This is a genomic window from Micrococcus porci (assembly GCF_020097155.1).
GTDB lineage: Bacteria > Actinomycetota > Actinomycetes > Actinomycetales > Micrococcaceae > Micrococcus > Micrococcus porci.
Window position 1 is genome coordinate 226,101 of the sequence record NZ_CP083691.1, and the last position, 54,743, is coordinate 280,843.

Sequence of the window (54,743 nt, forward strand, 5' to 3'; positions counted from 1 at the left end):
GTCCGGCGCCGCCGCTAGGCTCGGTGCATGGCCCCGTCCCCCGTCCCCGCCGACTCCCCGTTCCCGCTCACCCCGGCCGCCCTGGAGCGCGCCGCGGGGCTGCGGCGCATGAAGGCCGTGGCGCTGGGGCTGCTGATCGTGCTGGCCGTGGTGTTCGCCGTCGCCTTCCCGCTGCAGCGCGTGCACCCGGCGTGGGGGTTCGTGCGCGCCGCCGCGGAGGGCGGCATGGTGGGCGCGCTGGCGGACTGGTTCGCGGTCACGGCCCTGTTCCGCCGCCCCCTGGGCCTGCCCATCCCGCACACCGCGCTGATCCCGGAGAAGAAGGACCAGCTGGGCGCCGCGCTGACGGAGTTCGTGCAGGAGAACTTCCTGGACTCGGACGTGGCCCGGGAGAAGGTGGCGGGGCTCCAGGTGGCGCGCGCGGCCGGCGGCTGGCTGCGGGAGCGGCCCCACGCGGTCCACGCGGCCGGGGAGATCGCCATGGCGGCCCGGGGCGCGGTGGCCGCCACGGACGACGACGCCGTGCAGGACCTCCTGCAGCAGCTGATGCAGCGTCACATGGTGGAGCCGGACTGGTCGCCCACCCTGGCCGGCGTCCTCGAGGACGTGCTGGCCGGGCGACACCACGAGAAGGTCGTGGACCTGGTGGTCGAGCACACCGGCGACTGGGTGGCGACGCACCCGGAGATGTTCCTCGAGACCGTGCGCCGGCGCTCGCCCGAGTGGAGCCCGGACCTGGTGGACCGCCTCCTGGCGGAGCGCCTGCACGCCGAGACCCTGAAGTACCTGGCGGGCGTGCGAGCCGACCGCGACCACGAGGCGCGCCGCTCCGTGGACGACTGGCTGGCCCGCCTGGCCGGGAACATGCGGGACGACCCGGCCACCCGCGCGTCGGCGGAGCGGTTCAAGGCGGACCTGTTCGCGGACGAGCAGCTGCGCGCGTGGGCGGGCCGGGCCTGGATCACCCTGCGGGATTCGCTCCTGGCCGCCCTGGAGGACCAGGACTCGGACCTCCACCGGGCGCTCGTGGACGCCCTCGTGGACCTGGGCGTCCGCCTCCAGGAGGACCCGGCGCTGCAGGCCAGCGTGGACGGACGCGCCCGCGCGGCCGCGTCCTACGCGCTGAGCTCCTACGGGCCCGCCCTGACCGGGGTGATCGAGGAGACCGTGGCCCGCTGGGACGGCCGCCAGACGGCGGACACCCTGGAGAACCTCGTGGGCCGGGACCTGCAGTTCATCCGCATCAACGGCTCGGTGGTCGGCGCACTGGCCGGCCTGGCGATCCACACGCTGGCGAGCCTCGTGTTCTGACCCCCGCCGTCGTCCGATGGGACCACGTGAACAGGAGGGGGGAGCCGGATGGGCGCGGAGAACAAGGCGACCGGCCGCCGGGGCTGGGCCGTGGCCGGCTGACTGCTGACGGCGGCGGGCCTGGGCACCGCGGTAGGGGCCGCGTCGATGCTGCTGCAGCTGCCCGACGTCCCCCTGGACTTCTTCGGCTCGGCCGGGGCGGGCAGCCGCGCTGGGCCGCGGCGGCTCTGTTCGCCGCCGTGTGGGCAGCCGCCGTGGCCGCGCCGGTGCTGTTCCTGCTCACCATGGTGGTCCTGGGCTCCCTCACGCAGGGCTCGGTGAGCCTCGGCGCCCCGCTCCTGATCGCCCCCCTGGTGCTCGCGGTGCCCGTGATCGCCCTGCAGGTGGCGATCCTGCAGCCCGCCGGTCCGCGCCCCGCCCCGCCGACGGCCCCCGCCGCCTGACGCCCGGACGCCCCCGCATGACGACGGCGACGCCCCCTGAAGCGGGTGCGTCGCCGTCGTCGCGCGGGCGTCAGGGGCCGGTCAGGCCTTCTTCTCGTCCTTCTTGCCCAGCGGCAGGGCCTTGATGAGGCCGGAGACGAGGCCGCCCTTGCCGTCCTCCGCAGACTGACCGACGTCCTGGCCCTTGGCCGAGGCCGCGACGATCTCGCCGGGGATCTGCGCGGGCAGGGGGCCGAACAGGTCCCGGGAGTTCTTCACCACGGCCTTGGCCATGGCGCGGTTGCCCACCCCGCCGATCACGGCGCCGACGCCGAACGGCACCGCGCGGCCCAGGAAGCCCGCGCCCTGGCGGACGAGGACCTTCTTGACGAACTGCTTCTTGAGCTGCTCGATGGCCACGGCGCCGAGGCCGGCGCCGCCGGCGGCCTGACCGGCCGCGCCGCCGTTCATCATGGCCGCCAGGCCCGCGGCGGAGTCCGGGGTGCCGGTGTTCTTCACACCGCTCTTCCGGGAGATGTCCTTGAGGAGTTCCTTGGTGTCGTCGCCGAGCATCACGGCCATCACGAGGGCCTTGGAGCGCGCGGGGTCCTTGGTGGTGAGCCCGTGCAGCTCGGCAAGGGACTGCGCGTAGAGGGCGGTGGCCTCGAGGAACGCCACGGTGGCCGCGGCGGAGAGGCCCAGCGCGGCCACGGTGCCGATGCCCGGGACGATCGCGGTGCCGCCCACGGCGGCGCCCGCGCCGGTGGAGGCGGTGACGTACTGGTCCGCGAGGCGCTCGGCGAGCTGCTCCGGGGTCTCCCCCGGGTGGCTCTCGTGCAGGCGCTGGATGTTCTTCAGCACCAGCGGGCGCTGGATGTCCAGGGTGGTGAAGACGAGCTTCTCGAAGCCCTCGGTGGGGTTGCCGTTCTCGTCGAAGGCGGACTTCATCGCGAAGTCCTTGGCCTTCCCGGATGCGTACCGTCCGATGATGGAGTTCTTTGCCATGCGGGCCACCGTAGCGGCCCGCCCCCGCGCAGGTCAGGGGATCAGGCCCCGCCGAGCACGTGCTCCAGGAAGATCCGCACGTCCCGGGCCTCCTCCGGGCCGGTGCCGTGCAGGATCCCCGGGTAGGTGCGGGCGGTGAGCAGGGTGTGCTCCTCCGCCCACGCGGCGGTGTGGGCCACGGCGTCCGGGCGGATCACCGGGTCCTGCGCGTCGCGGCCCCAGAAGAACGGGCGCGGCCCCGGGCCCTCGGCGGGCGAGTCCAGGACGGCGAGCAGCTCGTTGTCCACCGCGAACCCGCTCAGCCCCACCCCGCACGCGAACGCCTCGGGACGCAGCCGGATCACGGTCGTCGCCATGGCCATGCCCTGGGAGAAGCCGAGCACGGACACGCTGCGGAACCCGGCGTCGGCCACGGCGTCGTCCGCGAGCGCGTCGTACACGCGGTGGGCGGCGGCGATCACCTGGGCGAAGTCGGACTGCAGGAGCACGTCCAGCAGGAACCAGCCGTGGGCCCCGGGATCGTCCGGGCCCTCGACGGCGGCGGCGTCGATCTCGAAGGGCCCGCGGAGGGCCAGGCCGGTGCAGCGCTCCGGGAGCATGGGGAAGAACCTGCGGGCGGCGCGCACCTCGTTGGAGCCGTAGCCGTGCAGCACGAGGACGAGGTCGGTGCCGGCCCGCTCGTGCTCCGGTCGGGACCAGACGGCGTGCCCGCCGGAGGCCAGCGGCTCGGATTCTGGCGCGGAACCGGTGCTCATGGTTCCATCCTAGGTGTGGGCGCCGCCCCGCCGTCCTCCGCGATCGTGGACGCACGCGCCGATGCCACCCCGGTGGAGCGCACCCTGCGCGGGATGCTCGGCGAGGGCTGAGCGGGGCCGGCGTCGTGAAGTGGTGGGCCCTGCGGGGATCGAACCCGCGACCGGCGGATTCTCGGGGCGTGGTCCTGGGTGGTGCGCGCGGGGTCCCGTCGCCCGCAGGATTCCGGGGATTCCACGTGCCTCCCGTCCACCGTTGGGCCGGTCCGAACAGGTTGTTTCCCAACGTTTAGGGTGGGTAAAGGGTGGGCGGTTCACGGGTGACCGGCGGCCCCATGCGACACTCCAGGCATGTACCTCCCCCGCGTCCGCGCCCCGCACACCAAGACCCTCCCTACACTCGCTCTCGTCGCGTCTATCACGGCCGCACTCGCAACCGGCTGTTCCGCGAACACGAGCCAGGACGCCCCGGCATCGTCCGCACCCGCGCCCACGGCGACGGCCAGCGCGTCCTCGCTCTCCCCTGATGAGGCGGCCAGGAGCCTGGCGTCCCTGGAGTCTGAGGCTGCCCAGGCCAAGGTGGATGCGGCACAACGGAATTTCGACGCCGCCGTGGCGTCGGCCTCCGCCCGCGCTCTGGAATACAGCCAGTCCAAGGCGGCGGGTCAGGACCTCGGCCAGGTCACGTTGGAGACGCTTGACATCGGGGACACGCGGCCCGAATGGGCGCGCCCGATCAAGGACGTGAAGGCCGTGGGAACGGACGGCATTTACGTCACCTACTCGGAGACACTGACGACCGCGCAAGCGGTGGAAGTTGCCACGAGCATCGCTCGTCGCCTCGCCATGTTCAGCGTGGACTCCCTGAACCGAGTCACCCTTTCTGATGCGTCCGGCACCGAACACGTGGTGGACATTACCCGCGGTTGACCTCACCCCGGCACGTCCGGGGCCAGACAACGGCCCCGCCGCCCGGTGAAGAGCGACGGGGCCGCGGGTGGCCGGTAGGTCGGTCAGGCGGTGGTGTCGGGGTCCACGGTGGTGGACCCGGCGGCCTGGACGGCCAAGGCAGCGGCCACAGCACCGTTCAGGCCTCCGGCCCCCGGGATGCCCTGGGCCTCTGCCTCGGCATCGTCCAGGGTCACGGCGAGGCCGGCCAGCGTGGGGGCCTCGGCCAGGGCGGCGGCCATGTCGGCGTCCTTGGTGACCGTGGCGTAGCGGGCCAGGGTGGCGCGCTCCAGGCGGTCCCCCAGCGCGGGGGCGGCGGCCGGGTCCCCGCCGTTCACGGCCAGGTAGGTGGGTGCCCACTCACGGACCGCCTGGAGGGTTGGGACGTCGGCGGTGGCCACGATCTGGTCCAGGGTGGCTCCCGCGCCCAGGCGCATCTCCACGCGCCGCCAGACGTCGGCGGTGGAGCCGGTGGGGGCAGGGACCTTGGCCAGGGCCTTGGCATTCAGGCGGGCCGCCCGTTCGTAGTCCTCTCGGATAGGTCGGAGCTCCTGGGCGTAGGCGGTGCGGGCGGCGGCCTCGCGGTCCTGGCGCTGGCGGGTCAGGGCCTCCGGGGTGAGGTCCGGGTCCTGGTAGGTGCGGGCCGTCTGCACGGCCGCGTAGTAGGCGTGACGGGCGGCGGTCAGGTTGGCGGTGATGGTCTGTGCGGTTGTCATGCCGGCGGGTCCTTTCGAGTAGGGGTGAGGGGCGGTGACGGGGCCGTGCGGGGGTGCCCGTTCACAGGGGCTCGGTGCAGTCACCGGGCGTCCTCGGCAGCGAGAGCGGCGTAGACATGATCCAGGCGGTGAACCACGGCGGAGACGTTGCGGGTGGCGGCCAAGGCCTCCAGGTCCTCCATGTGCGGGTCCGCCTGGTCCAGGAGGGCGTGCGCGGCGTCCAGGACGTCGGCCACGACAGCCAGGGCCTCCGGGGTGACTGCATCGGATACGGATGGGTCCATGGGCTCGAGTGGCCAGCCGGCGAGGCGGGCCAGGTGCGCGAGGGATAGTCGGGGGCCAGACGGGGTGATCTTCCCGGCCGGGGTGAGGGTCTGGAGGACGCTGGTGGCCATGCGGCCCGTGAGCGGGTCCATGACGGCCACGCGGCCGACGTCTTGCAAGCGGGGCCGCCGGGTGCCCGCCTCCAGGTACTTGAGCCAGCGGAGGGAGACCCCCATCCGGTCCGCGGCCTGGGCCTGGGTGAGGCCCGCGCCGCGGCGGAGTGCGCGCATTTCACGCCCGAACGGTGCCGTGTCAAGGGCACTGGTCAGGGGCACAGAGGCGGGCTGGCGGCTCATGCGTGGTCCTTCCCGTCGGGCTCGGCAAGGTTCACGCGGGCGACCAGGGCGGCGGGGGTGGGTTCTGCCGGGTGGGCGGTGGTGGTGCTCATGGTGTGCTCCTCGCGGTGGGGCAGGGTGGGCGTGGTCAGGTGTGGGCCTGGGAGTCGTCGGCCGTGGTGGCGGTGATGCCGGCCAGGTCCTCGGCGTGCTGCGCCACGATGTCCGCGGCGATGCGGGCCATGGCGTCGGCGTCTTTGGCCGCGGCGTCGGCGACGGCTGCCAAGTCCTCGGCATCTCTGGCTGTGGTGTCCAGGTAGCGGCCGCTGGCGTGCTGGTTCTCGGCGGGGTGCGTGCGGGTCACTGGTGGCCCTCCAGGTTGGGGAGGTGGTCCTGGGCGGGGCGGGTGTCCTGCGTCGCCCTGGGGGCCGTTGTGGGCGTTCTGGCTGGCGTGGGGGCATCGGGGGCGGGGATGCCGTGGCGGGCGGCCAGGACGGCGAAGAACGGGGCTGCGGTGCGGAGGGTCCCCGCAGGGGTGCGGCGGTGGTGTCTGGTGGCGGTGGTGACCATGGTCGGTTCCTAGGTGCTGGGCCTCCAGGCGTAGAGGCGGATGGATCGGGGCCACGGGGTGCGTGGTGGGTGGGGCGGCGGTCGCGCGGGGCGGTTCAGGCGGTGAGGGCGTTGGGGTCCTCGGTGTAGTGCTCGGCGGCCCACGCCAGGAGGCGGGCCTCCTGTTCTGCCTTGGAGGGGGTCCTGTCGTCATTCATGGCGTCGGACTCGCGCACGCGCGTACCAGGGTTGGGCTGGGAGGTGATGGGTGGTTCCTCTGGTGGTTCCTCCCGTGTTCCTCCGTGTGGTTCCTGGGTTCTCTTAGGGGGGTCCATGGCGGTCCCCCTCCTAGGTCCACCACGGTCCCCCTGGAGGGGGTCCACGACGGTCCCCCTCTGGGGGTCCACCACGGTCCCTACCTGGGGGTCCATGGCGGTCCCCCTGGCAGTCGTGGGCCGCGCCGTCCAGGTGACGTTCCGCCCTCGGCCGGACGGGACGTAGGTGGTCCCAGGCGCGAGATTCAGGGCGTACTCCGCACGGATTCCGGCGCGGGCCGTACCGCTGGAGGTGATCGCGCCGGCCTCGGTGAGCGCGGTCAACGCCTTCACGGTGGTGCGCTTGGCGGAGGCGGGGTTGCCCTCCAGGTCCAGGCCTAGCGCCCGGGCCACGGCCTCCCACCCGCCGTAGTAGACCGGCGGGCGGTCAGAATCGAGGGCGGTCACGGCCATGAACACGAGCGCGTGGAGGTCCCGGTGCGAGAGGCGGTCGCGCCAGTAGGTGTAGGCGGCTATGACGTTGCTCGCGCCCATGGGTGCCCTCCTTCCAGGCCTGTGATGCGGGTGGTGGGTGTGCCGCTCATGCGGCGGGGGTGGCGGTGTCCTCCGCGGGGTCCTGGGCGTCCTCGGGGACGGCCTCCCAGACGCGGACCGGCCGCGCAGACCCGTCCGGCGACCGTTCCAGGGCCAGGCCCGCGGGGCGGATCACGCGGGCCGCGTGGAGGTGGCGGACAACGGCACCGAAGTGGGCCGGGTGGACCGGCTCCGGGAGCGCAGCGCGGAGGCGGGCCGGGGTGAACGGCTCCCCCATGGCGCGGGCGGCCGCTGTGGCTGCGCGGACCCATCCGGAGGGGAGGCGAGCGCCGGCGGCCGGGGTGCGGGCCTCCACGTCTAGGACGGCGGGGTCCAGGCGGTAGCGGTCGGGGGCACTCACCGGGCGTCCTCGGGTCCGGCGTCCAGGGCGTAGGGGTTCGGCCGGGTGACGCCGTGGAACTCGTCCACCCGGCCCGCGGCGTAGCCGTCTGCCCATGCCTGGGCCTGGATGCGTCGAACGGCGACGGCGGCGGCAGCGTGCGACTCCGGCGCGCTCATCGGGCGTCCTCGGCGGCGATCTGTTCGGCCTCCCATGCCTCCACGTCGGCCAGGCGGTACCGGAGGTACTTCCCGACGCGGAATCCGCGGGGGCCGTAGCCGGTCGTCCGCCAGTTGTAGACGGTGGCGACCGGGACACCCACGCGGGCGGCGAGGTCCTGGGGGGTGAGGTGGGTGAGGGAAAGAGCAGCGGCGGGGGTCGGGGTGGCGCTCATGGCGGGCCTCCTAGGTTCATCCGATGAATGCGGAACGATTCCGCGTTCCGTTGAGAACGTACCGCACGCCATCGTGATGGTCAACTCATATCCGGAGGCGTTCTCGATTCTTCGGTGTACCCTGTCCCTATGAGTCACTTTCCGACGGACCAGGAGATCGGCCGCCGCGTGCGGGACGCCCGCGAGGACGCCGGGATCAAGCAACAGGGGGACCTAGTACCCCTCCTACGCGCCGCCGGCCTGCCCTGGTCTCAAGGGACCCTTTCCCGCGTGGAGTTGGGCCAGCGGTCCGTCAAGGTCACGGAGGCAGCCGTCCTCGCGGAGGTCCTGGGCGTGACCGTGCCCGCACTGATCGGCGCACCGGAGTCCACTACCCGCGAGGTGCTGTGGGAGGCGTACCTGGGCGCGGAGAACGTGGCCAAGGTTCTCCGCACAGTCGAAGACGTCTACTGGGAGACGGTCCGGGGCGTGCGTGACAAGGCGCGCCAGGACGACGAGCTCCGGAGCCGAGTTCAGGAGCGGCGGGACAAGTACCTGGCCATCCGGTCGGAGGATCTGCGCCGCCAGGCCATACGAGATGGAGACGACGTGAGCACGCCGGAGGCCTGGGCCGCCTACACCAAGCTCTGGGGCCTGGACGCCATCCCGGCTATCCGCGCGGCCACCGACGTTCTGGAGGGGCTGGAAAGCGCGGACGACACCGTGGGCGGGGAGGGCTGACCATGCCGCGCCCGCCGTTGGCCGTGGGCACCTGGGGGCGGATCAGCGACCCCCTGGAAGTGGCCCCCGGCGTGTTCCGCGCTATGGCCAAGGTCCGCGACGTGGACGGGGTGACGCGCAAGGTGGAGGCCCGCGCATCGTCTAAGGAGCGCGCCCGCCGCACCCTGGAGGCCCGCCTCCGCGCCCGCACAGCCCCGCCCGCTGGCGAGGTCACCCCGGACACCCGCGTCCGCGACGTCGCCCGCCTATGGCTGGCAGAGGTGGAGGCCCGCGGCCGCGCGGCCAACACCGTGAAGCGGTACCGGATCACCGTGGACCTGCACGTCTGCAAGGCCCGCGGCGGCGTCGGGGAGCTCCGGGTGAGGGAATGCACCACGTCCCGGATGGAGGCGTTCCTCCGCGGGATCGCGCGGGACCACGGGGCACCCTCGGCCAAGGTGGCGCGGACGGTCATGTCCGGCGTCCTCGGCCTGGCTGCCCGTCATGACGCCATCCAGGGGAACCCACTCCGAGAGGTGTCCCCCATCTCCATCCCACGGAAGGAGGTCCGCGCCCTGTCCCCCGCGGACGTCCGCGTCCTGCGCCGGAGGTTGGCGGCCTGGCAGTCGGAGCCGCCCGTGAACGGGAGGCGTCGGCGGCCGGACGACCTGCTGGACGTCGTGGACGTCATGCTGGCCACGGGGTGCCGTATCTCGGAGGCGCTGGCCCTGCGCTGGCAGGACGTGGACGTGGACGCCCGGAAGCTGGCCATCACGGGTGCCGTCGTGGTGGCGGGCCGCGGGGGCGCGGTGCGCCAGGATCACCCCAAGTCGGCCGGGTCCGTCCAGACGTACACGGTGGACGCCCACACGGCGGACATGCTCCGCGGCCGGTGGGAGCGGTCCATGGACCTGGGCCTGGTGTCCCCGATGGTGTTCCCTTCGTCCACGGGGACTGTCCGGGACCCGTCGAACTACCGGAAGCAGTGGCGGACGGCGCGGGAGGCTATCGGATTCGAGTGGGTCACCCCGCACACGTTCCGCAAGACGGTTGCCACGCGGCTGGCTGACGCGGAGGGCCTGGCCGCAGCGTCGGCGTACCTGGGCCACTCCGGGGAGGCCGTGACCCGGACGCACTACCGAGCCAAGGCACCGGAGGCGGCGGACATGACGGCGGCGCTGGCCGGGTTCTGGGGGGACGCGGAGGGCGGCGAGGGGGAGGTCCCCTAAAGTGAATCGGGTGGGTAAGGGGTGGATCGCGGCCCCCAGTGCCCAACGGGATCGGCCCCCGACTCGGCATCATGCCTAGTCAGGGGCCGTTTCCGTGTGGGCCCTGCGGGGATCGAACCCGCGACCGGCGGATTAAAAGTCCGATGCTCTGCCAGCTGAGCTAAAGGCCCTCACCCGGTTCCGCGGCGGGGCCGCGCGGGTGCCCTGCCATGGTAGCCGAGGCGCGCCGGGGCTACCCTGGACCGGCCCGGATCCCGGGCCCCGCCCGTCCACTCGGACCGCCGAACCCGACCCGAAGGAGCCCCCATGGCCCACCACCGCGCCCCCGCCGGCCGCGGCGCCAGCTCCACCGCGTCCGGCCTGGTCCGCCCGCACCGGCCCCGCCTGACGGACCCGGGTCTGATCGCCGACCTCGCCGACGGCGAGGACCCGCAGGAGATCGCCGCCGCGGCCTCCCGCCTGGCCCACGCCCTCGTGGCGGGCGGCCGCGCCGAGGAGGACCCCGACGTCGTCGCGCGCCTGGTGGGGCTCGTGCGCGAGGTGGGCGTGGAGACCCTGGCCGGGCTGTGGGCGGACGCCCCCGCCGTGTCCCTGGCCGGGGCGCTGTGGCGCCTGTACGCCCTTCAGGAGGCCACCGCCCGCGACGGCGAGCGCTGGGCCGCCTGGTACCGCGCCGGGCACGCCGCCCACGCCGCACGGGCCGTGGCCGGGGCCGTGGAGCCGCCGGGCCCCGAGGAGCTGCGCCGGCTCACGGACACGATCCTCACGGGCGCGTACCGCTCCGAGCTGGACGTCGCGCTGGAACGGGCCGGCGCCTACGCCCGCGTGGTCGCCCTGGGTCAGGCCGAGCACGCCGCCGCCGCCGAGCACGCGGACCCCGCGCACGCCGCGCGCCTGACCCTGCGCGCCGCCCGGATGATCTCCACGGCGGAGGCGCTGGAGGCCGCCGCTCGATCGTGGCGGGACGGCTCGTTAGACTGATCCGCGACGACGCCGGATCGCAGGTGACCCCGGGCTCCAACATTCTGCCGCCGTGAGCGGCCTTCCGCCGAGAGGCGTCCCGGGTCCGGCGTCGTCCTCGATCCACGGCCGCCCCGCCGGCCCGTCCCCGGAAGGTGGGTGCCACTGAGCATGACGCCCCGGCCCGCCTGGCTGGTGACACGGGACTCGCCCGCCCTGGGCCACCTCACCGACCTCTGCGACACCCTGGGCCGCGCCGTGCGCGCGGTGGCCCAGGCGGTCGCCGCCGACGGCTCGGAGCGGGACCGCGTGGAGCGCGACCTCTCCGCACTCGACGCCGCCGCCACGGCCGCCCTCATGGCCTTCCTCACGGCCCTGCGCAGCGCCTACGTCACCCCCGTGCCCCGTCCCGACCTCTACCGCCTCGCCGACGGCGTGAAGACCGCCGCGCACCGCGTGGTCGGCGCCGGCGTGCTGGTCCACCGCGCAGACCTGGACGCCCTCCCCCGGAACGCCGTGGAGCTGCTGGAGACCCTCGGCCGACAGGCGGAGCTGCTCGCCCATGGCACCCGCCAGCTGCGGGACCTGGACGCCCTCGAGGACACCTGGATGCAGCTCGAGCGCGGCATCCGCCGCATGGAACGCCTCATGGTGGACTGGCTCGCCGCCCTCGGCACGGACCTGCTCCAGCGTGACTACAACCGCCAGCGCGAGATCGCCTCCGCCCTGCGCGACGCCGTCCTCGCCCTGGACCGCGTCAACACCGACCTCGGCGTGGTGCTGGTCCGTGAGTCCTGACCTGGCGCACCGCCGCGGGGGCAGGGCGTGACCGCGCCGCTCCTGGTCCCGGTGCTGGTCCTGCTGCTGGCGGTCGGGGGGCTGATGGGATTCCGGGACGCCCCGAACGCCGTCGCCCTGGCGGTCCGGTTCCGGGCGCTGACGCCGCGCGTCGCCCTGATCCTGTCCGCCCTGCTGAACGCGGTCGGCGTGCTGCTCGGCGCGCTGATGCTGACCCTGGGGCTGCCCCTGATGGTCGCCGGCGGCACCGCGCGCCCGGAGGTCCTGGCCCTCGTGGGGGTGGCCGCCGCGGTGACGCTCGGCTGGGGCGTGCTCGCGTGGCGCTTCCGGGCGCCGACGTCCACCACGCACGCCCTGCTGGCCTCGCTCGCCGCCGCCCACGTCGCGTCCGTGTCGGCGCTCGGCAGCGGCCTGGACCCCGCCTTCGAGAACGGCGCACGGTGGGAGGTGGCGGCGAGCCTGCTGCTGTCCCCGGTCCTCGCCTGGGGCCTGGCACGGCTGACGGCGCGGCCCGTGCTGCGCCTGGCCACCACCGGCACCACCGTGAACGTGCAGCACCGTGCGCGGATCGCCCTGGCGGTCTCCACCGGGCTCATCGCGCTGGGGCACGGCGTGCAGGCGGCGCTGCGCCTGCTCCCCCTGGCGGTGCTCGTGGCGACCGCCGCCGTCGGCACGGGACTGCCCCCGGGGACGGAGCTGAGCGCGGCGTTCGTCGCAGCGGCGGCCGTCGGGATCGGCACCCTGGGCGGGGCGTGGGGCATCGCGTGGACCCTCACGGAGCGCCTGGTGATCCTGGACCCGCTGCGCGCCGCCGTCGCCGCCGTGGTGCCGGCCGTCCTGCTCTTCGCCGGCACGATGCTCCTGCACCTGCCCCTGTCCTCCACGCACACGGGCGTGGCGGGGATCGTCGGCGCGGGCCAGACCCAGTCCTACGCGTCCGTGCGGTGGGGCGCGGTGGCGCGGGTGGCCGTATGGTGGGTGGCGACGCCCCTGGTGTGCGGGTCCCTGGCCTTCGCCGCCGGCGCCGTGCTGCTGCCCCTGCTCGGCTGACACGTCGACGCACACCTCCCTTCACGACGACGCAGGCCCCCGCCCGGATGTCCGGGCGGGGGCCTGCGTGCGGGGCCGGGGGTCGGCTCAGCCGAAGCGGCCGGAGACGTAGTCCTCGGTCTGCTGGTTCGACGGGTTGTTGAAGATGGTGTTGGTCTCGGCGTACTCGATGAGCTTGCCCGGCTGGCCGATGCCCTGGATGTTGAAGAACGCGGTCTTGTCCGCCACGCGCGCGGCCTGCTGCATGTTGTGCGTGACGATGATGACCGTGTAGTCCTCCTTGAGCTCGTTGATGAGGTCCTCGACGGCCAGGGTGGAGATCGGGTCCAGGGCCGAGCAGGGCTCGTCCATGAGGATCACGTCCGGCTCGACGGCCACGGACCGGGCGATGCAGAGGCGCTGCTGCTGGCCGCCGGAGAGGCCGGAGCCCGGCTTGTCCAGGCGGTCCTTGACCTCGTTCCAGAGGTTGGCGCCGCGCAGGGACTTCTCCACGATCTCGTCCGCACGGGACTTGGTCAGGCGGGTGCCGTTGAGCTTGTAGCCGGCCAGCACGTTGTCGCGGATGGACATGGTGGGGAACGGGTTCGGGCGCTGGAAGACCATGCCGATCTGGGACCGGACCGTCACCGGGTCGACACCGGGGCCGTAGACGTCCTCGCCGTCGAGGAGCAGCTGGCCCTCGACGTGGGCGCCGGGGAGCACCTCGTGCATGCGGTTGATGGCGCGCAGGAACGTGGTCTTGCCGCAGCCGGACGGGCCGATGAACGCGGTGACGGTGCGGGGGGCGATGTCGATGCTGACGCCCTCGACGGCCTTGAACTTGCCGTAGTAGACGTCGACGTCCTTGGCCTGGATGCGCTTAGACATGGGAGCTTGTTTCCTTTTCGAGGATCGCTGGAGAGCGGGAGTCTGGTGGCCGCGCCGGCCGCCGCCCCGCGCGGGGGCGGCGGTGGCGGCGTCAGCGGCCGGTCTTGGGGGCGAAGGCCTTGGCGACGATGCGCGCGAGGAGGTTCAGCACCATCACGATGATGATGAGGACCAGGGCGGCGGCCCAGGCGCGGGACGTGGAGGCGTCCATGGCCGTGGGCGACGTCGGGGCGACCAGCTGACGGTAGATGTACACCGGGAGGGCGGTCATCCAGTTGTCGAACGGGTTCCAGTTCACCGCGGAGGCGAAGCCGGCGGTCACGAGGATCGGCGCGGTCTCGCCGGTCACGCGGGCGATCGCCAGGGTGATGCCGGAGGCGATGCCGGAGATGGCGGTGGGGAGCACGACCTTGAAGATCGTGCGCCACTTCCGCACGCCGAGGGCGTAGGAGCCCTCGCGCAGCTCGTTCGGCACCACGCGGAGCATCTCCTCGGTGGAGCGGACCACGACGGGGATCATCAGCACGGTGAGCGCGATGGCGGCGGTGAGGCCCATCTTCACGGACTGCAGCGCCTTCGGGCCGGAGCCCATGACCATCTCGAGCACCACCGACATCGCCGCGAAGGCGAAGAGGCCCGCCACGATGGACGGGATGCCGGTCATGACGTCGACGAAGAAGATGATGGCGCGGGACAGCCAGCCGTCGCGGCCGAACTCCACCAGGTAGATGGAGGTCAGCAGGCCGATCGGCACGGCGATCACGGTGGCGATCACGGTGATGAGGAACGTGCCCACCAGGGCGTGGGCGAAGCCGCCGGGCAGGTCGCCCATGGGCTCGCCGGCCTGGACGTACTGGGCGTCGGTGACGCCGGTGACGCCCTGCATGTCGTTCACCAGCAGCTGCGGGTTGCCGAACAGGGTCGCGCCGCCGTCGGCCACCACGGACCACAGCACGGAGATCAGCGGGACCAGGGCGATCAGGAATGCGGCCCACACGAGGTTGCGCCACAGGCCGTCCGTGGCCTGGCGGCGGTTCTCCAGCACGCGGGTGGCGACGTACATGCCCGCGACGAAGAGGATCGCGGCCAGGATGATGAAGCGCGCGATGGAGAAGTCGGCGAACCCGCCGGCCAGCAGGGCTTCGAGGCCGAGGCCCAGGACCACGGCGCCGGCGGCCACGGCCATCCACGTCCAGCGGGGCTTCTGCCCGGCCGTCAGGGAGTTCTGCGTGTGCTTCGACGCCGGGGTGTTCTCCCGCGTCGGCGTGTCGTTCAGTGCGGTGCTCATCAGTTGGCCCCCGAGAATTCCTTGTGCTTGTTCACGATCCAGCGCGCCACCATGTTCACCACGAGGGTGATCACGAAGAGCATGAGGCCGGCCGCGATGAGCTCGTTGAGCCGGATGCCGTAGGCCTCCGGGAAGTTCAGCGCGATCTCCGAGGGGATGGTCGCGTTGCGGCCCTCCTCGATCACGGACGGGCTGAACTTGCCGGGCGAGAGCACCATGGTCACGGCCATGGTCTCGCCGAGGGCGCGGCCCAGGCCGAGCATGATGGAGGAGACGATGCCGGCCCGCGCGAACGGGAACACGGTCATCTTGATCATCTCCCAGCGGGTGGCGCCCAGACCCAGGGCGGCCTCCTCGTGGAGCTTCGGGGTCTGGGAGAAGATCTCACGGCACAGGGCCGTGATGATCGGCACGACCATGACGGCCAGCACGATGCCGGAGGTCATCAGGACGCGACCGGTGGAGGTCACGGAGCCGCCGAAGAAGGGCAGCCAGCCGAGGTACTCGTTCAGCCACTCGTAGATCGGCACCATCAGGGGCGCCAGGGTGAGCCAGCCCCAGATGCCGTAGACCACGGAGGGGATGGCGGCCAGCAGGTCGATCACGTAGCCGACGGGCTGGGCGATCTTCGGCGGGGCGTAGTGGGAGATGAAGAGGGCGACGCCGACGGCGACCGGCGTGGCCAGCAGCAGGGCGATGATCGCCGCCATGACGGTGCCGGCCATCAGCGGCCAGACGTACCCCCAGAAGGAGTCGCCGGACTCGAGGTTCGCGCCCTCGGCCGGGAACAGCGCGGGCCAGGCCTCGGACACCAGGAAGATCGCCACGAAGGCGAGGATCAGCAGGATGAGGACGCCGGCGGCCAGGGCGAGACCGGAGAAGACCTTGTCTCCGGCGGCCCCCGCCCGCGACGATTTCAGGGCGGAGGAGCTCGGGGCCGCCTCAGTTGCGGTGTGGGACACGATGCCTTCCCTCGTGATCGGTGGAGTGATGACGCAGCGGCCGCGGAGACGCCTGCTGCCCGGGTGACGGCCGCCGGTCAGCCCACCGGCCGCCGACCCCCGAAGGGAGTTCAGCGGCCGGTGACCTGCGGTGACTGCTCACGCGTCAGTGACGGCCGATCAGCCGACCTTGATCGCGTCGATGCGAGTCTTGGCCTCCTTGGCCAGCTCGGCGTCCAGCGGAGCGGACTTGGAGGCCTCCTGGGCGGCCTTCTGGCCGTCCTCGGAGATCACGTAGGAGGCGAACGCCTTGACCTGGTCGACGGTCTCCTGGTCCCCGTACTGGTTGCAGAAGATGTGGTAGGAGACGAGCACGATCGGGTACACGCCCTCGCCCGCGTTGGCGCGGTCGAGCTCGATGGAGCCGTCGTCCTGCTTCTTGCCGTCCGCGACGATCTTGGCGGCGGCCTCGGGGGAGATCTCCGCGAACTTGCCGTCCTTGCCGACCTTGGCGGTCTTCAGGGAGCCCACGCCGGACTCGTCGGCGTAGGTGATGGCGCCGTTGGTGGCGGCGGCCTGGGACACGACGCCCTTGGTGCCCTGGGCGGACTCGGCGGTGATGTCGCCCGGCCACTCCTTGACCTTGCCGTAGGTCCAGGCCTCGGGGGCGACCTGGTCCAGGTAGGCGGTGAAGTTCTCGGTGGTACCGGACTCGTCGGCGCGGTGCACGACGGTGATGGCGGTGTCGGGCAGCTCGACGCCCTCGTTGAGGGCGGCGATCTCCGGGGCGTTCCACTTGGTGATCTTCTTGGAGAAGATCTTCGCGATGGTGTCGGCGTCCAGGTTCAGGGAGTCGACGCCCTCGAGGTTGTAGGCCACGGCGATCGGGGAGACGTAGGCGGGCACGTGGAACGCGCCGTCCGGGCCGCAGACCTCCTGCGCCTGGGTCTTCTCCTCGTCCTTCAGGGCGGCGTCGGAGCCGGCGAAGGTGGCCGCGCCGGAGAGGAACGCCTTGCGGCCGGCGCCGGAGCCGTCCGGGGAGTACTGGACCTGCAGCTCGGGGGAGGTGGCCTTGACACCCTCGGTCCAGGCGGTCATGGCGGCCTCCTGGGAGGACGCGCCGGAGCCCATGAGGGTGCCGGAGGCGGTGGGGACGTCGATGGCGTAGCCACCCTGAGCGGCGGAGGAGGAGCCCGAGGCCGAGGAGGACTCGGCGGCCGAGGAGGACGCGGAGGAGGAACCGGCGGCCGAGGAGGACGCGGAGGAGGAGCCGGCGGCCGAGGAGGACGCGGCGGAGGAAGAGGAGGAGGCCGAGTCGTTGCCGCCGCCGCAGGCGGTCAGGGCAAGGGCGGCCACAGAAAGGAGGGCGGCCGAGCGGCCGAAGCGGAGAGCCTTCACGAGGATGCCTCTTTCAGTCAGGGTGACGGTGATGACGGCGCTCCCGGACAGCAGGACGGTCGCGCCGCGACTCTTGAGACGGTAGGGGCGTGAGATGAATCGCGTGTCCGCGCAGGATGAACAGCCGGTGAACTGGTCCGGGGCCCCCTGTGATGCGTGACACCCACGGGCGTCGCGGGGCCCCGAGGTGGGCCGGCCCGGCGCTAGGGTGGCGCCCATGACGGACCGCCACGCCACCGCGACGGGGACCCTGCCCGCGGTGCCCGCCGCGGCAGGGCCCTCCGGGGTGGGCAGGTTCCTGCGCCGCCGGGCCCGCGCCGGCTGGTCCCGGCTGCGCTCCTCGGTGGGCCACGCCGCCCTCATGGCCGTGTGCGCGGTGGGCGCCTACTGGTTCGCCGAGACCGTCCTCGGGCACGCCCAGCCCCTGTTCGCGGCGACGGCCCTCCTGATCGCCCTCGGATTCCAGCGCGAGCCCAGGGTCCGCAAGGTGGCCGAGGTCGCGTTCGGCTGCACGCTCGGCATCCTCATCGGGGACCTCATGATGGCGGCGCTGGGCCGCGGCCTCTGGCAGGCGGTCCTCGTGGTCTTCGTCTCGGTGCTGGCGGCCCGGTTCCTGGACTCCGGGGCCACCTTCACCATGCAGATGTCCCTGCAGTCCGTGCTCGTGGTGCTCCTCCCCCTCAACGCGGACGGCCCCTTCGCCCGCTCGGCCGACGCCCTGGTGGGCGGCCTCCTCGCCCTCCTGGTGACCCTCCTGTCCCCCCGGGACCCCACGCGCCTGCCCGCCCGCCAGCTCCGCGGCCTCTACGAGTCCATGGCCTCCGTGCTGCGGGAGCTCTCCGCCGCCCTCCGCGCGGAGGAGTCCCGCACGGCGTGGATGGCGCTGGTGGAGTGCCGGCGCACGCAGTCGACACTGGAGGACGTCCGCAAGGAGCTCAAGGTCACCCGGGAGCAGACCGTCCTGAATCCGCTGCAGCGCCCGGCCCGCGACGCGGCGGACGTCATGGCCGTGGCCGCCGACCGCTCCGACCTCGCCGTCCGCTCCCTGCGGATCGTGGCCCGCCGCGTGGTCTCGATCCTGGACCACGGCGCCGTGGACGGCGACCACCGCGAGCGCCTGGCGGCCTGGTTCGACGACGCCGCGGACGCCGTCGAGATCCTGCACCGCTCGCTGGCCGAGCCGCAGGCCGAGGGGCGGCACCGCTCCCTGGACGTGGCCCGCGACGCCCTGGGCGCCTCCGCCTCGTGGCTGGACCCCCACGAGCTGGCCGGGGGCACCGTGCACGGCGAGGCGCTGGTGATGCTGCTGCGGCCCATGATGGTGGACCTCATCGAGGCGACGGGCGCCTCCCACGCGGAGGCGCTCACCTACCTGCCGCGCGTCTGACGCGCACGACGCCGCGGGGCGCCTAGCTGTGATGTCCAGGGACGTTGTTGCGTGAGCAGCTGACAGGCGAAGGCCTCCTGTTGCGAGAGTGGAGTTGTCAAGAAACCGCTCACGCGAACAGAAGGCCTTCATGTCCCACGCTAACGCCGCCCTGACCCCTCGCGCCCGTCTACGCCTGGCCAAGCTCATCGTCGATGAGCACTGGGCGGTCGCCACCGCGGCCAAGATGTTCATGGTCTCCCCACCCACCGCACGCAAATGGGCCACCCGCTTCCGGGCCGAGGGACCTGCAGGCATGGTCGACCGGTCCAGCCGGCCGGCCACGATGCCGACCAGAACATCGCCTGCAGTGGTGAAACAGATCGTGGCCGCCAGAAGGCGCCGACGCCTGGGGCCCGTGCAGATCGCCTCAGAACTCGGGATGCCGGCATCCACCGTCCATGCCGTGCTCGTGCGTTGCCGGATCAACCGCCTCGCCCGTCTGGACCGGGTCACCGCCGAGCCGATCCGCCGCTATGAGCACCCCCACCCCGGCTCGCTGATCCACGTTGACGTCACGAAGTTCGGACGCATCCCCGACGGGGGCGGGCACCGATTCGTCGGGCGTCAGCAGGGCATGAAGCACCGCGCGGCGACTTCGGACCGAGAAGGAACCCGTGATGCCCGATACCAGCCCCGGCTCGGGGTGGGCTTCCTGCACACCGTGATCGATGACCACTCCCGCTTCGCGTATGTCGAGATGCACTCCGACGAACGCAGCCAGACCGCCATCGCGGTGCTGCGCCGCGCGGTCGCTCACTTCGCGCAGCTGGGCGTGGAGGTGGAGCGGGTGCTCTCGGACAACGGTTCGGCCTACCGCTCGCATGCCTGGCGGGATGCTTGCACCGAGCTCGGGATCAAGCCCAAGCGGACTCGGCCCTACCGACCGCAGACGAACGGGAAGATCGAGCGGTTCCATCGCACGCTCGCTGACGGGTGGGCCTACGCCAAGTTCTACGGCTCAGAGACCGAACGCAGGGCCGCGTTGCCTGGGTGGGTGCACTTCTACAATCATCACCGAGTCCACTCCGCGATCGGAGCCGCACCTGCCAGCAGGCTCAACAACCTCCCTGGACATCACACCTAGCTGTTCCACTTCATGAGGTTGTTTACAGGAGATCGAACAGGGTGGGCTCGTGCCCGAGGCCCTCGATCTGAGGAACGTCGAGCACCTTCGGCTGAGGCTGGACCCGGTACGACGTGATCGGAACCCGGCTGGCCGGTGGCTTGTTGCCCAGGCTGCTGTGCGGACGGTCATGGTTGTAGGTGTTCAGGAATGCCGCCAGCGCGGCGGTGCGCTCACCGTCGCTGGCGTAGGCGCGTACGTAGAGCCACTCTTCCTTCATGGTGCGGTTGAAGCGCTCCACCTTCCCGTTCGTCCGGGGCGTGTGCGGGCGCGTGTACTTGTGAGCCGTTCCGGTTCCTGCGAGGGCGTCGTTGAAGACCTTGGAGCGGTACGCCGGGCCGTTGTCCGTGAGGCACCGACTGAATGTCGTGATGCCGTGCTCGCGGTAGAACAGCACCGCCCGAAGCCAGAACGCGGCAGCGGTACCCGCCCGCTCGTCAGGGTGGACTTCGGCGTAGGCCAGGCGGCTGTGGTCGTCCACCGCCGCGTGAATGTAGACGTAGCCGGGACGCCTGCTGGCGACGCGGCGGGAGGCTAGCGCTTCTTCGGTGCCACGCCCGTGGACGGCCCAACCGCCACCCTCCGGGATACGGCCGACCTTCTTCACGTCGACATGTATCATGTCGCCCGGAGCGGCGTGCTCGTACCGGCGAGGCTCGCGTTTGGACTCGCCCGTCGGCATGTCCAGGTCCCGCAGGCGACTGATGCCGTTGCGATTGAGGATGCGCCACACCGTGGCGGGGCTGATGTTGATCGATCCATCGCCGACCGTGGAGAGGTGCCCGGCGATGCGTGCTGGCCCCCACTTCTCGACCGTCCGCAACTGGACCACCATCTCCTCGATGTCATTCGGTGTGCGGGTGGGCTGATGGTCGGGCCGAGAGGTCCGGTCGTACAGGCCGGGCTCCCCGTGCAGCAGCCAACGGCGGTACCACTTCGTCAGCGCGGCGCGACTGATGCCCCCTTCGTCAGCGACATGAGCGAGCGGACGACCAGCGTCGACGCGTTCGCACAGACGCTTCCGGCCCTCAGGTGTGAGCGGAGCATTCGCGTGGGTAGGCACTCGCACTCACCGACGGAGACACTAGATGTTTCAACATGTATGTCGTAACATCTAATCATGAGCAACTCTACATTGGTCTTCGTCCCGTGCTTCTCTGGTGCCCCTTGGGAGGTGGAGCAACTCACCGCCCTCGCCGATCACCCTCGCCGGACCATGCGGCTCCCCGAGAGTCTCGATGACATCGAGGCCTACGCTGATGCGCTCTCGTCCGAGGTCGCCGACCTGGGCGACTACGTGCTGGTCGGCGACTCCTTCGGCGCGAACATCGCCCTGGCGCTGGGAGCCCGTCAGCCGGAGGGGCTTTCGGGCCTGGTGCTCTCGGGTGGCTTCGCTGCAAACCCGATCACCTCACCCGCCTGGAAGGCAGCGATGCGCCTCATGGGCAGGCTGCGGGGTCCGGCATACCGCCAGATGGTGCTTCGCGCCCACGCCCACCGACTGGCCTCGCCGCACGACACCGAAGGGCAGGTGCCCTGGTCGGAGTCGCAGAGTCGCCAGTTGTTTCTCGATCACACGCCAGCGACGTCATTCGGCGCTCGCGTCACGGCCGTACTGAACGCCGACTACACCGACGAGCTGGACCGGATTCAGGTCCCGACGCTGATCTTGACGCCGTCCCACGACACGCTCATCGGGGACGATGCGGCCCGCGTGTTGCGCGATGGCATCCCGCATGCCCGAGAGCGCGTGCTGGAGCGGACCGGGCACATGTTCCGGTTCACCCACCCAGAAACCTACAGCCAGGCTGTCGCCGAGTTCCTCGCTGACGAGTCGCTGTAAGGAGAGAGCATCAATGCGCGCCGTCGAAGAACTCCGCTACCTCATCCTCGCTGCCCAGCGGGAAGGCAACCGCCTCCTTGCTCAGGGGCTGCGCGCACTTGGCTTGACCCCATCCCAGGCAGAGGTGCTCCGAATCCTGAGTGACCACCAGCCCCTCACGCTGAGCGCCCTCGGCGGGCTGCTGGTCTGCGACAGCGGGCAGAGCCCCAGTCGCCTCGTCGACCGACTGGTTGGCAAGGGCTACATCGAACGCACCCCGTCGAAGCAGGACCGCCGCAGCGTCGAACTCGCCCTGACAGCGGAGGGTTCCGCCGCCTCAGCGAAGGTCGCCGAGATCGAGGAGGACGTCTACGCCCTGATCGGCGAGGCACTCGGCGGAACCGATCCGCAGCCCCTGACGGAGTTCCTCTGGAAGGTCGTTGGCGGCACCGTCGCCGGCGAAGCGTTGGCCCAGCGGCGCGCGAGCCAGCAGGAGCAGACCAATGTCTGATGTTCGCCGGACGGTGTGGATCATGGTCACCTACGCCGCGATCGGACTGCCGCTCTACCTGCCGATGTCGGCAAGGCTCAACAAGAAGGTCATGGGCTCGCCGCGGCCCATGTTCTGGGGAGCAAGCCCAATTGGCTGGCTCACGTCAGCAGGCCTCTGGCGGTACTTCCTCGGGTATGTGACCCGCCGAGACCTCGCTCGTCGGCGAGTTGAGGAGCGAGAGGAAAGGGCATGGGGACGAAGACGTCAGGAGTCGCGCCGCGCGACCACCCGCCGTTCGCCAACAGTGACGACGGCTACGCCTGGCAGTCCAACTGGTGCGACCGGTGTATCCACGACCAGCCTGCCCGCGAAGGTCGCTACGAGGACGCCTGCGGTATCTGGTACATCGCCGAGTGCGGGCAGACGCCAGGCGAGTGGCTACGCCAGCCCGGCCAGCGGTACGGCGACCAGTACCACTGCATCGAGTTCCGTAGCGAAGACGACGGCCCGGAGCCGCCGACCGACCCGGAGCCCACTCCGCCCGGTCAGGGCGAACTCCTACCGATGGAGCCCTACCTCGGAGTGAAGATGTTCGCGGACGTGGCTGCCGAAGTAGCCACGGTGTCAACAACCTCATGAAGTGGAACACCTAGCGCGTCCGCCCCCGTGGCTAGGGTGACGGCATGGCCACGAAGTCCTCCACCAAGCGCGCCCCGTCCTACCGCTGCACCGAGTGCGGCTGGACCACGGTGAAGTGGGTGGGCCGCTGCGGCGAGTGCCAGGCGTGGGGAACCGTGGAGGAGGCCGGCGGTGCGGCCACGGCCGGGCGGACGCACGCGTCCACCGTGGCGCAGGCGGCGCCCCGGATCAGGGACGTGGACGCCACGCTGGCCTCCTTCCGCACCACGGGCGTGCGGGAGCTGGACCGGGTGCTGGGCGGCGGCCTGGTCCCCGGGGCCGTGATCCTCCTGGCGGGCGAGCCCGGCATCGGCAAGTCCACGCTCCTGCTGGACGTGGCCGCGCAGACCGCCCGCGGGGCCGCCGGCGGCGGGCCGCGGGACGTGCTGTACCTGACGGGTGAGGAGTCCGCGGCGCAGGTGCGCTCCCGCGCGGACCGGATCGGGGCGCTGGCGGACACGCTGCGCCTGGCGGCGGAGACGGACCTCGGCCGGGCGCTGGGGCAGATCGAGAAGACGGACCCCGCCCTGGTGATCGTGGACTCCGTCCAGACGCTGCAGTCCACCGAGGTGGAGGGCGTGGCCGGCGGCGTCACCCAGGTGCGGGAGGTCGCGGCGTCGCTGATCCGCACCGCCAAGGAGAAGGGGATCACCACGATCCTCGTGGGGCACGTGACGAAGGACGGCTCCATCGCCGGGCCGCGCCTGCTCGAGCACCTCGTGGACGTGGTCTGCCAGTTCGAGGGGGACCGCCACTCGCGGCTGCGGCTGGTGCGCGCCGTGAAGAACCGGTTCGGCCCCACGGACGAGGTCGGCTGCTTCGACCTGCGGGAGGACGGCATCGAGTCCCTCGACGACCCCTCGGGCCTGTTCCTCTCCGGCACGCAGGAGCCCGTGGAGGGCACGTGCGTGACCGTGACCCTGGAGGGCCGGCGCCCGCTCGTGGCGGAGGTCCAGGCCCTGCTCACACCCTCCGGCGGCGGCAGCGCCCGCCGCACCGTCTCCGGCGTGGACGCCGCCCGCGTGAACATGCTCCTGGCGGTGCTCCAGCGCCGGGCCCGCTTCGCCCTGGCCCAGGACGACTGCTACGTGGCCACCGTGGGCGGGGTGCGGCTCTCCGAGCCCGCCTCCGACCTCGCCGTGGCCGTGGCGATCGCCTCCGCGAAGCTCGGCGCCCCCGTGCCGCAGGGCATGATCGCCGTCGGCGAGCTGGGGCTGGCCGGGGAGGTGCGCCCCGTGCCCGGCATCGGCCGCCGCGTCCGGGAGGCCGCCCGTCTGGGCTTCACCCGCGCCCTGGTCCCGCGCTCCCCCGAGCCGCTCGGGGACGTGCCGGCCGGGTTCTCCGTGGCGCAGGTGGGCACCCTCTCCGAGGCGCTGGGGACCATCCCGTCCTGGACGGGGCAGCGGTCCCCCGGCGCGCGCTCCTGAGCCGGGCGCGGCGGATCCCGACGCCGGCGGGTCAGCGGGTCGGGGACGCCGCGGAGGACGAGGGGGCGGCCGGGGACGAGGACGCCCGCCCGGACCCCGCGGGGCTCGACGTCGGCGCGGAGGACGTCGGCTCCGAGGCCCTCGGCGCGGGCGAGGACGGCTGAGCGGAGGAGCTCGACGCGGACGGGGACGCCGACGACGTCTCGGCGGAGGCGGGCGCCGTCGTCGCGCTCGGGCCGGGCGCCGCGGAGGACGCCGCTGGCGAGGAGGCCGGTGCGGCGCTCTTCGTCCCGTCCGTGACGGTCAGGGCGACCGGCCGCGAGGTGACCTCGCCCAGCGTCACCGTGAGCCGGTACTCGCCGGGCTCCACCGCCGGTCCGAGCCGGGCGCAGTCCGCGGAGGAGGCCCGCCCGTTCCAGCGGTACACGGCGGCCTTCTGGTCCCGCGGCTCCAGGACGACGTCCTCGTGGGTCGGATCCGCCTGGCACACGCGCGTGCTCATCACCTGCTGCTCGGAGGCGTCCGTGACGCGGAACTCCTGCTGCGCCGTGCCGACGTCGGTGCGGCACGGACGTCCGGACAGGTTGGTCACCTCCAGGCGGAGCACCGCCTCCTCCCCGGGGGCGTACCGCTCCCTGTCCGCCGCCGCCACGAGCCGCAGGTCCATGGGGGCGCAGGACTCGACCGACGCCGGGTCCTGCGTCTGGCCGGCCTGGGCGTCCAGGGAGCGGGCGGCCGCCGGCGTCGGGGAGGACACCGGCGTGGGGGCCGCGGACGGCTCTGCGTCAGGCCGGCCGGAGGGCAGCAGGGCGTTCACCAGCGCGCCGATCCCCCAGCCCACCAGGAGCAGGAACGCCGCCGCCAGGCATCCCGCCACCACGCGGCGGCGGCGGAGCACGGCCGCGGACGGGCGGGGACGGGGAGCGGGGGAGGCGGACGGCATGCGTCCCAGGGTAGGCCGGTGCGCCGCCCTAGAGTGGACGCCATGCCCGCCCACGACGACGCCGCCCCGCGCCCGGACCTGACCGCGCTGCAGGACGAGGTGCTGGACTGGTTCGCCGCGCACGGCCGGGATCTGCCGTGGCGGGACCCGGACTGCCCGCCGTGGGGCGTGCTCGTCTCCGAGATCATGCTGCAGCAGACCCCCGTGGTCCGGGTCCTGCCCCGCTGGCGGGCCTGGATGGAGCGGTGGCCCACCCCCGCCGACCTCGCGGCCGCCCCCACGGCGGACGTGCTGACGGCCTGGGACCGGCTCGGCTACCCCCGCCGGGCGCTGCGGCTGCAGGAGGCGGCGCGGGCGATCGTCGAGCGTCACGGCGGCGAGGTCCCCGCGGACCCGGCCGCCCTCCGCGCCCTGCCCGGGATCGGCGAGTACACGGCGGCGGCGGTCTCCAGCTTCGCGTTCGGCATCCCGGAGACCGTGGTGGACACCAACGTGCGCCGCGTGCTGGCCCGCGCTCTCCGCGGCGAGGGCCTCCCGGGCCGGACCCTCACCCGCGCCGAGATGGCGGCCGCCCACGCCGCCCTGCCCGCCGACGAGCACCGCGCCAACCGGTGGAACGCGGCCGTCATGGAGCTCGGCGCGCTGGTGTGCACCGCCCGCTCCCCTGCGTGCGACCGCTGCCCGATCCGCGCCCGGTGCGCGTGGGTGGCCGCGGGGTCGCCCGCCCCCGAGGTCGCGCGGAGGGGCCAGGCCTGGGTGGGGACGGACCGGCAGGTGCGCGGGGCCGTCATGGCCGCCGTCCGGGAGCACGGGCGTGTGCCCCGGGGCGGGCTCCGCGAGGCGGTCGACGGGACCGGCCGCCTGGGCGCGCACACCCCGGACGACGCCCAGTGGGAGCGGGCCGTGGCGGGACTCCTGGGGGACGGCCTCCTCGTGGCCCACGACGACGGCGCCCTCGCCTTCCCCGCCTGATGCGCCGGGGGCGGAACCGCGCGTCGCCGCCCCGGGGATCGGCCGTCAGAGGCTGCGGATCATGCGGGTGTTGCCGAGGGTGTTGGGCTTGACCCTGGCCAGGTCCAGGAACTCGGCGACGCCCTCGTCCGTGGAGCGCAGCAGCTCCGCGTAGACCTCCGGGTCCACGGCGGACTGGTCCGCCATCACCTCGAATCCGTGGCGGCGGAAGAACTCGACCTCGAAGGTCAGGCAGAACACCCGCGCCACTCCCACCTCGCGGGCCCGCTCCAGGAGCGCGGTGAGGATCCGGTGCCCGACGCCGGCACCCAGCCAGGCGTCCGCCACGGCCAGGGTCCGCACCTCGGCGATGTCCTGCCACATCACGTGCAGGGCACCGAAGCCGGCGAGCGAGCCGTCCTCCGCCTCGGCCACCATGAACTCCTGGATGGACTCGTAGAACGCCACGGCCTCCTTCTGCAGGAGCAGGCGCCGTTCGGCCAGGGGGGACACCAGCGCGCGGATCGCGGGCACGTCCTGCGTGCGGGCCGGGCGGACGGTGACGACGGGGGCGGCAGGCATGTCCGCCAGTCTAGGACCGGGCCCCGGGGCGGCCGACGGATGTCCACACCCCGGACGCGCGAAGGCCCCCGTCCCGGACGGATCCGGGGCGGGGGCCCACGAGGGGCTCGTCAGGCTCAGGCCTGCTGCTCGCCCTCGTTCTCGGCGGACTGGCCGTTCAGGAACTTGTCCTGCGCGCCGTCGATGCCCTTGTCGGCGAGGTCGGCGTGCTGGCCCAGCTTGTCACTGTGCTGCGCCTGCGCGGCGTCCACCTGCTCGTTGATCTTGTCGGAGTTCTCGTTCGCGAGGTTCTTCACGTCGTCGAAGCCCACCATGGTGCTCCTCCTTCTGTTCGGGGGCTGCCCGCGGTCCGGGGGACGGGAACCGCCTCCCTGCCGGGCAGGACCACCGGGAGCGGTCGTGACCCACACTGGCATCATGTGGGCCCGTCGTCCACCCCTCACCGGGAGAATTTCCCAGGCGTTCCCGGGTGGACCGGATCGCCCCCGGTCAGGGACGGGTCAGTCGCGGGAGACGGCGTTCTTCACGCCCTCGGCGGCGCCCTTGACGGCGTCCCCGGCGGACCGCGCGGCGTCCTTGGCGGACGCAGCGGCGGACTCGGTCCTGCCCTCGGCCTCGAGGTGCGAGTCGCCGGTGGCCTCGCCGACGGCGCCCTTCGCGTCGCCCTTGAGCTTGTCGAACGTGTTGCCCATGTCAGCCATGTCGGTCTCCTTCGGTGTCGGGCGCCGAGGCGCTCGCCCCGACGGTCCGCACAGAGAACGCCCGAGGCGGGACGGGGGTCAACCCCCACCCCGCCTCGAGCGTGGCGTCACCGGCGCGCGGCCGGTCAGTCCAGGCGCGCCCCGAGGGCACCGCCGGCCTCCGGGCCGTCCTGGCCCGCGTCATCCCCGCGGGGGACGTCCGCACCGGGGGCCTCGCGGCCCTCCACCGGGGCGTCGGCGGCCGCCGGGAGCGCCGCGGGCTCGGCCGCGTCGTCGCCCTCGAGCGCCGCGCGCCCGCCGGCGAACGCGAACGTCAGCTCGGCGCCCTCCCCCTCGCCCGTGGCGTCCACGGTGATGAGGGAGCCGGCCGGGATCTCGCCGAAGAGGATCTTCTCCGAGAGCTGGTCCTCCACCATCTGCTGGATGGTGCGGCGCAGCGGGCGCGCGCCCATGGCCGGGTCGTAGCCGCGGTCCGCGAGCAGGTCCTTGGCGGCCGGGGTGAGCTCGATGGACAGGTCCTGCTCCGCCAGGCGCTTGGCCAGGCGGGAGACGAACAGGTCCACGATCTCCACGATCTCGTGCTTCTGCAGCTGCGGGAACACGATCACGTCGTCCACGCGGTTGAGGAACTCGGGGCGGAAGTGCTGGCGCAGCTCTTCGCGCACCTTGCCCTTCATCCGCTCGTAGCCGGTGGAGGTGTCGGTGGAGGACTGGAAGCCCGTCATGACGCCCTTGGAGATGTCCCGGGTGCCGAGGTTCGTGGTCATGATGATCACGGTGTTCTTGAAGTCCACCACGCGGCCCTGCGAGTCGGTCAGGCGACCGTCCTCGAGGATCTGCAGCAGCGAGTTGAAGAGGTCGGCGTGCGCCTTCTCCACCTCGTCGAACAGCACCACGGAGAACGGGCGACGGCGGACCTTCTCGGTGAGCTGGCCGCCCTCCTCGTAGCCCACGTAGCCGGGGGGCGCGCCGAACAGGCGCGAGACCGTGTGCTTCTCCTGGAACTCGGACATGTCCAGGGTGATGAGCGCGTCCTCGTCGCCGAAGAGGAACTCGGCCAGGGACTTGGCCAGCTCCGTCTTGCCGACGCCGGTGGGGCCGGCGAAGATGAACGACCCCGAGGGGCGGTTCGGGTCCTTCAGGCCGGCACGGGTGCGGCGGATGGCGCGGGACAGGGACTTGATGGCCTCGTCCTGGCCGATGACGCGCTGGTGGAGCTCGGCCTCCATGTTGCGCAGGCGGTCCGTCTCCTCCTCGGTGAGCTTGAACACCGGGATGCCGGTGGAGAGGGAGAGCACCTCGGCGATGAGGTCCTCGTCCACGGTGGCGACGGCGGCGTCCTGGCCGGCCCTCCAGGCCTGCTCCTTCTGCTCCCGCTCCTCCTCGAGCTGCTTCTCCTGGTCCCGCAGGCGGGCGGCGCCCTCGAAGTCCTGGCCGTCGATCGCGGCCTCCTTCTGCGCCTTGACCTCGGCGATGCGCTCCTCGTAGGCCTTGACCTCCGGGGGCACGGTCATGCGGCGGATGCGCAGGCGCGCGCCGGCCTCGTCGATGAGGTCGATGGCCTTGTCCGGCAGGTGGCGGTCGGAGATGTAGCGGTCCGCCAGGGAGGCCGCCGCGGACAGCGCGCCGTCCGTGATGGAGACCTTGTGGTGGGCCTCGTAGCGGTCCCGGAGGCCGCGCAGGATCTGCGTGGCGTCCTCCACCGAGGGCTCGGGCACCTGGATCGGCTGGAAGCGGCGCTCCAGCGCGGCGTCCTTCTCGATGTGCTTGCGGTACTCGTCCAGCGTGGTGGCGCCGATGGTCTGCAGCTCACCGCGGGCGAGCATCGGCTTGAGGATGCTGGCGGCGTCGATCGCACCCTCGGCGGCGCCGGCGCCGACCAGGGTGTGGATCTCGTCGATGAACAGGATGATGTCCCCGCGGGTGCGGATCTCCTTGAGCACCTTCTTCAGGCGCTCCTCGAAGTCGCCGCGGTACCGGGAGCCCGCCACGAGCGAGCCGAGGTCCAGCGAGTACAGCTGCTTGCCCTTGAGGGTCTCCGGGACGTCGCCGCGCTCGATCGCCTGGGCCAGGCCCTCGACGACGGCGGTCTTGCCGACGCCCGGCTCGCCGATGAGCACGGGGTTGTTCTTGGTGCGGCGGGAGAGGACCTGCATGACGCGCTCCATCTCCTGGGCGCGGCCGATCACGGGGTCCAGCTTGCCGTCGTGCGCGGCGGCCGTGAGGTTGCGGCCGAACTGGTCCAGGACCACGGAGCCGGCGTTCTGGCCCTCCGAGCCGCCCTGGCCGACGCCCGCGCCGGCGGTCTCCTTGCCGCCCTGGGCGCCGCCCTGGTAGCCGGAGAGCAGCTGGATGACGGTCTGGCGGACGCGGTTGAGGTCCGCGCCGAGCTGCACGAGGACCTGGGCGGCCACGCCCTCGCCCTCGCGGATCAGGCCCAGCAGGATGTGCTCGGTGCCGATGTAGTTGTGGCCCAGCTGCAGCGCCTCGCGCAGGGACAGCTCGAGCACCTTCTTGGCGCGCGGCGTGAAGGGGATGTGGCCGGGCGGGTTCTGCTGCCCCTGGCCGATGTCCTCCTGGACCTTCTCCCGGACGGCGGCCAGGGAGATGTCCATGGACTCGAGGGCCTTGGCCGCCACGCCCTCGCCCTCGTGGATCAGGCCGAGCAGGATGTGCTCGGTGCCGATGTAGCTGTGGTTGAGCATGCGCGCCTCTTCCTGGGCGAGCACGACCACACGACGGGCACGGTCGGTGAATCTCTCGAACATGGGCACACTCCTTGCGTCGGTTCGGGTCGAGACTACGCAGGGGCGCCGGTGCCCGGCGGTGCTGTTCGCCACAGGGGGAAGCCCCGGGGCCCGACCGACCCGCGGATCTCAGGGGCGCTCGGCGCCCCCGGGCCCGGCGGGGGCGTCGCCGCGACGACGCGCGGCCCACTCCCGGGCCTCGGCCTCCTCGCGGGCCGCGCGGGCGTCCTCGCCCCGGCGCTGGCGCGCCTCGCGCTCGGCGGTGTCCGAGCGCAGCAGCGAGCGCATGACCAGCCAGAAGACCAGGCCGATCCCGACGGACGGGGCCAGGACGGAGAAGTACTCCCAGAAGGCTGCCACGGTCAGGCCTCCGGCTTGAGGAGCGGGAAGAGGATGGTCTCGCGGATGCCGGCGTCGGTGAACAGCATGACCAGGCGGTCGATGCCCAGGCCGATGCCGCCCATGGGCGGGGCGCCGTACTCGAGGGCGCGGAGGAAGTCCTCGTCCAGCTGCATGGCCTCGTCGTCGCCGTCGGCGGCCTTCAGGGACTGCTCGGTGAGGCGCTCGCGCTGGATCACGGGGTCGATCAGCTCGGAGAACGCGGTGCCGCGCTCCATGCCGCCGATGATCAGGTCCCAGGCCTCGATCACGCGGTCGTCGTCGCGGTTCGGGCGGGCCAGGGGCTGGGCGGCCGGCGGGTAGTCGTACACGAAGGTCGGGTTCATCAGGGTGGGCTCGACGATCTCGCCGAACAGCTCGATGACCAGCTTCTGGGCGTCCCACTTCGGATCCACCTTGACGTCGTGCTCCGCGGCGATGGCGCGCAGGGTCTCGGCGTCGGTGTCCGGGGTGACCTCGCGGCCCACGGCCTCGGACAGGCCCGGGTACACGGAGACCCAGGCCCACTCGCCGTCGAGGTCGATGACGCCCCGGGAGGTCTCGATCCGACGGCCCGCGCCGATCGCGTCCGCGGCGTTGAGGATGATCTCCTTGATGCGGTCGGCCATGACGTGCATGTCCGCCCATGCCTCGTAGGACTCGAGGGTGGTGAACTCGGGCGAGTGCGTGGAGTCCACGCCCTCGTTGCGGAACACGCGGCCGAGCTCGTAGACGCGCTCGATGCCGCCCACGACGGCGCGCTTGAGGTACAGCTCGGTGGCGATGCGCAGGGTCATGTCCTGGTCGAACGCGTTGAGGTGCGTCTCGAACGGGCGGGCCTGGGCGCCGCCGTGGACCAGCTGCAGGATGGGGGTCTCGACCTCCACGTAGCCGTGGGACTCGAGGGTGCGGCGCACGGCGGAGGTGATCTTGGCGCGCTTGTAGACCATCTCGCGCGCCTCGTCGCGGACGATCAGGTCCGTGTAGCGCTGGCGGACGCGGGTCTCCTCGTTGAGGTCCGCGTGGAGCACGGGCAGCGGGCGCAGGGCCTTGGAGGCCATCTCCCAGGCGGCGGCCTGGATGGAGAGCTCACCGCGGCGGGAGACGATCACGCGGCCGGTCACGGAGAGGAAGTCGCCGAGGTCCACGGACTTCTTCCACTCGCCCAGGGACTCCTCGCCGACCTCGGCCAGGGACACCATGACCTGCAGGCGCACGGCCTCACCGGCGGCGCCCGACTCCTGGAGGGTGGCGAAGCAGAGCTTGCCGGTGTTGCGCAGGAACACGACGCGGCCGGTCACGGAGACCTCGGGGCCCTCCTCCCAGCCGGCCTCGTGCTTGCCGTCGAACTTTGCGCGGACCGCGGCCAGGGAGTGCGTGCGGGGCACCTGCACGGGGTAGGCCTGGCGGCCGGAGGTCAGCAGCTGCTCGCGCTTGGCGGCGCGCACGGCCTGCTGGTCGTGGTGGTCGACGGCGGCGGGGGCGGGGTTCTCGGGGGTCACGGTCCCCCAGTCTACCGAGGGTCAGCCGCGCGCCTCGGGGTTGACGAGGGCGGGCGCCTCGCCGTCCGTCGCCATGCCGATCGCGTTGCGGGCGGTGAGCTCGGCCATCGCCGCGCGGGCGTCGCGCGTGGCGGAGCCGAGGTGGGGCAGGAGCATCACGTTGGGCAGCTCGGCGAGGCCCTCGGCCATCGCGGGCTCGTCCTCGTAGACGTCGAAGCCCGCGCCGAAGAGCCGCCCCTCGCGCAGCGCCGTCACGAGCGCGGCCTCGTCCACCACGGGGCCGCGGGCCGTGTTGACGAGCACGGCGTCGTCCTTCATCCGCGCGATCACGTCCTCGTCCACGAGGTGGCGCGTGTCCTCCGTGAGGGGGACGTGGAGGGAGAGGACGTCCGCGGTCTCCACGAGCTCCTCCCAGCGCACCTGGCGGACGCGGCCGGCCAGGTCGCCGAGCTCCTCGGCCGGGACCTCGCGGTGCGCGGGCGGGCGCGGCGCGAAGACGACCTCCATGCCGAACGCCAGCGCGCGCTCGGCCACCGCCCTGCCGATCCGGCCGAAGCCGGCCAGGCCCAGCGTCGCGCCGACGACGTCCTTGCCCACCAGCATGTCGGCCCGCCAGCCCTCGAACCGGCCCTCGCGCATCATCCGCTCCCCCTCCACGGCGCGGCGGGTCACGCCGAGGATGAGGAGGAGGGCGATGTCCGCCGTCGCGGCGGTGAGCACGTCCGGGGTGTTGCCCACCAGGATCCCGTGCTCCGTGGCCGCGGGGACGTCCACGTTGTCGAAGCCCACGGCGTAGTTGGCGATGCCCTTGACGCGGGCACGGGCGAGCAGGTCCGCGTCGTAGCGCTGGTCCAGGGCGCCCACCACGACGTCGTACTCGCCCGAGGCGCACAGGTCGGCGAGCGCCGCGTTCCCGCCGACGTCGCCGCCGCGCACCACCTCGCCGGCCTCGCGGAGCATGCCCAGGCCAGGCTCGGGCAGGTCGGCCATCAGCAGGAATCGGGGGGACATGGCAGCTCGCTCTCGTGGGGGCCGGGAGGTGACCAGGCTAACGGCGCGCGGGGACGACGGGGAGGGCCCTTGGGCTTATAGTTGACGAAAATCAATCATTGACGTGTGTCAATCACCGAAGGACCCCATGAGCACCACCACCGCCCCGCCCGCGACGGCCGGCCCGGCCGCCGTCGGGAACTCCCCCGCCGTCCCCTCACTGGAGAGGGCCGCCGACGACGCCGCCCGCCACCGCACCGTGCTGCGCGCCCTCACGGGCCTGCTGCTCGGCATGTTCGTCTCGATGATCGCCAACACGGTGGTCTCCACCTCCATGCCGGTGATCATCAGCGACATCGGCGGTGACCAGACCGCCTACACCTGGGTGATCACCGCGGCCCTGCTGGCCACCGCGATCGCCACCCCCATCTGGGGCAAGCTGGCCGACCTCGTGGACCGCAAGGTCCTCTTCCAGGTGGCCCTGGTGCTCTTCGTGGCCGCCTCCGCGGCCGCCGGCTTCACCACCGACCCGACCTTCCTGATCGTCTGCCGCGTGATCCAGGGCCTGGGCGGCGGCGGCCTGGCCGCGCTCAGCCAGGTCATCATGGCGGACATCATCAGCCCCCGCGAGCGGGGCCGCTACGCGGGCCTGTTCGGCGCCGTCATGGCCGTGGCCACCGTGGGCGGCCCGCTCGCCGGCGGCATCATCACCGACCTCTGGGGCTGGCGCTGGAACTTCTTCGTGTCCCTGCCGTTCGCGCTCGTGGCGCTGGTGATGGTGCAGCGCACCCTGCACCTGCCCGCGCGCGAGTCCCGCAAGGTCTCCATCGACTACCTCGGCATCGTGCTGCTCTCCACCGCCACCGCACTGCTGCTGATCTGGGTGACCAACGCCGGCCACCAGTTCGACTGGGCCAGCGCCACCACCGCCTGGATGCTCGGCGGCGCCGCACTGGCCGCCGTGCTGTTCGTCGTCGTCGAGCTCACGGTGGCCGAGCCCCTGATCCCGCTGACCCTGTTCCGAGACCGCACCTTCACCCTGGGCACGATCGCGTCGATCGCCACCGGCCTGGCCATGTTCGGCGCGTCCGTCTACCTGTCCCAGTACATGCAGCTCGCCCGCGGCGCGACCCCGACCCAGGCCGGCCTCATGACCATCCCGATGATCGTCGGCCTGCTCGTGTCCTCCACGGTGATCGGCGGCGTCATCACCCGCACCGGCGTGTGGAAGCGCTGGCTCGTGATCGGCGCCGTCCTGCTGATCGCCGGCGCCGCGATGCTCGGCACCCTGCACTACGACACCTCGTTCTGGCTGGTGTCCCTCTACATGTTCCTGCTCGGCGCCGGCGTCGGCATGACCATGCAGAACCTCGTGCTCGTGGTGCAGAACACCACGGACCCGCGCCAGATGGGCGTCGCCAGCTCCGGCGTGACCTTCTTCCGCTCCCTCGGCGGCACGATCGGCGTCGCCGTGATGGGCGCCGTGGTGGCCAACGTGGTCCCGGACCAGGTGGAGCAGCGCAGGACGGACATCGGCGCGGCCCTGGCGTCCCTCGGCCCGGCGGGCGCGGAGTGGGCCCAGCGCCTGCAGTCCGGCTCGCTGCCGCGCGTCGCGGAGATGCCGGACGCCCTGCGCGTGATCTTCGAGGACGTCTATGCCACGGGCATCTCCCAGGCGTTCCTGGTGGGCGTGCCGCTGGCCGTGGTCGCCCTGGCGGCCATCCTGTTCCTGCCGAACATCCCGCTGGGCCACATGACCACCACGGAGCGGATCGACGCCGAGCGCGCCGACCTCGCCACCGTCAGCGTGCCGCAGGCCATGCAGACCCTGCCCGCCACCGGCTCGACGCCCGTGGTCGCCCAGGCCCAGGTGCAGGAGGCCGCCCCGGCTTCGACGACGACGACGCCGGCCCCCGCCGCTCGTGCCCTGCGTGTCCCCGCCGGGCTGCGCGAGCGCCGCATCGCCCCCGCGGGCACCGGGCGCTCCACCGCGTGGCGGGCCACGGCCAGCGCCCTGGCCGCCGGCGCCGCGGCCGCGGCGTTCGTCCCGCTGCTGCGCCGCTCCCGCCGTGGCTGACCCGGCCGACCACGGGTCGGACGGCCGCGGGACCGGGGCCGATGCATTCGCGCCGGAGGCGTTCGACGCCGCCGTGCGCGAGCTGGAGGGCTCGTTCAACCGGCTGGTCCGCCAGTACCGGGCCACGCTGGCCCGGCAGGCCGAGGCGGTCCACCCCGGTCTGCCCCTGGGTGCCATGAAGGCGTTCGTGGCGATCTGCCACCGCGGCCCGCTCACGCCCTCGGACCTGGCCGAGCACTTGATGCTGGACCGGACGCAGATCTCCCGGGTGCTCAAGGACCTGGAGGGGGACGGGCTCATCCATCGCGAGCCCGACCCCCGGGACCGCCGCTCCGCCCTGCTCACGGCCACCGACGAGGCCCGGGCCCGGCTCGACGCCGTCCGCCAGGGCCCGGCGGGGGGCGGCACCCGCGCCCGCCTGCAGCGCTGGGACCTCGAGGACGTGCGCGCCCTCAGCGCCCTGCTGCGCCGGTTCGTGGACGAGCGGGAGGACCCCGCCGCCGACGACGCCTGCCGCCCCTGAACGGGGCGTGTCGGCATCGTCGTCAGGAGCGGCGTCGTCGTGGCCTCGCCGGACCGGCCGGGCTCACCAGATGGTGACGCGCTCCTCCGGGGCCAGCCACATGGGGTCGCCCTCGCGCGTGCCGTAGGCGGTGTGGAAGGCGTCCAGGTTCTTCACCACCTGGTTGCAGCGGAACTGGTTGGGCGAGTGCGGGTCGGAGGCGATGCGGGTGACCATGGTCTCCGGGCGGGTCAGCTGCCGCCACACGGCGGCCCAGGCCTGGAAGAACTCGCGGTCGCCGGAGGACTCGTCCTCGGTGGAGCCGTCCTGCTCCTCCCGCCAGATCTCCAGGGCCTGGTGGGCGATGCCCAGGCCGCCGAGGTCGCCGATGTTCTCCCCGAGGGTGAACTCGCCGTTGACCTGCCGGTCCGGGGCCTCCGCCGGGGACAGCGCCGAGTACTGCGCCACGAGGCGGCCGGTGCGCTCGGCGAAGGCCTCGCGGTCCTGCTCCGTCCACCAGTCGTGGAGGCGGCCGGAGCCGTCGTAGCGGGAGCCCTGGTCGTCGAAGCCGTGGCCGATCTCGTGGCCGATCACGGCGCCGATCCCGCCCAGGTTCGCGGCCATGGAGCGCTCCGGGTCGAAGAACGGGGGCTGCAGCAGGGCCGCGGGGAAGACGATCGCGTTCTCCAGCGGCGTGTAGTAGGCGTTCACGGTCTGCGGGGTCATGTGCCACTCGCGGGGGTCCGGGCCCGTCTCGATCTTCGCGAGGTCCCGGTCCCACTCGAAGCGGTCCACGGCGCGGGCGCAGCCCACGAGGTCGCCGGGGGTCAGCTCCAGTGCCGAGTAGTCCCGCCAGGTCTCCGGGAAGCCGACCATCGGACGGAACATGGCGAGCTTCTCCAGCGCGCTCTGCCGGGTCTGCTCGCCCATCCAGTCCAGGGCGTCGATGGAACGGCGGTAGGCCTCCAGGAGCAGGCCCACGAGCTGGTCCATGGCGGCCACGTGGCCCTCCGGGAAGTGCCGGGCCACGTAGAGCCGGCCCACGTCCTCCCCCACGCCCCCGTTGACGAACGCGACGGCGCGCTTCCAGCGCGGGCGCACCTCCTGCGTGCCGGCCAGGCGGCGGCCGTAGAAGGAGAAGTTCTCCTGCACGAACGCGTCCGGCAGGAACCCGGCCCGCGAGCGCAGCACCTGCAGCGTCAGCCAGGCCTTCCAGTCCGCGAGGTCCGCGGCGTCCGGGCCCTCCAGCAGCGCCTGGACGCCGGTGAGGAAGTCCGGCTGCCACACCACGACCTCGTCCGCGCGGGCGTCGGCGGCGCCGATCCCCTCGAGCCAGCCCGGGGCCAGGGGCAGCAGCTCCAGGAGCTGATCGCGGGTGAGCAGGTTGTAGCGGGCCACGGCGTCCCGGGAGCGGACCACGTCCCAGTGGTGCGCGGCGATGCGCTTCTCCAGGGCCACCACGCGCTCGCCCAGGGCGGCCGCGCCGGCCTCGTCCCCGCCGACGCCGGCCAGCGCGAACAACCGACCCACGTGCTCGGTGTACTGCGCGAGGATCTCCGCGTAGGCCTCCTCGCGGTAGTAGGACTCGTCCGGCAGGCCCAGGCCCGACTGGATCAGGTGCAGGAGCATGCGCTCGGGGTCGCCGGCGTCGTTGAGGGCGCCCGTGCCGATCAGGCCGGACACGCCCTCGCGCTGCAGCCGACCCGAGAGGGCCAGCAGCTCCGCCGGGGAGGCGACGGCGTCCACCGCCTCCAGGTCCGCGGCCAGCGGCAGGATCCCGGCGGCCTCCACGGCCTCCTCGTCCATGAACGCGGACCACAGCACGGCGATCCGCTCGCGCGCGGCACGCTCGGCGGCGGCGGGGTCCTGCGAGGCCTCGTCCTGGGCGGGGGCCTCGACCTCGGGGGCCGGCGCGGCCATGGCGGCGTCGCGGGCGGCGTCCTCGGCGATCCGGCGCACGGCCAGCTCGGCCGCGTCCCGCAGCTCGAGGAACGCGCCGTAGGCGCCCTGGTCCGCGGGGATCTCGTGGGTGTCCAGCCACCCGGCGTTGACGTGGCGGTACAGGTCCTCGCGCGGCGACGGGACGCGGGGCTCGGCGGTGGCGGTCATGGCGGATCCTCCTGGACGTGGGGGTGGGACGGTCTCGCACGGCACTCTAGCCGTGACACCGGACACGACGACGGGCACGCACCCTGGTCGGGTGTGTGCCCGTGGTCGTGGGGACGGGCGAGCCGGGGGCCGCCGTCGGGAGGCGGGGTCAGCCGACCTCGGAGGCGAGCTTCGCGAGCGACTCCTCCATCTGCTCCTCGGAGACCATCGGGAAGAGGTTCTTCGCCAGCAGCTCCGGGTCGGTCACGTCGGTCCAGTCGTAGGTGAGGGACACGTCCGTGCTGCCGGAGCCGTTGTCCTCGAGCCGGTAGACCCACTGCCAGCCCTTGGGCTCGGTGCCGGCGGGGGCGGTCTTCCAGCCGACAAGCTTGTTCGGGTCGTAGGCGACCACGTGGTTGTCGGTCTGGTAGTCGCCCCCCATGTGCTCCGCGTGCATGTTCATGGTGAACACATCGCCGACCTTCTGGATGCGCTGGGTCTTGTCGTCCGACTGCACCATGCCCGAGCCGTCGAACTTCGCGTGGTTCGCGGGCAGGGTCAGGAAGTCGAACACGTCCTTGGCGGACGCGTCGATGGTCCGGGTGACGGTCTGCTGGGTCTCACCGTGGGCGGTCTTGTTCATCTCGGTCATGGGATCAACCTAGGCACGGGGCCGGGGCGGCCGACAAGGTCTGAGGCTCAGTCCGGCACGTTGCGGCCACGCCGGAACGCGGACACGCTGCGGTGGCCGGCCACGCTGAACCGCCACGGGAAGCGCACGGAGCCGCCCTCCCCCGAGACGCCGACGCGCGGGCCCGTCACGACCTCGATCGGCGGCTCGGCCGGATCGCGGGACGCGGGCGGGGCCAGGAGGAAGCGGGCGGGTGCGGCGAGGCGGGCCGGGGTGCCGCCGTCGTCGGCCACCTCCGGCGGCGCGGCGACGATCTCCACGGGCACGTGGCCCATCTGCAGGGTGATGCCGAGGCCCTGGCCGAGGTTGCCCGGCCCGGAGAGCAGCTTGAGGCCGGTGTCCCGGCCACGGCGGGCCACCGCGAGGTCCCCTCCCGCGAGCACCTCGGCCGCACGCAGCAGCACACCGCCGGCCTCCCCCTCGGGGTGGCCCACCAGGTTCAGGCAGCGGTGGATGCCGTAGTTCAGGTACACGTACGTGCGACGCGGCGGCCCGAACAGCGCGGCATTGCGCTCGGTGCGACCGCGGAACGAGTGGGCGCCGGGGTCCGCACCCGCGTTCCCGTACGCCTCGGTCTCGGTCAGCCGCACGGTGACGGCGCCGTCCGGGGCGACGACGGTCAGCCGGCACCCCAGCAGCGTCGCGGCGAGCGCGGGCGTGGGGCCGTCGAAGGCGGCGGCGAGACGCTCCGGGGTCACGGCAGCGGCCCCGCGGCGGGCAGCACCATGTTGTCGATCAACCGGACGGGCGGCACGTGCGCGGCCACGAGGGCGAGGGCCTCGCGGCGCAGCGGCTGGCACAGCAGCTCCGGGCCGAGCTCCTCGAGGGTCTCGCGGTCCACCACCACGAGGTGGTCGAGGGTGACGCCGGGCTCGTCGGACACCATCTGGCGGGCCGCCCGCACGTCGATCGGCTCGCCGGCCTCGGCGGCGTCCACGAGGGCGCGCAGCGCGCGGGAGAGCACCAGGGCGTGCTCCAGGCCGTCGGCGTCCAGGCGGGTGTTGCGGCTGGACAGGGCCAGGCCCTCGGGCGAGCGGACGATCGGCACCGCACGCACCTCCACGTCCACGTCCAGGTCGTGGGCCAGGCGGCGCAGGATGGCCAGCTGCTGGGCGTCCTTCTGGCCGAAGTAGCTGCGCAGTGCGGGCACCGCCGGGCGCACGATGTTCCACAGCTTGGCCACCACGGTGACCACGCCGTCGAAGTGCCCCGGCCGGGAGACGCCCTCCAGGACCTCGCCCATGCGGCCGGCGGACACCGTGACGATCGGCGCGTCCGGGTAGCCCGGGTACATCTCCTGCACGTCCGGGGCGAACACCAGGTCCGCGCCGGCCGCGCCCAGCAGGTCCAGGTCCGCCTCCAGGGTCCGCGGGTAGTTCTCCAGGTCGGCCGGGTCCCCGAACTGCAGGGGGTTCACGAAGATCGAGGCGACCACCACGTCGTTCTCCGCGCGGGCCTGCCGGATCAGGGCGGCGTGCCCGCCGTGCAGGGCCCCCATGGTCGGGACCATCCCCACGACGACGGGCGCCCCGCCGCGCTCCTGCCCCGCGGCGGCGGTCAGCTCGCGCAAGGCGGCCCGGGCCTCGGCGACGGTGCGGGCCAGGCGGGGGCGCCGGGCGCCGTCGGCCACGGGGAGGGCGTCCTCCAGGGTGAGGCCGGTGCCGGCGGGGACGGGGCGCCGGTCGGGGGTGCGGTCGAGAGGGGTCACGGGGCGAGTCTAGGCAGTGCCCCGGACACGACGACGCCGCCCGCCCTCCGAGGGGAGGACGGGCGGCGTGCGCGCGGGGCGGGTCAGGCGTGCTTGGCCGCGTGCTTGACCTGCTGGGCGGCGTCCTGCGAGGAGCCCTTGAGGTCCTGCGCCTTCTCGGCGCCCTCGGACTTCAGGGACTGCACGGACTCCGCGGCGGAGTCCTTCAGGGAGGCGGCGGCGTCGCGGACCTCCGGCTCCACCTGCTCGCGCACGTCCTGCGCGACCTGGGCGGCCTCCTGCTTGGCGGACTCCAGCAGCGGGGCCGCCTGGTCCTTCACGCGCTCGGCGGCGCGCTTCTCCACGGGGGAGGCCGGGATCAGCGAGCCGATGAGCCAGCCGGCACCCAGGGCGATCAGGCCCGCGGCGAGCGGGTTGCCCGCCGTGCGGCCGCGCACCTGGGCCGGGGCCTGCTGCACGGCGTGCTGGGCGTCGTCGACCCACTGGGAGGCGGCCTCGCCGGCCTGCTGCGCGTAGCCGCGGGCCTGGTCGGCGACGTCGTGGGCGGTGCCCTGGACCTGGCCGGCGGCGTCCTGCGCGGCGAACCGGGCACGGTCCACGGCGCCGGGGCCCTCGTGGTGCTCGGGGGTGCCCATGATGTTCTCCTTCACTGTGATGAAGCCGTCCTTGACGCGGTTGGTCTGGCGGCTCACGGCCTTGGTGGGGCTGACCTTCTCGGCCAGCGCGTCCACGTCCTGGCCCAGTGCGTGGCGGGTGCGCTCGATCTCGGCACGGATCTCGTCGGGGTTGCTGCTCGTGGTCATCGCGTCTCCTTCGCAGGGTTCAGGGTCTCGGGGATCTCCTGAAGCGTCTCCTGGGTCTGCGGCAGACCCTTGATCTTCTCGATGTTCTTCTTGCCCTGAAGCGCCAGCACGGCGGCCACGACGCCCCACAGGACGGCCACGATCAGCGCGGCCCAGCCCAGGGGCATGAGGGAGCCGAGGGCGTACATCAGGGCGAGGGACAGGAACATCAGCAGGAAGAACCCGCCGACGGCGGCGCCGGCGAACATGCCCGCGCCCTTCCCGGCCTTCTTGGCGGAGTCGGTGGCCTCGGCCTTCGCGAGGGCGATCTCCTGACGCATCAGGAGCGAGACCTTCTCCGTGGCGGAGGAGAACATCTCACCGAGCGACTCGTGCTCGGCGCGGAACTCCGCCTGGGTGGGCGGCGGGGTGTGGGCCCCCGCCGCTGGGGTGGACTGGTGGGCGGCGGGGTCCGCGTGGCGCGGGGCTCCGCCGTTCGGGGTGGCGTGGCTCATGCGCGGCCCCCGTCACGGGTCTGGTCGTACGGATCCTCCGCCACCGGCTCGCCGGTGAGCGGATCGATCGTCGGCAGCGGCTCCGTGCCGTAGGGCAGGCCGGCTGCGGTGTCCGAGACCGGACGCGGGGCGTCGTCGCCGGTGTGCGCCGGGATCTGCGAGTCCAGGTGGTGCGGGGTCACATCGGCCTGCACGCCCTGGGGCTCCAGCTCGCGGCGGTGCTGGGGCGTGCGGGGGGCCGAAGACAGGGACGCGGGGCCGTCCTGGGAGGCGTCACGCACGCCGCGGGTCATGCGGCCGGCGAGGACGCCGGCGCCGAGGGCGATCGCCAGGAACGTGCCGGGACGGCGCGCGGCGAAGCGGCGGACGTCGTCCACGAGGTCCATCGGCTGGGCGGTCTCGAGGCGCTGCGTGAGGGTCTCGGCGCGGTCGGCGACGGCGGCCACGGCCTGGCGGACGGCGTCGCCCTGGGGCTGCTCGCCGGAGAGCAGGCGGTGCAGGTCGTCCGTGATGCCGCGCGACTGCTCTGCCAGGCGACCCTGCTGGGTCGAGGCCTGCTGGGCGGCCTGGTCCTGCAGGGAGCCGGCCAGGGACTTGGCGTGCTGGACGGCCTCGTCCTTGACCGCGACGGCCTCCTGCTGGGCCGACTGCGCCAGGTCCTGGGCGTGGGCCTTGGCGTCCTGGGCGACGCCCGCGGCCTGGTCCTGGGCGGCGCCGGCGGCGGCCTCCGCCTTCTGGCGGGTCTCGGACTGCTGCGGATCGGCCGCGCGAGCGGAGTGGTTCTTCGCCATGGTGTGCCTTCCTATTCAGGGGCCGCGCCTTCCATCGGCGCGGCCGGTGAAGGTCACGCTAGGACAGGCCTCCGCCGTCCGTCACGGGCTCGTGGCCTGGGACGTTCCGGGATTATCTCCCGACGCCGGGCCGCCCGGACCCCGCGGCGGGCGGGGGTCCGGGCGGTCCGGGAAGGGGTGCGGGAGGGGGTCCGGGTGGTCCGGGAGGGGGCACGGATCAGCGCAGGCCGCGGCCGACGCCCTGGTCCGAACGGGACGTGGCCGTCAGCGGGCGGCGGTGAGGCGACGGCGCAGCGCCACCAGCACGCCGGCGGCCGCGGCGGCGAGGCCCGCGGGAAGCCAGGCGGCGGCGTCGCCGGTCTGGACCTTGCCCGGCACCGCATGGGAGCCGTCGGAGGGCTGCTCCGACGGCTGCTCGGCGGGCTTCTCCGCCAGCCAGGCGTCACGGGCGGCGACGCCCACGTCCGGGAAGTCGGTGAAGAAGCCGTCGACGCCGGCGTCGAGGACCTCGGTGATGTACGCGGCCAGGTCGCCGTGCTCCACCGGGTTCTCAGAGGAGCGGAACTGCAGCGGCAGGGACTGGTTCTCCGCGCGGAAGGTGTACGGCACCACCGTGAGCCCGGCGTCGTGGGCCACCTCCACCAGGCCGGTGGGCGCGCCCAGGGAGCCGTCCTGGTTCAGGGCGATGACCTGGCGCAGCTCCGGGCCGTAGATGTCGATGCCGTTGAAGGCGGCCTCGGCGGCGCCAGCCGGGGTGGAGAAGTAGGCGTAGTCGCGGGCGGTGTCCCCGGAGAGCACGGCGTCGTAGCCGGAGCCCTCGTACCAGAGCAGGTACGCGGTGTCGGCCTGCAGGCCGAGCCGGGTGTTCATCTCGGCCAGGTTGGAGAACTCGAACGACTGCACCACGGCGCGGCCGTCGGCGTGGTTGAGGCCGTGCTCCTCCAGCAGCTCGATGACCTCCTCCTCCTGGGACAGGCCGATGCCGTCGAAGTAGGAGGGGTGCTTGATCTCCGGGATGATGCCGATCTCGCGGCCGTACTTCGCGGAGAGCTCCTCGCGCAGCTTCAGGTCCTCCTCGAAGGTGGGGACCTGGTACATGCCGTCGTAGGCCGCGGAGCCCGGGCGGGCCTCGGGCAGGCGCTCCTTGGCGCGCAGGGTCTTGAGCTCGGCGAGGGTGAAGTCCTCGGTGAACCAGCCGGTGATCTCCACGCCGTCGACCGTCTTGGTGGTCTTCCGGTCCGCGAACTCGGGGCGCTCGGAGACGTCGGTGGTGCCGGTGATGTCGTTCTCGTGACGGTCGACCAGCACACCGTCCTTGGTGGAGACCAGGTCGGGCTCGATCACGTCCGCGCCCTGGGCCACGGCCAGCTCGTAGGCGGCCAGGGTGTGCTCCGGGCGGTAGGCGGAGGCGCCGCGGTGTGCGACGACGTCCGGGCGCTCGGCCTGGGTGATCGGCTCCTTGGCGGGGATCGCGGCGGAGGCCGGCACGGCCAGCGGGGCGGCCACGGCGACGGCGGCGGTCAGCGCGGCGAGGCCGCGGGCGGTGGTGCGGAGGGCGGTCACGGGACGGTCCTTTCGGGACGGGAGCGATGACCTCTCCAGGTGCCCATGTCCGGGTGGCGTCCCGGGGCCGCCCCGGACGCGGACGGGTGAACCCCCGGTGACGAGTGCGTGGACCCCTGGCTGTTCCGGGTGCGGAGACGGCCCGGCGGGGCGTTCGAGGGGCGCGCAGCCACTCAGCCCTCGGCGGCGCGGCGCTCCTCACGCAGCGGCGCGAGCTGCGCGCCCAGCCAGTCCACGTAGCCCGGGATCCAGTGCGCGTCGCCGTCGTTCCAGTGCTGGGCCACTACGGACTGGGGGAACACCACGGCGTCGGAGAGCGGATCGCGCAGGCCGAGGTCCGTGGCGTCACCCTCCGTGACGGCGACCCAGGCCAGCCCATGGCGGGCGCCCAGGTGCTCGCCCAGCAGCACCGCCACGACGTCGAGGAGCACGCCCAGCTCGTCCGGGTCCACGTCCTCGGACCGCGAGCGCGCCAGGAGGCGGCCGTGGTACGCGTCCACGGCGTCGAGGTCCAGATGGCCCGTGCCCTCCTGGGCGGCGAAGTCGCGGCGGACGGCCACCCACTCCTGCTCGGCGGCGGTGAGGGGTCGGATCTGCTGCTCGCTCATGCCCCCGATTCCATCACGCCCCGGCCCGGCTGGGAGACTGGGGGCATGCGCATCCTGACCGTCTGCCTGGGGAACATCTGCCGCTCGCCCGCCGCGGAGGCGGTGCGCGCCGGACGCGTCTGACGCGCCGCACGCGCCGCACGCTTTCGTTCGCGAAATAGACGGCGCGCCGGGCGCTTTCGTGAACGAAGTGGACGCGGTCGCCCCCGAAGGCCTTGCGTTTCGCGCACCAAAAGGTGAGACACGCCGTGCGTTTCACGCACGAAAACGGGGGGGTCAGCCGGTGGCGTCGGGGCCGTCGTCGGCCCCGTCGAGGACCGCGAGGATCCGCTCGGCCGCGTCGGCCCGGAGCGCCCCGCGGCGCGCGGCGCGCTGCGCCGTGGCCCGGGCCAGGGACTCCCACACGGCCAGCACGTCCGCCGGCATGCCGCCGTCCACGAGCTCGCGGAGGGTGTCCCGGTGTCCGCGCACGGTCTCCACGTCGCCCCGGGCCACGGGGCCGGTGAGGGCGCCGTCACCGTCGGTGAGCGCGTTCTCCAGGGAGGCCTGCATCAGGGGGCGGAGCATCCGCTCCGGCTCCGCGACGCCGATCTCCTCCAGGATCTGCCGCGCCTGCGCCGTCACGGTCACCAGGTGGTTAGACCCGTGCGAGAGCGCCAGGTGGTAGGCCGCGCGGTCGGCCTCCTTGACCACCACCGGGTCGCCGCCCATCTCCACCACGAGCGCCTGCGCCACCGGCAGCACCACCGGGTCCGCGGTCACCCCGAACACGCAGTCCTGCAGGCGCGCCAGGTCCAGGCTCAGCCCCGTGAACGTCATGGCCGGGTGCACGGCCAGCGGGATCGCCCCGTGCGCGCGCACCGGGTCCATCACCCGCACCCCGTGCCGACCGGAGGTGTGCACCAGCAGGTGACCGGTCTGGATGTGGCCCGCCGCGGCCAGTCCGGCGATGAGCTCGGGCAGCGCGTCGTCCGGGACGGCGAACAGCACCATCTCCGAGCGGCGCAGGATCTCCGGGAGCTCCAGCACGGGCACGCCCGGCAGCAGGGCCTCGGCCCGCGTCCGGGACGCCTCGGAGACCGCGTGCACGCCCGTGATCGTGTGCCCGGCCCCGCGCAGCGCCGCGCCCAGCACGGCCCCCACGCGCCCGGCGCCGATCACGCCGACGCCCAGCCGCCCCGGCCGGTCCGCGGGGTCCGCCCCGGTCAGCTCCGGGCTCATGTCCATCCGGCTCACGCCGTCTCCTCTCCTCGGTGCTCCGTCGTCGCCACGGGCGGGGTGTCCCCGGGGCGCGGGCCCGTCTCCATGGGCACGACGCCGGCCGCGGCCATCTCCGCCCGCCCCACCTCGGTGCGGGCCACCTCGGCGGTGCGGCGCTCGAAGCGCTCCAGCTCCTCGGGGAGCATCCACCGGTTGCGGTCGGTCAGCCGGCGGGACACCGCCGCATGCCGGGACTCGACCTCGAACAGCTCGGCCAGCACGTCCTCGTCCAGGCCGCGCAGCCGCGCCGCGCCGCCGGCCATGTGGACGCGCAGCGTGGCCACGCGCAGGCGCCGCTGCACGGGCCCCTGGGTGAGCGCCACGGCCTGCAGGCGCTCGTGCTGCACGGTCTGCACGCTCCGGGAGAGCCGGCCGTGCCGGACCACCAGCAGGGTCGGGGTGAGGGCGTACCCGTGGCGACGCCACGTGAGCCAGTGCCACCACCAGGCCGCCCGGCGCGGCACGTGGCGGAACCCGCCCTCCTCGCCGGAGCCGGTCATGGCGGTGCGCATCAACTCCCCCGCGGCCCGCGCGTCACCGCCCAGGCCAGGGTCCGGGGCCACCACCTGGAGCACGCGCAGCACATCCTCCCAGGGGCCCACGGGCAGGGCGACGTCGCGGCGGCGCCCCTCCGCCTCGAGGCCGCCGTACCCGGCCACGGACACCTTCACCCGGTGCCAGCCGAACGGCCGCCAGAACAGCGGCTGGGAGATCTCCACTCCCTGCACGCGCCCCGGCGGGACGGTCTGGGAGACCGTCTCCGTGAACCCGTACCGCAGGCGCAGCCCGTCCGAGGAGTCCCGCACGGTGAACCCCCAGCCCTTGTTCAGCCCGGACCAGACGGCGCCGGCCAGGGAGAACAGCAGCGGGAACGTGGAGCCCAGGGTGACGGCCCAGACCCCGGCCTCCTCCCCCGCATTCGCGTCCGGAAACAGCAGGAGCAGCAGGGAGAGCACCGCGGGGACGGCCACGACGGCGCCGAGGAGGCCCATCACCGTGGAGGACAGCAGCACCGAGCCGATCAGCCGGCCGGCGGGCACGCGCAGGAGCACCGGCCCCTGCTCCTCCGGGTCGACCAGCAGACCCCGGACGGGCCCGGCCGCGGCGGGGCCCCCCGCCGCCTCGGGAGCCGCGGACGGGACCGGGCGCGCCGCCGCGGCGCCCGAGGCACGGTCGAGGATCTGCCGGCGCACGGCCGCCGCCTGGGCCTTGGGCAGGTAGGCGAGCTCCAGGGCGGAGTCCCCGCCGCCGTCGGCCGCCTCCACCTTCACGACGGCCAGGCCGATCAGGCGCGCCGGCAGGGGGTGCTGCAGGTCCACGGCCTGCAGGCGGTCGTAGTGCATCTGCCGGCGGGAGCGGAACAGCCAGCCCTGCTTGAGCTCGATCTCCTCCGCGCCGATCCGGAACCGGGTGAACCACCAGGAGAAGAAGAACGCCAGGCCCACCAGCAGCAGCACGCCCAGGGCGATCCCGCCGCCGATCAGCAGCCCCCGCCCGTCCACGCCCGGGCCGCCCCCGGCGTCGGCGCCGAACAGCCCGCCGATCCACCGCTCCACGACGTCCCGCAGGGCGAAGAACAGGAACGTGGCCACCATGACCCAGCCCCGGATCCAGGGCGAGGCGGGATGCACGCGGACCCAGCCGGCGTCGTCGGCGGCCGGGGCGGGGGCGATGCGGCCGTCCTCCGGGGACGGCCCGGACGCGAGGCCCTCCGGGCGCGGGGCGGGGGCGCTCACAGCCCCGCCAGGCGGGCCTGGCCGCGGGCCATCAGGACCTCGCGGAGCCGGTCGCAGGTCTCCCGGGGGAGGCCGACCAGCTCCACGTCCGCGCCGCCGGCGGTCTTCAGCGTGAGCTTCTGCAGGCCGGCCCAGCGCAGCAGCGGTCCGTCCGTCACGTCCACGTACTGCAGTCGCCCGTAGGGCACGGCGACGACCCGGCGGAAGAGGATCCCCTCCCGCCACAGCACGTCGTCCTCCCGCTCGGCCCAGCCCTTCGCCACCACGCGACGCGGGATGAGGACGAGCTCCACCAGCGACCACGCCAGGACGAGCGCGGGCAGCCCCCAGGCCGTCCACGACCACATGTCCGGCCACACGCCGGTCAGCTTGAGCACCAGCGGCACGGACACCACCGCCAGCCAGATCACGAGGGCGATCAGCTCGCGCACCGCCTCCACGCGCACCAGCGCGGGCGAGACGGGCGTGAACTCGACGCCCTGCAGGTCAATCCCGGGCACGGGCGAACCCTCCTTCGGCCTCCGGACGCCGGGCCCCGTGCCCGCCGCTCCCGCCCCCATCCTGCCCCGCGCCGGGCTCGGCGCCGTCCCCCTCAGGGGGGATCCTGCACCAGCGTTCGACGACGACGCCCACCGTCAACAGGGCCGCCCCGCCGAGGGCGAGCAGTCCGGCGGTGAGCACGGCCGGGGCCTCGATCCCGGCCCGGGAGGCGACCTCCAGGCCGACGCCCGCGTGCCAGCCGGCCAGCCCGGCGCCGGTGAGCCCGGAAGCCTGGCCGAGCACGAGCGTGCGGGCCGCGGCGAGCGGGTCCATGCGCTGGGCCAGCGGCCGGTCACGGTCCCGGCGCACCCGCCACCCCAGGACGAGGCAGAGCACGCCCACGGCCACCACCGTGACCAGCGCCGCGAGGTGCATGACGGGCGCCGCCAGGCCGAGGGAGGGCGCGGTGAGCGCCGCCAGCCAGCCGAGCACGGCGGCGGCGAACGCGAGCAGGGCGGTGCGCCCGGAGACCAGTGAGATCACGTCGGGTCGCTCCAGGGGCGGGCGATCGCGGCGCCGTCGGGCAGGGGGGCGGAGGGCAGACCGGGTGTGGAGTCCGGGCGGAGGACGTCGGGGCGCGGGCCGTCCAGGTGCGCGGTGCGGGCGGGCTCGCGGCGCACGTGCGGGGCGTCGGCGGCGCGGGCACCGAGCTCGGCGACGGACTCGCCCGCCAGCTCGGCCTCCGGGTCCAGCCAGGCCCACGGCAGCAGCACGAAGCCGCGCTCGGCGGCCCGGGGGTGCGGGAGGACGAGGTCCGGGTGGTCGCTCGTGAGGTCCCCGTAGACGATCAGGTCCACGTCCAGGGTCCGCGCGCCCCAGCGCACGGTGCGGCGGCGGTGGTGGTCCTGCTCCAGCCGGTGGGCCACCCCCAGCAGCTCCCACGGGGAGAGAGCGGTGCGGATCCGCACCACCTGGTTCAGGTAGTCCGGCTGGCCGGGCGGGCCGCCCACCGGCGCCGTCAGCGCCCGCGGGGAGGCCGCCACAGCCTCGATCCCCGGGGTCACCGTGAGCACCGCGACGGAGGCATCCAGTGTCTCCGACGGGTCGCCCAGGTTGGCCCCCAGGGCGAGCACCGCGGTGACCGGCGACGACGGGCGGGCGGCGAGCTCCGGCGTCGGGGCGGGGCCCTCCGCGGGGTGGGCGGCCTCGGGGCGGCTCATGCGCCCCTCCGGCGGGCCACGGTCACGGAGACGTCCGTGAAGTCGTGCGGGATGGGGGCCTGCGGCTTGTGCACGGTGACCTCCACCGCGGTGACCACGGGCTGCTCGGCGAGCACCGCCTCGGCGATGCGGACGGCGAGGGTCTCGATCAGGTCGAACGGCTCCCCCGTCACCAGGCGCACCACGGTCTCGGCGACCTCGGCGTAGTTCGCGGTGCGGGCCAGGTCGTCCCGGGCGGCCGCGGGGCCGGCGTCGAGGGTGAGGGCCACGTCCGTGGTGAACGGCTGCCCGTCGCGCCGCTCGTGCTCGAACACGCCGTGACGGCCGGTGGCCGTCAGGCCCGTCAGGCGGATGACGTCGCTCATGCGCGCGCCTCCCCCGGGCCGGCGGGCCGCGGGGCGGCCCCGCGCCAGGCGTCTCCCACTCGGACGGCGTCCACGGAGGAGCGGACGTCGTGCACGCGCACGCCCCAGGCCCCGTGCGCCGCGGAGATCGCGGACACCGCCGCCGTGGCGTGGTCCCGATCGAGCGCGGGCCGCGGCGTGCCGTCCTCACCGGCCAGCACCGTGCCCAGGAACCGCTTGCGGGAGGCGGCGACCAGCACCGGGCGGCCCAGGGACTCGATGCGCTCCAGACCGCGCAGCAGCTCCCAGTTCTGCTCGCCGGCCTTGGCGAACCCCAGGCCCGGATCGAGGATGATCTGCTCCGGGGACGCACCCGCGGCCAGGAAGCGGTCCGTGACCTCGGACAGCTCCCGGACGACCTCCCCGAGGGTGTCCTCGTAGTGGGCCAGCGAGTCCATGACCTGCGCGTGCCCGCGGTTGTGCATCAGGATGCACGGGGCGCCGGACTCCGCCACCAGCGCCGGCATGTCCGGTTCGTGGACCAGACCGGAGACGTCGTTGACGATCACCGGGCCCAGCGCCAGGCAGGCCCGCGCCGTGGCGGTGTGCATGGTGTCGATCGAGAGGACCGCGCCCTCCGCCAGCAGCGCCTCCACCACCGGCAGGATGCGGCGCTGCTCCTCGGCCGGGTCCACGGGCGTGGCGCCCGTGCGCGTGGACTCCCCGCCGACGTCGATCAGGTCCGCCCCCTGCGCCAGCAGGTCGAGACCGTGGGCGACCGCCGCGTCCACGCGGTCGTGCGCACCGCCGTCGGAGAAGGAGTCCGGCGTGACGTTCAGGATGCCCATGACCAGCGTGCGGTCCGGGAGCTCGTGGAACGGCTTCGGGAGCATGACGTGCGTCCTTCCTCTGCGCGGGCGGTCTCCACCCAGTCTGGCATGCACCCCCGACGCCGCAGGGGGTCCGGAACGGTCCCCCGTCGACGACGTCGACCGGGAGGAAGGGGTGGGCGCCGATGCCCGAGGGCTCAGCCGTGCATGATGAGGCTCATGGCCTCGGCACGCGTGGAGGGGTCGCGCAGCTGGCCGCGCACGGCCGAGGTGACGGTCTTGGCGCCGGGCTTGCGCACGCCGCGCATGGACATGCACATGTGCTCCGCCTCCACGACGACGATCGCACCCTTCGGCTGCAGGTGCTCCATGAGCGCCTCCACCACCTGGGTGGTCAGCCGCTCCTGCACCTGCGGCCGGCGGGCGTAGAGCTCCACCAGGCGGGCCAGCTTGGACAGGCCCGTCACGCGCCCCTCGGCGGACGGGATGTACCCGATGTGCGCGGCCCCGTGGAACGGCACCAGGTGGTGCTCGCACGTCGAGTAGAACGGGATGTCCTTCACCAGCACGAGCTCCTCGTGGGAGAGGTCGAACGTGGTGCCCAGCACCTGCTCGGGGCGCTGGTGCAGGCCCGCGAAGAACTCCGCGTAGGCCTTGGCCACCCGCTTGGGGGTGTCCTGCAGCCCCTCCCGATCCGGGTCCTCGCCGATCGCCAGGAGGATCTCCCGCACGGCCGCCTCGATGCGCGGGCGGTCCACGGTGTCCTGGTCCGGGTCGAACGTGCCGGGCACGCCGGGGACGGCGCCGGCCAGTGCCGCCCCGGCCCCCGTCGTGGGGGCGACGTCCGCCGCCGCCTCGTGCGGACGGTGCAGGTGCGCGTCGGCCAGGGCCGCGTCTCGGTGCTGCTCGGTCATGCTCTCCCGCTCTCGATCAGTAGGTGGGGCCCGGCGTCGGGCTGTGCTGCCCGGGCAGGTCCCCGGGGCCGCCGGCGGACCCGCCGGCGCCGCCGAGAGCGGTGGGCGGGGCGCCCTCGGGCGCGTCCGGCACCGTGGTGCCCTCGACGCCCACGGCCTCCGGCTGCTCGCCCTCCAGACGGCTCGCGCGCTCCCTGGCGGTGAGCACGGGCGGGACGTCGTGCGGGGGCCGGTCGTCCGCCGCGAGCCACAGCGGGCGCTCCGGGCGCTTGCGGACGTCCTTGAAGATCTCCGCGATCTGCTCCTGGGTCAGGGTCTCCTTCTCGAGCAGCTCCGCGGCCAGGCGGTCCAGCACGTCGCGGTTCTCGGTGAGCACCCAGTGGGCCTCGGCGTGCGCGCCGTCCAGGAGGGCGCGGACCTCCGCGTCCACCAGGTAGGCCAGCTCCTCGGAGTACTCGCGGGACGCGGCCCCGCCGCCGCCCAGGAACGGGTCCGTGTTCGCGGAACCGAGCTTCACGGCGCCCACCTTGGAGCTCATGCCGTAGTCCGTGACCATCTTGCGGGCGGTCTCGGTGGCCTTCTGGATGTCGTTCGCGGCACCCGAGGACGGGTCCTTGAACACGACCTCCTCCGCCACGCGCCCGCCCATCGCGTAGGCGAGCTGGTCCAGGAGCTCGTTGCGGGTCACGGAGTACTTGTCGTTCTCCGGGACCACCATCGTGTAGCCCAGGGCGCGGCCGCGCGGGAGGATCGTGATCTTCGTGACCGGGGCCGAGTTCCGCAGGCCCGCGGCGACGAGCGCGTGCCCGCCCTCGTGGTAGGCCGTCACCTTGCGCTCGTGCTCGTTCATCAGGCGCGTGCGCTTCTGCGGGCCCGCCATGACGCGGTCCACCGCCTCGTCGAGGGCGGCGTTGTCGATCACGTTGTTGCGGGAGCGGGCCGTCAGCAGCGCGGCCTCGTTGATCACGTTGGCCAGGTCCGCGCCCGTGTAGCCGGGGGTGCGCTTGGCCAGGGAGCGCAGGTCGACGTCGAGGGCGATCGGCTTGCCCTGCGCGTGGACCTCGAGGATCTTGGCGCGGCCGTCCAGGTCCGGGGCCTCCACCGGGATCTGCCGGTCGAAGCGGCCCGGGCGCAGCAGCGCCGGGTCCAGCACGTCCGGACGGTTGGTGGCAGCGATCATGATGACGTTGGTGGAGGCGTCGAAGCCGTCCATCTCCACGAGCATCTGGTTCAGCGTCTGCTCGCGCTCGTCGTTGCCGCCGCCGATGCCCACGCCGCGGGAGCGGCCCACGGCGTCGATCTCGTCCACGAAGATGATGGCCGGGGCGTTGGCCTTGGCCTGCTCGAAGAGGTCGCGCACGCGGGAGGCGCCCACGCCCACGAACATCTCGACGAAGTCCGAGCCGGAGATCGAGTAGAACGGGACCCCGGCCTCGCCGGCCACGGCCTTGGCCAGCAGCGTCTTGCCGGTGCCGGGCGGGCCGTACAGCAGCACGCCCTTGGGGATCTTGGCGCCCACGGCGTGGAAGCGCTCCGGCTCCGTGAGGAACTCCTTGATCTCGTGGAGCTCCTCCACGGCCTCGTCCGCGCCGGCGACGTCCTTGAACAGGACGTCCGGGTTGTCCTTGTTGATGAGCTTGGCCCGGGACTTGCCGAACTGCATGACCTTGCCGCCGCCGCCCTGCATGCGGGACATGAGGAACCAGAACAGCAGGGAGATGAGCAGGAACGGGATCATCAGGCCCAGCAGGGAGAGGAGCCAGCTGTCCCGGACGGGCTCGTCCTGGTAGCCGTCCACGGAGGAGTCCTGCACGGTGCGGACCACGTCCTGCGCGCGGGCCGCGGAGAACTGGAAGTAGACGTCCCTGCCGAGGTCCCGGCCATCCTGGGAGAGGGGCTCGCGCAGGGTCAGGTCCACGCGCTGCTCGCCGTCGACGACGCGGGCCTGGGCGACCTTGTCGTCCCTCAGCAGGGCCATGCCCACGTTGGTGTCCACCATGCCGCGGCCGGACTGCGCGGTGGTCAGGGGGATCACGAGGCCCAGCACCAGGAGCCCGAGGAGGATCCAGATGTAGGGCTTGTTGAACTGCTTCTTCACGGTCCGTGTGTCTCCTGGTCTGCCGCGGGGGCCGGGCGTGGCTCGGGCGGGCGCGGCGTGCCGCGCGGGGACGCGGACGAGACCCCTCCCGAGGGTCACTGCCCCACGCTACCGGGCGGGGCCCAGGGCCGCCTCGACTGTTCGCGCCAGGTGGACAGCCACCCGATGCCTCCCGCATCCCTCCCCCCGCCCCCACTCGCCGAGTGAAGGTGACACGCCGTCACGGAGGGCGGGGAGCCGAGGAATGGCGGCGCGTCGGCTTCACTCGGCCCGTCCGTTCAGGGCCCCTCACGACGACGGACCGACTCCTGTGGACAGGCGGCCCCGTGGAGCGCTGGCCGCCTCACACTGACATCATGTCCCGCCCGCCCCGCGACCTGCCTGCGGTCCTGCGCCGCGGGCCGTTCACCACGGCCTCCGCACTCGCCCTCGGCGTGCCCGCCTCCCGCCTGCGTCGTTCGGACGTGCGGCGACTCCGGCGCGGGGTCCTGGTCTGGACGGGCGCCACGGACGGCGGCTCCACCGTCGACCCCGCGCTGCCGCCCCGCCCGGCCGCCGCCTCCGGCGCCGACACCCCGTGGGTCCTGGCCAGCCGCCTGACGCCGTCGGAACAGGAGACCCTCGCCGGAGTGCTCGCCGCGGCACCGGACGCCACCGCATCCCATCTGACCGCGGCCCGACTGACCGGACTGTGGCTGCCGACGCGGCTGGCGGCCGACCGCACGCTCCACGTCACCCGCCCGCCGGGCACCGCGAACAGCGCTCCTGCAGGGGTCCGGATGCACCGGCGCCGGCCGACCTCCGAGGGGGCACAGCTCGTCCGCGGCTCCGGCCCGCCGCTCGACGGCCCCATCCCGGTCACGGGGCCCGCCCGCACATGGCGGGATCTGGCGAGCCTCCTGGACCTCGCGGAACTGGTGGTCCTGGGAGACCGGCTCGTGTGCTCCTCCGGCCCGGAACGCGCGGACCCCCTGTGCTCCCGCGCAGCCCTGGTGCAGGCGGCCGCCCGACCCGGCCAACGTCACGCCGTCCTCGCCCGGGATGCCGCCGCCCTGGTCCGCGACGGCGCCCACTCACCGCCGGAGACCAGGCTGCGGCTCGCCCTGCTGGACGCGGGCCTCCCCGAGCCGGAGCTGCAGCTGGAGGTGTGGGATCCCGCCTTCTCCCGGAGCCGGCCGGCGACGGCGGATCTCGGGTGGCGTCGCCACGGCGTGGTCCTGCAGTACGAGGGCGCCGGACACGACGATCCCGTCCAGGTGCGCGGGGACACCCTCCGCGACGCGGCGTTCCAGCGCCGAGGGGTCGTGGTCATCCGCGCCGCCGCCGCAGACCTCGCGGAGGGGTTCCGCGGCACGACGGCCCTGGCGGAGGCCGCACTGCGTCGTCGTGGATGGACCCCCGGACGCGAGTGAAGCGGACACGCCGTCATAGGAACCCCTGACGGGGTCCGTGGCGGCGTGTCCGCTTCACTCGGCCGCCTCCCCACGGGGGAGCCGCGGCGCGGCTCAGCTGTAGACGTGCGGGGCGAGCGTGCCGACGAAGTCCAGGTTGCGGTACTTCTCCGCGTAGTCCAGGCCGTAGCCCACCACGAACTCGTTCGGGATGTCCTTGCCGACGTACTTCACGTCGATGTCCACCTTCATGGCGTCCGGCTTG

At 73.4% G+C, this 54,743-nt stretch carries 59 protein-coding genes, 1 tRNA gene and 1 pseudogene (1 of these 61 only partly in view); 18 read left to right on the plus strand and 43 right to left on the minus strand.

Annotated features, from left to right (window positions below; translation table 11 throughout):
* Positions 1-27: 27 nt before the first annotated feature.
* Complete coding sequence (locus tag KW076_RS01015; RefSeq protein ID WP_224355786.1) at positions 28-1,311, plus strand: DUF445 domain-containing protein; 1,284 nt, start codon at positions 28-30, stop codon at positions 1,309-1,311.
* 239 nt (positions 1,312-1,550) lie between these two features.
* Complete coding sequence (locus KW076_RS01020) at positions 1,551-1,754, plus strand: hypothetical protein (protein ID WP_224355787.1); 204 nt, start codon at positions 1,551-1,553, stop codon at positions 1,752-1,754.
* Positions 1,755-1,835: 81 nt separating this feature from the next.
* Here KW076_RS01020 and KW076_RS01025 read toward each other — a convergent pair whose 3' ends face one another.
* Together KW076_RS01025 and KW076_RS01030 are read right to left on the minus strand one after the other, a co-directional pair.
* Positions 1,836-2,738, minus strand: a complete 903-nt coding sequence (locus KW076_RS01025; RefSeq protein ID WP_224355788.1) for a hypothetical protein — start codon at positions 2,736-2,738, stop codon at positions 1,836-1,838.
* A gap of 41 nt (positions 2,739-2,779) precedes the next feature.
* Complete coding sequence (locus KW076_RS01030; RefSeq protein ID WP_224355789.1) at positions 2,780-3,493, minus strand: alpha/beta hydrolase; 714 nt, start codon at positions 3,491-3,493, stop codon at positions 2,780-2,782.
* Between the two features lie 348 nt (positions 3,494-3,841).
* Between KW076_RS01030 and KW076_RS01035 the strand changes: the two genes are divergently transcribed.
* Positions 3,842-4,420 carry a hypothetical protein gene (locus tag KW076_RS01035; protein WP_224355791.1) on the plus strand — a complete coding sequence of 193 codons (579 nt, stop codon included), beginning with the start codon at positions 3,842-3,844 and terminating at the stop codon, positions 4,418-4,420.
* A gap of 83 nt (positions 4,421-4,503) precedes the next feature.
* Here KW076_RS01035 and KW076_RS01040 read toward each other — a convergent pair whose 3' ends face one another.
* The 8 genes from KW076_RS01040 to KW076_RS01075 form a co-directional block, all read right to left on the minus strand.
* The gene (locus KW076_RS01040; protein WP_224355792.1) at positions 4,504-5,154 is read right to left on the minus strand and encodes a hypothetical protein; all 651 of its coding nucleotides are present in this window, start codon (positions 5,152-5,154) and stop codon (positions 4,504-4,506) included.
* 80 nt (positions 5,155-5,234) lie between these two features.
* A complete protein-coding gene (locus KW076_RS01045) occupies positions 5,235-5,774 on the minus strand; it encodes a helix-turn-helix domain-containing protein (protein WP_224355795.1) in 540 nt (179 codons plus the stop codon).
* Between the two features lie 127 nt (positions 5,775-5,901).
* Complete coding sequence (locus KW076_RS01050; protein WP_224355796.1) at positions 5,902-6,117, minus strand: hypothetical protein; 216 nt, start codon at positions 6,115-6,117, stop codon at positions 5,902-5,904.
* Complete coding sequence (locus tag KW076_RS01055; protein WP_224355798.1) at positions 6,114-6,323, minus strand: hypothetical protein; 210 nt, start codon at positions 6,321-6,323, stop codon at positions 6,114-6,116. Before KW076_RS01055 ends, KW076_RS01050 begins: the two co-directional genes overlap by 4 nt.
* Positions 6,324-6,418: 95 nt before the next feature.
* Positions 6,419-7,111, minus strand: coding sequence for a hypothetical protein (locus KW076_RS01060; RefSeq protein ID WP_224355800.1), 693 nt, complete (start codon positions 7,109-7,111; stop codon positions 6,419-6,421).
* A gap of 46 nt (positions 7,112-7,157) precedes the next feature.
* The gene (locus KW076_RS01065; RefSeq protein WP_224355801.1) at positions 7,158-7,511 is read right to left on the minus strand and encodes a hypothetical protein; all 354 of its coding nucleotides are present in this window, start codon (positions 7,509-7,511) and stop codon (positions 7,158-7,160) included.
* The gene (locus KW076_RS01070; protein ID WP_224355802.1) at positions 7,508-7,669 is read right to left on the minus strand and encodes a hypothetical protein; all 162 of its coding nucleotides are present in this window, start codon (positions 7,667-7,669) and stop codon (positions 7,508-7,510) included. The genes KW076_RS01065 and KW076_RS01070 overlap by 4 nt, the downstream gene beginning before the upstream one ends.
* Positions 7,666-7,884: a helix-turn-helix transcriptional regulator gene (locus KW076_RS01075; protein WP_224355803.1), complete on the minus strand. Its 219-nt coding sequence runs from the start codon at positions 7,882-7,884 to the stop codon at positions 7,666-7,668. Before KW076_RS01075 ends, KW076_RS01070 begins: the two co-directional genes overlap by 4 nt.
* A gap of 129 nt (positions 7,885-8,013) precedes the next feature.
* Here KW076_RS01075 and KW076_RS01080 point away from each other — a divergent pair, with 129 nt between their 5' ends.
* The gene (locus KW076_RS01080) at positions 8,014-8,604 is read left to right on the plus strand and encodes a helix-turn-helix domain-containing protein (RefSeq protein ID WP_224355805.1); all 591 of its coding nucleotides are present in this window, start codon (positions 8,014-8,016) and stop codon (positions 8,602-8,604) included.
* Positions 8,605-8,606: 2 nt separating this feature from the next.
* Positions 8,607-9,812 (plus strand): tyrosine-type recombinase/integrase, encoded by a 1,206-nt coding sequence (locus KW076_RS01085; protein WP_224355806.1) that lies wholly within the window; start codon positions 8,607-8,609, stop codon positions 9,810-9,812.
* Positions 9,813-9,909: 97 nt separating this feature from the next.
* On the opposite strand, the gene KW076_RS01090 is transcribed toward KW076_RS01085, so the two are convergent.
* Positions 9,910-9,982: transfer RNA gene (locus KW076_RS01090), tRNA-Lys, on the minus strand.
* Between the two features lie 136 nt (positions 9,983-10,118).
* On the opposite strand from KW076_RS01090, the gene KW076_RS01095 reads away from it, so the two are divergent.
* From KW076_RS01095 to KW076_RS01105, 3 genes are all read left to right on the plus strand, one after another.
* On the plus strand, positions 10,119-10,793 hold the full coding sequence (locus tag KW076_RS01095; protein ID WP_224355807.1) for a hypothetical protein: 675 nt from the start codon (positions 10,119-10,121) through the stop codon (positions 10,791-10,793).
* A gap of 150 nt (positions 10,794-10,943) precedes the next feature.
* Positions 10,944-11,570, plus strand: a complete 627-nt coding sequence (locus tag KW076_RS01100) for a hypothetical protein (protein WP_224355808.1) — start codon at positions 10,944-10,946, stop codon at positions 11,568-11,570.
* A 27-nt stretch (positions 11,571-11,597) separates the two neighbouring features.
* Positions 11,598-12,620, plus strand: a complete 1,023-nt coding sequence (locus KW076_RS01105; RefSeq protein WP_224355810.1) for an inorganic phosphate transporter — start codon at positions 11,598-11,600, stop codon at positions 12,618-12,620.
* Positions 12,621-12,707: 87 nt separating this feature from the next.
* Here KW076_RS01105 and pstB read toward each other — a convergent pair whose 3' ends face one another.
* The 4 genes from pstB to pstS form a co-directional block, all read right to left on the minus strand.
* Positions 12,708-13,487, minus strand: a complete 780-nt coding sequence (gene pstB, locus KW076_RS01110) for a phosphate ABC transporter ATP-binding protein PstB (protein WP_224355811.1) — start codon at positions 13,485-13,487, stop codon at positions 12,708-12,710.
* Positions 13,488-13,578: 91 nt separating this feature from the next.
* Positions 13,579-14,775 (minus strand): phosphate ABC transporter permease PstA, encoded by a 1,197-nt coding sequence (gene pstA / locus KW076_RS01115; RefSeq protein WP_224355813.1) that lies wholly within the window; start codon positions 14,773-14,775, stop codon positions 13,579-13,581.
* Positions 14,775-15,737: a phosphate ABC transporter permease subunit PstC gene (pstC, locus tag KW076_RS01120; RefSeq protein ID WP_224355814.1), complete on the minus strand. Its 963-nt coding sequence runs from the start codon at positions 15,735-15,737 to the stop codon at positions 14,775-14,777. The genes pstA and pstC overlap by 1 nt, the downstream gene beginning before the upstream one ends.
* Before the next feature lie 159 nt (positions 15,738-15,896).
* On the minus strand, positions 15,897-17,114 hold the full coding sequence (gene pstS, locus KW076_RS01125; protein WP_286670225.1) for a phosphate ABC transporter substrate-binding protein PstS: 1,218 nt from the start codon (positions 17,112-17,114) through the stop codon (positions 15,897-15,899).
* 217 nt (positions 17,115-17,331) lie between these two features.
* On the opposite strand from pstS, the gene KW076_RS01130 reads away from it, so the two are divergent.
* Both KW076_RS01130 and KW076_RS01135 read left to right on the plus strand, forming a co-directional pair.
* Positions 17,332-18,501 carry an FUSC family protein gene (locus tag KW076_RS01130; protein WP_224355815.1) on the plus strand — a complete coding sequence of 390 codons (1,170 nt, stop codon included), beginning with the start codon at positions 17,332-17,334 and terminating at the stop codon, positions 18,499-18,501.
* A 130-nt stretch (positions 18,502-18,631) separates the two neighbouring features.
* Entirely contained in the window at positions 18,632-19,627 is a 996-nt protein-coding gene (locus tag KW076_RS01135; RefSeq protein WP_224355816.1) for an IS481 family transposase, read from the plus strand.
* 121 nt (positions 19,628-19,748) lie between these two features.
* Here KW076_RS01135 and KW076_RS01140 read toward each other — a convergent pair.
* A pseudogene (locus tag KW076_RS01140) lies at positions 19,749-20,729 on the minus strand (IS481 family transposase); the annotation flags it as partial.
* A 57-nt stretch (positions 20,730-20,786) separates the two neighbouring features.
* Here KW076_RS01140 and KW076_RS01145 point away from each other — a divergent pair.
* The 4 genes from KW076_RS01145 to radA all read left to right on the plus strand — a co-directional run bounded on the left by KW076_RS01145 (position 20,787) and on the right by radA (position 24,086).
* Positions 20,787-21,509, plus strand: a complete 723-nt coding sequence (locus KW076_RS01145) for an alpha/beta fold hydrolase (RefSeq protein WP_049161065.1) — start codon at positions 20,787-20,789, stop codon at positions 21,507-21,509.
* Between the two features lie 13 nt (positions 21,510-21,522).
* A complete protein-coding gene (locus KW076_RS01150; RefSeq protein ID WP_129666293.1) occupies positions 21,523-21,999 on the plus strand; it encodes a MarR family winged helix-turn-helix transcriptional regulator in 477 nt (158 codons plus the stop codon).
* Positions 22,000-22,230: 231 nt separating this feature from the next.
* Positions 22,231-22,620: a hypothetical protein gene (locus KW076_RS01155; RefSeq protein ID WP_049161062.1), complete on the plus strand. Its 390-nt coding sequence runs from the start codon at positions 22,231-22,233 to the stop codon at positions 22,618-22,620.
* A gap of 44 nt (positions 22,621-22,664) precedes the next feature.
* Positions 22,665-24,086, plus strand: a complete 1,422-nt coding sequence (gene radA, locus KW076_RS01160) for a DNA repair protein RadA (RefSeq protein WP_224355817.1) — start codon at positions 22,665-22,667, stop codon at positions 24,084-24,086.
* Between the two features lie 31 nt (positions 24,087-24,117).
* On the opposite strand, the gene KW076_RS01165 is transcribed toward radA, so the two are convergent.
* Positions 24,118-25,029 carry a hypothetical protein gene (locus tag KW076_RS01165; protein WP_224355818.1) on the minus strand — a complete coding sequence of 304 codons (912 nt, stop codon included), beginning with the start codon at positions 25,027-25,029 and terminating at the stop codon, positions 24,118-24,120.
* 42 nt (positions 25,030-25,071) lie between these two features.
* Here KW076_RS01165 and KW076_RS01170 point away from each other — a divergent pair, with 42 nt between their 5' ends.
* On the plus strand, positions 25,072-26,001 hold the full coding sequence (locus KW076_RS01170) for an HhH-GPD family protein (RefSeq protein WP_224355819.1): 930 nt from the start codon (positions 25,072-25,074) through the stop codon (positions 25,999-26,001).
* Between the two features lie 45 nt (positions 26,002-26,046).
* Here the strand turns inward: KW076_RS01170 and KW076_RS01175 are convergent, their stop codons facing one another.
* The 7 genes from KW076_RS01175 to KW076_RS01205 form a co-directional block, all read right to left on the minus strand.
* On the minus strand, positions 26,047-26,562 hold the full coding sequence (locus KW076_RS01175; RefSeq protein ID WP_224355820.1) for an amino-acid N-acetyltransferase: 516 nt from the start codon (positions 26,560-26,562) through the stop codon (positions 26,047-26,049).
* Positions 26,563-26,678: 116 nt separating this feature from the next.
* Positions 26,679-26,876, minus strand: coding sequence for a hypothetical protein (locus KW076_RS01180; RefSeq protein WP_224355822.1), 198 nt, complete (start codon positions 26,874-26,876; stop codon positions 26,679-26,681).
* A 186-nt stretch (positions 26,877-27,062) separates the two neighbouring features.
* A complete protein-coding gene (locus tag KW076_RS01185; protein ID WP_224355823.1) occupies positions 27,063-27,263 on the minus strand; it encodes a CsbD family protein in 201 nt (66 codons plus the stop codon).
* 125 nt (positions 27,264-27,388) lie between these two features.
* The gene (locus KW076_RS01190; RefSeq protein WP_224355824.1) at positions 27,389-30,031 is read right to left on the minus strand and encodes an ATP-dependent Clp protease ATP-binding subunit; all 2,643 of its coding nucleotides are present in this window, start codon (positions 30,029-30,031) and stop codon (positions 27,389-27,391) included.
* Between the two features lie 108 nt (positions 30,032-30,139).
* Positions 30,140-30,370 (minus strand): hypothetical protein, encoded by a 231-nt coding sequence (locus tag KW076_RS01195; RefSeq protein ID WP_224355826.1) that lies wholly within the window; start codon positions 30,368-30,370, stop codon positions 30,140-30,142.
* Positions 30,371-30,372: 2 nt separating this feature from the next.
* Entirely contained in the window at positions 30,373-31,890 is a 1,518-nt protein-coding gene (lysS, locus tag KW076_RS01200; protein WP_224355827.1) for a lysine--tRNA ligase, read from the minus strand.
* 21 nt (positions 31,891-31,911) lie between these two features.
* Complete coding sequence (locus KW076_RS01205) at positions 31,912-32,901, minus strand: 2-hydroxyacid dehydrogenase (protein ID WP_224355829.1); 990 nt, start codon at positions 32,899-32,901, stop codon at positions 31,912-31,914.
* 127 nt (positions 32,902-33,028) lie between these two features.
* Between KW076_RS01205 and KW076_RS01210 the strand changes: the two genes are divergently transcribed.
* Both KW076_RS01210 and KW076_RS01215 read left to right on the plus strand, forming a co-directional pair.
* The gene (locus KW076_RS01210) at positions 33,029-34,957 is read left to right on the plus strand and encodes an MDR family MFS transporter (RefSeq protein WP_224355830.1); all 1,929 of its coding nucleotides are present in this window, start codon (positions 33,029-33,031) and stop codon (positions 34,955-34,957) included.
* Positions 34,950-35,480, plus strand: coding sequence for a MarR family winged helix-turn-helix transcriptional regulator (locus KW076_RS01215; protein ID WP_224355831.1), 531 nt, complete (start codon positions 34,950-34,952; stop codon positions 35,478-35,480). Before KW076_RS01210 ends, KW076_RS01215 begins: the two co-directional genes overlap by 8 nt.
* A gap of 63 nt (positions 35,481-35,543) precedes the next feature.
* Here KW076_RS01215 and KW076_RS01220 read toward each other — a convergent pair whose 3' ends face one another.
* From KW076_RS01220 to ftsH, 18 genes are all read right to left on the minus strand, one after another.
* Complete coding sequence (locus KW076_RS01220) at positions 35,544-37,568, minus strand: M13 family metallopeptidase (protein ID WP_224355832.1); 2,025 nt, start codon at positions 37,566-37,568, stop codon at positions 35,544-35,546.
* A gap of 148 nt (positions 37,569-37,716) precedes the next feature.
* Positions 37,717-38,199, minus strand: coding sequence for an SRPBCC family protein (locus KW076_RS01225; protein ID WP_224355833.1), 483 nt, complete (start codon positions 38,197-38,199; stop codon positions 37,717-37,719).
* 47 nt (positions 38,200-38,246) lie between these two features.
* The gene (locus tag KW076_RS01230; protein ID WP_224355834.1) at positions 38,247-38,936 is read right to left on the minus strand and encodes a DNA-3-methyladenine glycosylase; all 690 of its coding nucleotides are present in this window, start codon (positions 38,934-38,936) and stop codon (positions 38,247-38,249) included.
* A complete protein-coding gene (gene panC, locus KW076_RS01235; RefSeq protein ID WP_224355835.1) occupies positions 38,933-39,946 on the minus strand; it encodes a pantoate--beta-alanine ligase in 1,014 nt (337 codons plus the stop codon). Before panC ends, KW076_RS01230 begins: the two co-directional genes overlap by 4 nt.
* A gap of 83 nt (positions 39,947-40,029) precedes the next feature.
* Positions 40,030-40,749 (minus strand): DUF3618 domain-containing protein, encoded by a 720-nt coding sequence (locus tag KW076_RS01240; protein ID WP_224355836.1) that lies wholly within the window; start codon positions 40,747-40,749, stop codon positions 40,030-40,032.
* Entirely contained in the window at positions 40,746-41,105 is a 360-nt protein-coding gene (locus KW076_RS01245) for a phage holin family protein (protein ID WP_370643471.1), read from the minus strand. The genes KW076_RS01240 and KW076_RS01245 overlap by 4 nt, the downstream gene beginning before the upstream one ends.
* Positions 41,106-41,239: 134 nt before the next feature.
* The gene (locus KW076_RS01250; RefSeq protein ID WP_224355838.1) at positions 41,240-42,034 is read right to left on the minus strand and encodes a hypothetical protein; all 795 of its coding nucleotides are present in this window, start codon (positions 42,032-42,034) and stop codon (positions 41,240-41,242) included.
* Between the two features lie 264 nt (positions 42,035-42,298).
* Positions 42,299-43,597: a glycerophosphodiester phosphodiesterase family protein gene (locus KW076_RS01255; RefSeq protein WP_224355839.1), complete on the minus strand. Its 1,299-nt coding sequence runs from the start codon at positions 43,595-43,597 to the stop codon at positions 42,299-42,301.
* Between the two features lie 173 nt (positions 43,598-43,770).
* Positions 43,771-44,205, minus strand: coding sequence for a DUF3806 domain-containing protein (locus tag KW076_RS01260; protein WP_224355840.1), 435 nt, complete (start codon positions 44,203-44,205; stop codon positions 43,771-43,773).
* Positions 44,206-44,481: 276 nt separating this feature from the next.
* A complete protein-coding gene (locus tag KW076_RS01265; protein WP_224356751.1) occupies positions 44,482-45,432 on the minus strand; it encodes a Rossmann-like and DUF2520 domain-containing protein in 951 nt (316 codons plus the stop codon).
* 5 nt (positions 45,433-45,437) lie between these two features.
* Positions 45,438-47,201 carry a PH domain-containing protein gene (locus tag KW076_RS01270; protein WP_224355841.1) on the minus strand — a complete coding sequence of 588 codons (1,764 nt, stop codon included), beginning with the start codon at positions 47,199-47,201 and terminating at the stop codon, positions 45,438-45,440.
* Positions 47,198-47,701 carry a PH domain-containing protein gene (locus tag KW076_RS01275; RefSeq protein WP_224355842.1) on the minus strand — a complete coding sequence of 168 codons (504 nt, stop codon included), beginning with the start codon at positions 47,699-47,701 and terminating at the stop codon, positions 47,198-47,200. The genes KW076_RS01270 and KW076_RS01275 overlap by 4 nt, the downstream gene beginning before the upstream one ends.
* Positions 47,688-48,224: a DUF3180 domain-containing protein gene (locus tag KW076_RS01280; protein ID WP_224355843.1), complete on the minus strand. Its 537-nt coding sequence runs from the start codon at positions 48,222-48,224 to the stop codon at positions 47,688-47,690. Before KW076_RS01280 ends, KW076_RS01275 begins: the two co-directional genes overlap by 14 nt.
* On the minus strand, positions 48,221-48,901 hold the full coding sequence (gene folK, locus KW076_RS01285; RefSeq protein ID WP_224355844.1) for a 2-amino-4-hydroxy-6-hydroxymethyldihydropteridine diphosphokinase: 681 nt from the start codon (positions 48,899-48,901) through the stop codon (positions 48,221-48,223). The genes KW076_RS01280 and folK overlap by 4 nt, the downstream gene beginning before the upstream one ends.
* Positions 48,898-49,266, minus strand: coding sequence for a dihydroneopterin aldolase (gene folB / locus KW076_RS01290; RefSeq protein ID WP_224355845.1), 369 nt, complete (start codon positions 49,264-49,266; stop codon positions 48,898-48,900). Before folB ends, folK begins: the two co-directional genes overlap by 4 nt.
* Positions 49,263-50,138: a dihydropteroate synthase gene (gene folP / locus KW076_RS01295; RefSeq protein ID WP_224355847.1), complete on the minus strand. Its 876-nt coding sequence runs from the start codon at positions 50,136-50,138 to the stop codon at positions 49,263-49,265. The genes folB and folP overlap by 4 nt, the downstream gene beginning before the upstream one ends.
* 134 nt (positions 50,139-50,272) lie before the next feature.
* Entirely contained in the window at positions 50,273-50,989 is a 717-nt protein-coding gene (gene folE / locus KW076_RS01300; protein WP_224355849.1) for a GTP cyclohydrolase I FolE, read from the minus strand.
* Positions 50,990-51,005: 16 nt separating this feature from the next.
* Positions 51,006-53,087 carry an ATP-dependent zinc metalloprotease FtsH gene (gene ftsH / locus KW076_RS01305; RefSeq protein WP_224355850.1) on the minus strand — a complete coding sequence of 694 codons (2,082 nt, stop codon included), beginning with the start codon at positions 53,085-53,087 and terminating at the stop codon, positions 51,006-51,008.
* 356 nt (positions 53,088-53,443) lie between these two features.
* On the opposite strand from ftsH, the gene KW076_RS01310 reads away from it, so the two are divergent.
* On the plus strand, positions 53,444-54,499 hold the full coding sequence (locus tag KW076_RS01310) for a hypothetical protein (RefSeq protein ID WP_224355852.1): 1,056 nt from the start codon (positions 53,444-53,446) through the stop codon (positions 54,497-54,499).
* A gap of 93 nt (positions 54,500-54,592) precedes the next feature.
* Here KW076_RS01310 and hpt read toward each other — a convergent pair whose 3' ends face one another.
* Positions 54,593-54,743, minus strand: partial view of a hypoxanthine phosphoribosyltransferase gene (gene hpt, locus KW076_RS01315; RefSeq protein WP_224355853.1) — the 3' end only. The gene runs 401 nt beyond the window's last position; 151 of the gene's 552 nt are visible here — the last part of the coding sequence; its start codon lies off the right edge, out of view — the gene reads right to left on this strand; its stop codon occupies positions 54,593-54,595.

Coding starts and splice junctions, on each gene's coding strand:
- KW076_RS01015 (WP_224355786.1), top strand. CDS start 28: ATGGCCCCGTCCCCCGTCCCCGCCGACTCCCCGTTCCCGCTCACCCCG.
- KW076_RS01025 (WP_224355788.1), bottom strand. CDS start 2,738: ATGGCAAAGAACTCCATCATCGGACGGTACGCATCCGGGAAGGCCAAG.
- KW076_RS01030 (WP_224355789.1), bottom strand. CDS start 3,493: ATGAGCACCGGTTCCGCGCCAGAATCCGAGCCGCTGGCCTCCGGCGGG.
- KW076_RS01035 (WP_224355791.1), top strand. CDS start 3,842: ATGTACCTCCCCCGCGTCCGCGCCCCGCACACCAAGACCCTCCCTACA.
- KW076_RS01040 (WP_224355792.1), bottom strand. CDS start 5,154: ATGACAACCGCACAGACCATCACCGCCAACCTGACCGCCGCCCGTCAC.
- KW076_RS01045 (WP_224355795.1), bottom strand. CDS start 5,774: ATGAGCCGCCAGCCCGCCTCTGTGCCCCTGACCAGTGCCCTTGACACG.
- KW076_RS01055 (WP_224355798.1), bottom strand. CDS start 6,323: ATGGTCACCACCGCCACCAGACACCACCGCCGCACCCCTGCGGGGACC.
- KW076_RS01060 (WP_224355800.1), bottom strand. CDS start 7,111: ATGGGCGCGAGCAACGTCATAGCCGCCTACACCTACTGGCGCGACCGC.
- KW076_RS01070 (WP_224355802.1), bottom strand. CDS start 7,669: ATGAGCGCGCCGGAGTCGCACGCTGCCGCCGCCGTCGCCGTTCGACGC.
- KW076_RS01075 (WP_224355803.1), bottom strand. CDS start 7,884: ATGAGCGCCACCCCGACCCCCGCCGCTGCTCTTTCCCTCACCCACCTC.
- KW076_RS01080 (WP_224355805.1), top strand. CDS start 8,014: ATGAGTCACTTTCCGACGGACCAGGAGATCGGCCGCCGCGTGCGGGAC.
- KW076_RS01085 (WP_224355806.1), top strand. CDS start 8,607: ATGCCGCGCCCGCCGTTGGCCGTGGGCACCTGGGGGCGGATCAGCGAC.
- KW076_RS01095 (WP_224355807.1), top strand. CDS start 10,119: ATGGCCCACCACCGCGCCCCCGCCGGCCGCGGCGCCAGCTCCACCGCG.
- KW076_RS01100 (WP_224355808.1), top strand. CDS start 10,944: ATGACGCCCCGGCCCGCCTGGCTGGTGACACGGGACTCGCCCGCCCTG.
- pstB (WP_224355811.1), bottom strand. CDS start 13,487: ATGTCTAAGCGCATCCAGGCCAAGGACGTCGACGTCTACTACGGCAAG.
- pstA (WP_224355813.1), bottom strand. CDS start 14,775: ATGAGCACCGCACTGAACGACACGCCGACGCGGGAGAACACCCCGGCG.
- KW076_RS01130 (WP_224355815.1), top strand. CDS start 17,332: ATGACGGACCGCCACGCCACCGCGACGGGGACCCTGCCCGCGGTGCCC.
- KW076_RS01135 (WP_224355816.1), top strand. CDS start 18,632: ATGTCCCACGCTAACGCCGCCCTGACCCCTCGCGCCCGTCTACGCCTG.
- KW076_RS01145 (WP_049161065.1), top strand. CDS start 20,787: ATGAGCAACTCTACATTGGTCTTCGTCCCGTGCTTCTCTGGTGCCCCT.
- KW076_RS01150 (WP_129666293.1), top strand. CDS start 21,523: ATGCGCGCCGTCGAAGAACTCCGCTACCTCATCCTCGCTGCCCAGCGG.
- KW076_RS01155 (WP_049161062.1), top strand. CDS start 22,231: ATGGGGACGAAGACGTCAGGAGTCGCGCCGCGCGACCACCCGCCGTTC.
- radA (WP_224355817.1), top strand. CDS start 22,665: ATGGCCACGAAGTCCTCCACCAAGCGCGCCCCGTCCTACCGCTGCACC.
- KW076_RS01165 (WP_224355818.1), bottom strand. CDS start 25,029: ATGCCGTCCGCCTCCCCCGCTCCCCGTCCCCGCCCGTCCGCGGCCGTG.
- KW076_RS01170 (WP_224355819.1), top strand. CDS start 25,072: ATGCCCGCCCACGACGACGCCGCCCCGCGCCCGGACCTGACCGCGCTG.
- KW076_RS01175 (WP_224355820.1), bottom strand. CDS start 26,562: ATGCCTGCCGCCCCCGTCGTCACCGTCCGCCCGGCCCGCACGCAGGAC.
- KW076_RS01180 (WP_224355822.1), bottom strand. CDS start 26,876: ATGGTGGGCTTCGACGACGTGAAGAACCTCGCGAACGAGAACTCCGAC.
- KW076_RS01185 (WP_224355823.1), bottom strand. CDS start 27,263: ATGGCTGACATGGGCAACACGTTCGACAAGCTCAAGGGCGACGCGAAG.
- KW076_RS01190 (WP_224355824.1), bottom strand. CDS start 30,031: ATGTTCGAGAGATTCACCGACCGTGCCCGTCGTGTGGTCGTGCTCGCC.
- KW076_RS01205 (WP_224355829.1), bottom strand. CDS start 32,901: ATGTCCCCCCGATTCCTGCTGATGGCCGACCTGCCCGAGCCTGGCCTG.
- KW076_RS01210 (WP_224355830.1), top strand. CDS start 33,029: ATGAGCACCACCACCGCCCCGCCCGCGACGGCCGGCCCGGCCGCCGTC.
- KW076_RS01220 (WP_224355832.1), bottom strand. CDS start 37,568: ATGACCGCCACCGCCGAGCCCCGCGTCCCGTCGCCGCGCGAGGACCTG.
- KW076_RS01225 (WP_224355833.1), bottom strand. CDS start 38,199: ATGACCGAGATGAACAAGACCGCCCACGGTGAGACCCAGCAGACCGTC.
- KW076_RS01240 (WP_224355836.1), bottom strand. CDS start 40,749: ATGACCACGAGCAGCAACCCCGACGAGATCCGTGCCGAGATCGAGCGC.
- KW076_RS01245 (WP_370643471.1), bottom strand. CDS start 41,105: ATGTTCTCCTCCGCCACGGAGAAGGTCTCGCTCCTGATGCGTCAGGAG.
- KW076_RS01250 (WP_224355838.1), bottom strand. CDS start 42,034: ATGGCGAAGAACCACTCCGCTCGCGCGGCCGATCCGCAGCAGTCCGAG.
- KW076_RS01260 (WP_224355840.1), bottom strand. CDS start 44,205: ATGAGCGAGCAGCAGATCCGACCCCTCACCGCCGCCGAGCAGGAGTGG.
- KW076_RS01265 (WP_224356751.1), bottom strand. CDS start 45,432: ATGGACATGAGCCCGGAGCTGACCGGGGCGGACCCCGCGGACCGGCCG.
- folK (WP_224355844.1), bottom strand. CDS start 48,901: ATGAGCCGCCCCGAGGCCGCCCACCCCGCGGAGGGCCCCGCCCCGACG.
- folB (WP_224355845.1), bottom strand. CDS start 49,266: ATGAGCGACGTCATCCGCCTGACGGGCCTGACGGCCACCGGCCGTCAC.
- folP (WP_224355847.1), bottom strand. CDS start 50,138: ATGCTCCCGAAGCCGTTCCACGAGCTCCCGGACCGCACGCTGGTCATG.
- folE (WP_224355849.1), bottom strand. CDS start 50,989: ATGACCGAGCAGCACCGAGACGCGGCCCTGGCCGACGCGCACCTGCAC.
- KW076_RS01310 (WP_224355852.1), top strand. CDS start 53,444: ATGTCCCGCCCGCCCCGCGACCTGCCTGCGGTCCTGCGCCGCGGGCCG.